Source organism: Methylophaga nitratireducenticrescens (assembly GCF_000260985.4).
GTDB classification, from domain to species: domain Bacteria; phylum Pseudomonadota; class Gammaproteobacteria; order Nitrosococcales; family Methylophagaceae; genus Methylophaga; species Methylophaga nitratireducenticrescens.
Genome location: NC_017857.3, coordinates 1,266,172 through 1,323,842, shown reverse-complemented (window position 1 = coordinate 1,323,842; position 57,671 = coordinate 1,266,172). Strand labels below are relative to the sequence as shown.

The 57,671-nt window shown below is 45.8% G+C and carries 51 protein-coding genes and 1 tRNA gene (2 of these 52 only partly in view); 7 read left to right on the top strand and 45 right to left on the bottom strand.

The features are described from left to right. The 5 genes from Q7A_RS06450 to Q7A_RS06425 form a co-directional block, all read right to left on the bottom strand. Positions 1-388 carry the start of a type IV toxin-antitoxin system AbiEi family antitoxin gene (locus Q7A_RS06450; protein ID WP_014706528.1) on the bottom strand. It extends 452 nt beyond the left edge of the window, so 388 of the gene's 840 nt are visible here — the first part of the coding sequence; the start codon lies at positions 386-388; its stop codon lies off the left edge, out of view. 633 nt (positions 389-1,021) lie between these two features. Then, entirely contained in the window at positions 1,022-3,079 is a 2,058-nt protein-coding gene (locus Q7A_RS06440; protein WP_014706527.1) for a sensor domain-containing diguanylate cyclase, read from the bottom strand. A gap of 78 nt (positions 3,080-3,157) precedes the next feature. Continuing rightward, complete coding sequence (locus Q7A_RS06435) at positions 3,158-3,523, bottom strand: TraR/DksA family transcriptional regulator (RefSeq protein ID WP_014706526.1); 366 nt, start codon at positions 3,521-3,523, stop codon at positions 3,158-3,160. Further along, positions 3,523-4,383: a universal stress protein gene (locus tag Q7A_RS06430; RefSeq protein ID WP_014706525.1), complete on the bottom strand. Its 861-nt coding sequence runs from the start codon at positions 4,381-4,383 to the stop codon at positions 3,523-3,525. The genes Q7A_RS06435 and Q7A_RS06430 overlap by 1 nt, the downstream gene beginning before the upstream one ends. A gap of 20 nt (positions 4,384-4,403) precedes the next feature. Then, positions 4,404-5,894, bottom strand: a complete 1,491-nt coding sequence (locus Q7A_RS06425) for a SulP family inorganic anion transporter (RefSeq protein WP_014706524.1) — start codon at positions 5,892-5,894, stop codon at positions 4,404-4,406. A 365-nt stretch (positions 5,895-6,259) separates the two neighbouring features. Here Q7A_RS06425 and Q7A_RS06420 point away from each other — a divergent pair, with 365 nt between their 5' ends. The 7 genes from Q7A_RS06420 (at position 6,260) to Q7A_RS06385 (ending at position 17,038) form a co-directional block, all read left to right on the top strand. Further along, a complete protein-coding gene (locus tag Q7A_RS06420) occupies positions 6,260-7,555 on the top strand; it encodes a mechanosensitive ion channel family protein (RefSeq protein ID WP_014706523.1) in 1,296 nt (431 codons plus the stop codon). 543 nt (positions 7,556-8,098) lie between these two features. Next, positions 8,099-9,319, top strand: a complete 1,221-nt coding sequence (locus Q7A_RS06410; RefSeq protein WP_014706521.1) for a multidrug effflux MFS transporter — start codon at positions 8,099-8,101, stop codon at positions 9,317-9,319. 72 nt (positions 9,320-9,391) lie between these two features. Then, positions 9,392-10,762, top strand: coding sequence for a TolC family protein (locus Q7A_RS06405; protein ID WP_014706520.1), 1,371 nt, complete (start codon positions 9,392-9,394; stop codon positions 10,760-10,762). Then, complete coding sequence (locus Q7A_RS06400; protein WP_014706519.1) at positions 10,759-11,928, top strand: efflux RND transporter periplasmic adaptor subunit; 1,170 nt, start codon at positions 10,759-10,761, stop codon at positions 11,926-11,928. Before Q7A_RS06405 ends, Q7A_RS06400 begins: the two co-directional genes overlap by 4 nt. Next, entirely contained in the window at positions 11,921-15,076 is a 3,156-nt protein-coding gene (locus tag Q7A_RS06395; RefSeq protein WP_089418514.1) for an efflux RND transporter permease subunit, read from the top strand. Before Q7A_RS06400 ends, Q7A_RS06395 begins: the two co-directional genes overlap by 8 nt. Next, positions 15,076-15,753: a response regulator transcription factor gene (locus Q7A_RS06390; RefSeq protein ID WP_014706518.1), complete on the top strand. Its 678-nt coding sequence runs from the start codon at positions 15,076-15,078 to the stop codon at positions 15,751-15,753. The genes Q7A_RS06395 and Q7A_RS06390 overlap by 1 nt, the downstream gene beginning before the upstream one ends. Further along, complete coding sequence (locus tag Q7A_RS06385; RefSeq protein ID WP_238595958.1) at positions 15,740-17,038, top strand: sensor histidine kinase; 1,299 nt, start codon at positions 15,740-15,742, stop codon at positions 17,036-17,038. The genes Q7A_RS06390 and Q7A_RS06385 overlap by 14 nt, the downstream gene beginning before the upstream one ends. Before the next feature lie 13 nt (positions 17,039-17,051). Here Q7A_RS06385 and Q7A_RS06380 read toward each other — a convergent pair whose 3' ends face one another. The 40 genes from Q7A_RS06380 to Q7A_RS06185 form a co-directional block, all read right to left on the bottom strand. Then, entirely contained in the window at positions 17,052-17,819 is a 768-nt protein-coding gene (locus Q7A_RS06380) for an ATP-binding protein (RefSeq protein ID WP_014706516.1), read from the bottom strand. 61 nt (positions 17,820-17,880) lie between these two features. Further along, entirely contained in the window at positions 17,881-18,702 is an 822-nt protein-coding gene (locus Q7A_RS06375; RefSeq protein ID WP_048480981.1) for an energy transducer TonB, read from the bottom strand. Continuing rightward, positions 18,695-19,126: an ExbD/TolR family protein gene (locus Q7A_RS06370; protein WP_014706514.1), complete on the bottom strand. Its 432-nt coding sequence runs from the start codon at positions 19,124-19,126 to the stop codon at positions 18,695-18,697. Before Q7A_RS06370 ends, Q7A_RS06375 begins: the two co-directional genes overlap by 8 nt. Then, on the bottom strand, positions 19,123-19,521 hold the full coding sequence (locus Q7A_RS06365; protein ID WP_014706513.1) for an ExbD/TolR family protein: 399 nt from the start codon (positions 19,519-19,521) through the stop codon (positions 19,123-19,125). Before Q7A_RS06365 ends, Q7A_RS06370 begins: the two co-directional genes overlap by 4 nt. Further along, positions 19,511-20,206 carry a MotA/TolQ/ExbB proton channel family protein gene (locus Q7A_RS06360; RefSeq protein WP_014706512.1) on the bottom strand — a complete coding sequence of 232 codons (696 nt, stop codon included), beginning with the start codon at positions 20,204-20,206 and terminating at the stop codon, positions 19,511-19,513. Before Q7A_RS06360 ends, Q7A_RS06365 begins: the two co-directional genes overlap by 11 nt. A 122-nt stretch (positions 20,207-20,328) precedes the next feature. After that, on the bottom strand, positions 20,329-21,396 hold the full coding sequence (locus Q7A_RS06355) for a sulfate/molybdate ABC transporter ATP-binding protein (protein ID WP_014706511.1): 1,068 nt from the start codon (positions 21,394-21,396) through the stop codon (positions 20,329-20,331). 1 nt (position 21,397) lies between these two features. Beyond that, positions 21,398-22,033, bottom strand: a complete 636-nt coding sequence (modB, locus tag Q7A_RS06350) for a molybdate ABC transporter permease subunit (protein ID WP_238595957.1) — start codon at positions 22,031-22,033, stop codon at positions 21,398-21,400. 30 nt (positions 22,034-22,063) lie between these two features. Beyond that, a complete protein-coding gene (gene modA / locus Q7A_RS06345; RefSeq protein WP_084227448.1) occupies positions 22,064-22,834 on the bottom strand; it encodes a molybdate ABC transporter substrate-binding protein in 771 nt (256 codons plus the stop codon). 56 nt (positions 22,835-22,890) lie between these two features. Beyond that, positions 22,891-24,984, bottom strand: a complete 2,094-nt coding sequence (gene pnp / locus Q7A_RS06340) for a polyribonucleotide nucleotidyltransferase (protein ID WP_014706508.1) — start codon at positions 24,982-24,984, stop codon at positions 22,891-22,893. 190 nt (positions 24,985-25,174) lie between these two features. Beyond that, entirely contained in the window at positions 25,175-25,444 is a 270-nt protein-coding gene (gene rpsO, locus Q7A_RS06335; protein ID WP_014706507.1) for a 30S ribosomal protein S15, read from the bottom strand. A 129-nt stretch (positions 25,445-25,573) separates the two neighbouring features. After that, positions 25,574-26,503 (bottom strand): tRNA pseudouridine(55) synthase TruB, encoded by a 930-nt coding sequence (truB, locus tag Q7A_RS06330; protein ID WP_014706506.1) that lies wholly within the window; start codon positions 26,501-26,503, stop codon positions 25,574-25,576. 9 nt (positions 26,504-26,512) lie between these two features. After that, positions 26,513-26,914, bottom strand: coding sequence for a 30S ribosome-binding factor RbfA (gene rbfA / locus Q7A_RS06325; protein ID WP_014706505.1), 402 nt, complete (start codon positions 26,912-26,914; stop codon positions 26,513-26,515). Beyond that, entirely contained in the window at positions 26,914-29,709 is a 2,796-nt protein-coding gene (gene infB, locus Q7A_RS06320) for a translation initiation factor IF-2 (RefSeq protein ID WP_014706504.1), read from the bottom strand. Before infB ends, rbfA begins: the two co-directional genes overlap by 1 nt. A gap of 3 nt (positions 29,710-29,712) precedes the next feature. Continuing rightward, entirely contained in the window at positions 29,713-31,227 is a 1,515-nt protein-coding gene (gene nusA / locus Q7A_RS06315) for a transcription termination factor NusA (RefSeq protein WP_014706503.1), read from the bottom strand. Positions 31,228-31,302: 75 nt separating this feature from the next. Next, positions 31,303-31,749: a ribosome maturation factor RimP gene (gene rimP, locus Q7A_RS06310; protein ID WP_014706502.1), complete on the bottom strand. Its 447-nt coding sequence runs from the start codon at positions 31,747-31,749 to the stop codon at positions 31,303-31,305. A gap of 92 nt (positions 31,750-31,841) precedes the next feature. Further along, positions 31,842-31,918, bottom strand: a tRNA-Met gene (locus Q7A_RS06305). 54 nt (positions 31,919-31,972) lie between these two features. Then, a complete protein-coding gene (ntrC, locus tag Q7A_RS06300; protein ID WP_014706501.1) occupies positions 31,973-33,376 on the bottom strand; it encodes a nitrogen regulation protein NR(I) in 1,404 nt (467 codons plus the stop codon). A gap of 4 nt (positions 33,377-33,380) precedes the next feature. After that, positions 33,381-34,439, bottom strand: a complete 1,059-nt coding sequence (glnL, locus tag Q7A_RS06295) for a nitrogen regulation protein NR(II) (RefSeq protein ID WP_014706500.1) — start codon at positions 34,437-34,439, stop codon at positions 33,381-33,383. Between the two features lie 177 nt (positions 34,440-34,616). Next, the gene (locus Q7A_RS06290; RefSeq protein ID WP_151903899.1) at positions 34,617-35,252 is read right to left on the bottom strand and encodes a DUF4124 domain-containing protein; all 636 of its coding nucleotides are present in this window, start codon (positions 35,250-35,252) and stop codon (positions 34,617-34,619) included. Positions 35,253-35,348: 96 nt separating this feature from the next. Beyond that, positions 35,349-36,758 (bottom strand): glutamate--ammonia ligase, encoded by a 1,410-nt coding sequence (glnA, locus tag Q7A_RS06285; protein WP_014706498.1) that lies wholly within the window; start codon positions 36,756-36,758, stop codon positions 35,349-35,351. A 173-nt stretch (positions 36,759-36,931) separates the two neighbouring features. Beyond that, positions 36,932-37,159 (bottom strand): sulfurtransferase TusA family protein, encoded by a 228-nt coding sequence (locus tag Q7A_RS06280; protein ID WP_014706497.1) that lies wholly within the window; start codon positions 37,157-37,159, stop codon positions 36,932-36,934. Then, the gene (locus tag Q7A_RS06275) at positions 37,156-38,208 is read right to left on the bottom strand and encodes a tRNA (5-methylaminomethyl-2-thiouridylate)-methyltransferase (RefSeq protein ID WP_089418513.1); all 1,053 of its coding nucleotides are present in this window, start codon (positions 38,206-38,208) and stop codon (positions 37,156-37,158) included. Before Q7A_RS06275 ends, Q7A_RS06280 begins: the two co-directional genes overlap by 4 nt. Next, a complete protein-coding gene (gene tldD, locus Q7A_RS06270) occupies positions 38,208-39,650 on the bottom strand; it encodes a metalloprotease TldD (RefSeq protein ID WP_014706496.1) in 1,443 nt (480 codons plus the stop codon). The genes Q7A_RS06275 and tldD overlap by 1 nt, the downstream gene beginning before the upstream one ends. 41 nt (positions 39,651-39,691) lie before the next feature. After that, positions 39,692-43,501, bottom strand: coding sequence for a YhdP family protein (locus Q7A_RS06265; protein WP_014706495.1), 3,810 nt, complete (start codon positions 43,499-43,501; stop codon positions 39,692-39,694). A 2-nt stretch (positions 43,502-43,503) separates the two neighbouring features. Further along, positions 43,504-44,976 (bottom strand): ribonuclease G, encoded by a 1,473-nt coding sequence (rng, locus tag Q7A_RS06260; protein ID WP_014706494.1) that lies wholly within the window; start codon positions 44,974-44,976, stop codon positions 43,504-43,506. After that, on the bottom strand, positions 44,966-45,553 hold the full coding sequence (locus tag Q7A_RS06255; protein WP_014706493.1) for a Maf family protein: 588 nt from the start codon (positions 45,551-45,553) through the stop codon (positions 44,966-44,968). Before Q7A_RS06255 ends, rng begins: the two co-directional genes overlap by 11 nt. Next, the gene (gene rlmH, locus Q7A_RS06250; protein ID WP_014706492.1) at positions 45,550-46,020 is read right to left on the bottom strand and encodes a 23S rRNA (pseudouridine(1915)-N(3))-methyltransferase RlmH; all 471 of its coding nucleotides are present in this window, start codon (positions 46,018-46,020) and stop codon (positions 45,550-45,552) included. The genes Q7A_RS06255 and rlmH overlap by 4 nt, the downstream gene beginning before the upstream one ends. After that, positions 46,017-46,373, bottom strand: a complete 357-nt coding sequence (rsfS, locus tag Q7A_RS06245) for a ribosome silencing factor (protein WP_014706491.1) — start codon at positions 46,371-46,373, stop codon at positions 46,017-46,019. The genes rlmH and rsfS overlap by 4 nt, the downstream gene beginning before the upstream one ends. Positions 46,374-46,406: 33 nt before the next feature. Then, positions 46,407-47,258 carry a YdcF family protein gene (locus Q7A_RS06240; protein WP_014706490.1) on the bottom strand — a complete coding sequence of 284 codons (852 nt, stop codon included), beginning with the start codon at positions 47,256-47,258 and terminating at the stop codon, positions 46,407-46,409. A 6-nt stretch (positions 47,259-47,264) separates the two neighbouring features. Continuing rightward, complete coding sequence (gene nadD, locus Q7A_RS06235) at positions 47,265-47,924, bottom strand: nicotinate-nucleotide adenylyltransferase (RefSeq protein ID WP_041354958.1); 660 nt, start codon at positions 47,922-47,924, stop codon at positions 47,265-47,267. Next, positions 47,905-49,161, bottom strand: a complete 1,257-nt coding sequence (locus Q7A_RS06230; protein WP_014706488.1) for a glutamate-5-semialdehyde dehydrogenase — start codon at positions 49,159-49,161, stop codon at positions 47,905-47,907. The genes nadD and Q7A_RS06230 overlap by 20 nt, the downstream gene beginning before the upstream one ends. Positions 49,162-49,190: 29 nt before the next feature. Continuing rightward, complete coding sequence (gene holA / locus Q7A_RS06225) at positions 49,191-50,222, bottom strand: DNA polymerase III subunit delta (RefSeq protein WP_014706487.1); 1,032 nt, start codon at positions 50,220-50,222, stop codon at positions 49,191-49,193. 5 nt (positions 50,223-50,227) lie between these two features. Beyond that, complete coding sequence (locus Q7A_RS06220; RefSeq protein ID WP_014706486.1) at positions 50,228-50,713, bottom strand: LPS-assembly lipoprotein LptE; 486 nt, start codon at positions 50,711-50,713, stop codon at positions 50,228-50,230. Between the two features lie 18 nt (positions 50,714-50,731). Continuing rightward, positions 50,732-53,185, bottom strand: coding sequence for a leucine--tRNA ligase (gene leuS, locus Q7A_RS06215; protein WP_014706485.1), 2,454 nt, complete (start codon positions 53,183-53,185; stop codon positions 50,732-50,734). 160 nt (positions 53,186-53,345) lie between these two features. Next, positions 53,346-53,732 (bottom strand): H-NS histone family protein, encoded by a 387-nt coding sequence (locus Q7A_RS06210; protein ID WP_014706484.1) that lies wholly within the window; start codon positions 53,730-53,732, stop codon positions 53,346-53,348. Between the two features lie 74 nt (positions 53,733-53,806). Next, on the bottom strand, positions 53,807-54,061 hold the full coding sequence (locus Q7A_RS06205; RefSeq protein ID WP_014706483.1) for a YfhL family 4Fe-4S dicluster ferredoxin: 255 nt from the start codon (positions 54,059-54,061) through the stop codon (positions 53,807-53,809). Between the two features lie 48 nt (positions 54,062-54,109). Continuing rightward, positions 54,110-54,607: a pantetheine-phosphate adenylyltransferase gene (gene coaD / locus Q7A_RS06200; RefSeq protein ID WP_014706482.1), complete on the bottom strand. Its 498-nt coding sequence runs from the start codon at positions 54,605-54,607 to the stop codon at positions 54,110-54,112. A 9-nt stretch (positions 54,608-54,616) separates the two neighbouring features. Continuing rightward, complete coding sequence (gene rsmD / locus Q7A_RS06195; RefSeq protein WP_014706481.1) at positions 54,617-55,105, bottom strand: 16S rRNA (guanine(966)-N(2))-methyltransferase RsmD; 489 nt, start codon at positions 55,103-55,105, stop codon at positions 54,617-54,619. Between the two features lie 66 nt (positions 55,106-55,171). Continuing rightward, the gene (locus Q7A_RS06190; protein ID WP_014706480.1) at positions 55,172-56,473 is read right to left on the bottom strand and encodes a M16 family metallopeptidase; all 1,302 of its coding nucleotides are present in this window, start codon (positions 56,471-56,473) and stop codon (positions 55,172-55,174) included. Next, positions 56,463-57,671: the 3' portion of a M16 family metallopeptidase gene (locus tag Q7A_RS06185; protein ID WP_014706479.1), read on the bottom strand. 153 nt of this gene lie beyond the right edge of the window; the window shows 1,209 of its 1,362 coding nt (coding positions 154-1,362); the start codon falls outside the window, past its right edge — the gene reads right to left on this strand; the stop codon is at positions 56,463-56,465. The genes Q7A_RS06190 and Q7A_RS06185 overlap by 11 nt, the downstream gene beginning before the upstream one ends.

Here is a 57,671-nt window from a genome sequence, read left to right as displayed (position 1 = left end):
CCAGCCATGATGGCAACTTACCTTGTGTATATAAATGAATATGTGGCCTATTGCCTAACGATAGATACTGCGACAATCCCGACAATGACAATGCCGACAAACCGCCAACGATAACAGAAGGCAGGCTATCCGAGCCGTTCACCTCCATATGCTGCAGAGAAGCAACCACCCCTTCCCAGCTCAGCGAACGAGAATACTGGCTATAAACGCCTGTCGCCAGCAATAGCAAGGTGTCTGTTTTTACTGCATTATCGATGGCATGGGCGCTTAAGCCTTGTTCGGCCAGCCACTTTTTAGTGGCCAACATGCCATAAGGCAGAAGCGCCTTAAGTGACTGTTTATAAACCCCTTTTGCTACATCATCATGTGAAGTAGTGCTGTTAACCAAGCGTACATACCTTTTTTTAGTTTACTGTCAGCTTTTTTTGCGGCGATTAACGCCGTGAAACACAATATTCGTAAACTAACATAAACTGAATTAGTTTACTACCATTAACTTTCACGGCGCCTAGCGCCGTAAATCAAATAAAAAATAAACCAGAATGGTTTAAAACAAAAGCGCTATCGGTATTAATTAAACTTTTGGGGCTAAGCTTGACACAGCGGATACAAGACAAGCGAAGCATGAGTGATTTAGGCCGCAAGGCCGCTAAGCCCCAAAAGCGCACCAGAATTTAAGCGCCCGCCTTTCGGCAAGGGCTCAAGCTTTGGCTTAATGATTCCAGAAAATAGGTACTTCCCGATATCTCGTTTCGATGGTGAATACATCGCCGCCAATCTCCATATCACGCCCCTTCTTTTCATAGTCAATATAAAATCAGGGATCTGTGTGGTTTCCTCGATCAGCTCTTCGGCATAACCCACCAGTGAGGCATAACAGCCACCTTTCAGTCCTTAGCCCGCATTTCAGGGCTGTTTGTACAATTTCTTCTGACTGAGGGTGACGCAGACTGACTTGAAAGTGTGATAGGCCAAGCTAGCTTGGCAGCACGCGTTATAAACCGTGTATTTTGGATAAAAGTCAGAACGTAGACAATTCGGTACTTGCGGCTTCAACACGATTGCGGCCAGATTGCTTGGCACGATACATCGCCTGATCCGCTCTTTCTAACAAACGCCTGCGACTCTCAGAGCCTGTTATTGCTTGGGCGACACCGATACTAACGGTAATTTCCCCAACGGTTTCGAATTCAACCATTTCAACATGGTGACGCAAACGTTCTGCCAGCGCCATGGCTTCATCCAGCGTATTATGCGATGCCAGTACAATAAATTCTTCACCACCCCAGCGGCCTAAATGGTCACTGACCCGCAGTTTTGATTGCACTTCCTCTGCAAGCCGGGTTAAAACCTGATCGCCCATATCATGACCATAGGTATCATTGACCGATTTAAAGTGGTCTACATCAAACAGTAATACCGAGCATGGATGTCCATAACGTTCGGCTGCGGCCAATTCGGCATCGATGGCCAATTCCATTCGATAGCGATTCCAGATTCGGGTCAGAGTATCCGTATGCGCAATCTCTTTAAGCTGTTTATTAGCACGTTGTAATTCTTTGTTGAGTCGGTTGATTTGATGCACCGTAATCGCTACTGCCAAATCTTCAGCCAGATCCTGAGCCGCATGCTGTTCATTTACTGACCAGCGTTGAGCTTCACTCTCTATGGTTTCTACCCAAACTTCATGGCCACGCTCTTCAACACGATGCAGTGGATTCGAGGTCTCAGCTTCTATTATCTGTTTTTTTCCCACCCAACTGCATTGCATTTTCTCAGTGTCACGAAACAACAAAAGCCATCCGGATTGGTTGTGCTCTATTGGTAAAGGCACAGCCAATAGACCTGCTCGTTTTCGTAGGTTAACCAGGTTATCCAAGGGGCTTTTTGACAGATGGTCACAAGCCCAGCAGGCCTTATGGCCGACATTTTCTGTAAGCCACTTACCCACAATATCCAATTCATAGTTATCCAGGGTTTCCCCGGCGCATCGCACTTGCTCCTGATATAACAAAGCGATGCCACAGCAATTAAACAACTCCATCCAGTTTTTGCCATATTTATCGAGCAGTGTTGTGGGCTGGACAACTTTGTCACGTTCCGCTGAGAGCAGTTCACGGCTATTTAATACCTGCTCCAGAAACTGGGCCTGTTGTCGGGCTTGCAATAAAAATAATCGTTGAGATGCCATTTGCACAAGATTAAAGGCAGCATCGCGTTCCGCTGCCGAGATATCACTCGCAGCGAAATGATGACAGGTCAGAATGCCCCATAGCCGTTGTTCATCTGTTATCGCGATGGATAATGAAGCGCCGACATTTATCTCGCAAAGATACTGGTAGTGAAATGGAGATAATGTTCTGAGTACACCGGCTGTTAAATCCGGTGTTGGCAAATTGATTGAGTCTGAAGTCGGCACCAATGGCACGACCTTGGCGTTGACATCGGGTACGTGACGCAATGGATTAACCGCATACCGATCTCTTACTATGGCGGGGATATCACTGGCAGGAAACCGGTAATTCAATAAACTTCTGGCAGGCTCACGACACTCTTCCGCAATTGCTGTGCGTTGCCAGTGCGAATCAAACTGGCATAACAACACGCGATCATAGCCCGTCACGGCCTGTACACTTTGCACCAGCATTTGTTGCAACTGACCAATTTGCTGAACCTGTGCCAAACGACTCAGCCATTCATTAACGATAGGCAATAAATGCTGTTCTCCGGAACGGGAAAGCGGTTCAAATTCAACTATGATGGAATCATCATAGCGGTAAGCCATCACATGAAACCGCTGATATGATCCGTTGACCTGACGATTAATAGTAAATGCCGCGGAAAGACGTGTGTTTTTAGTGAGCGCCTGCTGCAAGCGGTGTTGTAATTTGCCACCCAGAATATCTCTTGGTGACGACACCAGGGCTGTATCTATTGAAACACCCAATATATTCTGCAAATTGGCACTGACCTGGAAAACTTTCTGTAAATCAGCATCAAAACGGATTAAACAACCGAAGGGCTGGATACCTTCAATCATAATCGCTGGATGATGTTGTTCTTCAAAAGTGCTTTCCACAGAATATTCTCCAACTAAAGATTGAAGCCCTGTACTGCTAAAAGAATTGTAGGCTCAAAACAATTAAAAATCAGAATATTAATCGGAGATTTTATCTGCGCATTGCAGACAGCGGGTGACAGTCGGATCAAAAGTTAATCTAGCCTCTGTAATGGCTTCATCACAAAGATAACAAAAACCAAAATCATCATCATTGATGCGGTTTAAAGCGCCTTCTATGGCTTGCAGTTTTCGTTTAAGCCTGCGCTGTACTTCAATGGCAAGCTGTTGATCCTGCAACGCATCCATGCGTGACAAACGCCCCATTCGCGACTGATCAAGCTCCACCACATGATGTGAATCTTCAGTAAGGGATTGTTCAACTTCCTGTTTGAGCAAAAATAATCGTTGTCGATAATTTTCCAACTGCACAATATTCATTTGATTAATGAAAAGCATTTCCATTAACGAAGCAACAGGATTGGGATATCACTCATCCTGACCATCTTGGCGGTGTTGCTGCCGACCAGAAACTGGCGAATACGTGAATGACCATAAGCCCCCATAACCATCAAATCAATATCGTTATCACGTTGATACTGATGCAAAGCCGATTCTACCGCGCCTTGAATTAATGCTGCAGTAGCGTCGAAACCAGCGGATATAAGGCGTTGTTCGGCAGAATTTAACTGAGCCTGATGGTTGTTATCATCTTCAGCTACCATGACAATGTGTGCTGGCATTCCTTTTAGCAAATCACTTTCAGCAACTTTTTCCAGTGCTTTGGTAGCCGTTTCACTGCCATCATAAGCAATCATAAAACGTTGTGGAGCGTTGAATTCTGGCAAGGTAATCAGAATAGGTTTATTCAATGCACGGATAACATTTTCCAGATGACTGCCCAGACTATGCGTTTCATTTTCATGCGCCTGGCCCTGACGACCTAACACCAGCACCCGTGTATCATCTTGCAAATCAGACAAGGTTTCCATCAATCCACCATGGCGTTGATGGGTGGTCACTTCAACCGCACCATGCTGCTGAGCTAATGCTCTGGCATCCTGCAAAATGTTTTTGCCATGCTCCAAAGCCAGCCGACTACGCTTCTCGTCAAGCTCCACTAATTCTTCCAGCAGATGTTCCCGACTGCCTAAACCAATATTGCCAGACAGATTTTTACTGTTTTCAGGTTTGGGATATTCGGTCTTATCCAAAACATGTAATAAATCCAATGGTGCTTGTAACTTATAACTGACCCAGGCCGAAGCCTTACAGACAGCGGGGGAAGTTATCGAGCCATCAATACAGGCAATTATTTTTGTCATCTCTCTCAATCCTCTAGTTATCAGTGACCGGCGAGTATTTTTTCGACTTCTTCCGGCTTATCGTGCACACCAAATCTGTCGACAATAGTCGCGGTGGCTTCATTCATGCCAACCAGCTCCACTTCAGTACCTTCACGACGGAATTTGATCACGACCTTGTCCAGGGCAGAAACAGAGGTGATATCCCAAAAGTGGGCATGGGTCAAATCAATCTCGACTGTATCCAGAGCTTCTTTAAAATCAAATGCCGCAGCAAATTTATCCGATGAAGCAAAGAAGATCTGCCCTCGGATTTCATAGCGACGCTTGGTATCCTGCTCACTGAGATCACTTTTGACCACCATAAAGTGGGCAACTTTATTGGCAAAGAACAAGGCAGCCAGTAACACACCAACAAACACCCCAATGGCCAGGTTATGTGTTGCAACAACAACAATCACCGTGACCACCATGACTATATTGGTTGAAAGCGGATGCTTTTTCAGATCACGAATTGATGCCCATGAAAATGTACCAATCGAAACCATGATCATCACTGCCACCAAAGCAGCCATGGGAATCTGAACCAGCAGATCGTCCAGTACCAAAACCATAAACAGTAAAAACAAGCCTGCGGCCATCGTTGACAAGCGTCCTCGTCCACCTGACTTGATATTGATAATTGACTGACCAATCATCGCACAACCCGCCATACCGCCTAAAAGCCCTGAACCGATATTCGCAACACCCTGACCTTTACATTCACGGTTTTTATCACTGGTGGTATCGGTTAAATCATCAACAATGGTGGCCGTCATCATTGATTCCAACAAACCAACTACAGCTAACGCCATGGCATAAGGGAAAATAATAGCCAGCGTTTCAAAAGTTAACGGTACATCCGGCCATAGGAAAATAGGCAGAGTATCGGGTAAATCGCCCATATCACCTACCGTGCGGATATCGATGTTAAACACAACTGCAACAACGGTCAGCACGATAATAGTCACTAATGGAGAAGGTAATAACCGACCAATTGTAGGAACATAAGGAAAGAGATAGATAATGCCCAGGCCCACAGCTGTCATGGCATACACGTGCCAGGTAACATTCGTCAGTTCTGGTAATTGCGCCATAAAAATCAAAATAGCGAGCGCGTTAACAAAGCCTGTCACCACTGAGCGTGAAACAAACCGCATTAAATTTCCCAGTTTTAAAAAGCCCATCACTATCTGAATAACCCCGGTCAGCAACGTGGCTGCCAACAGGTATTCCAAACCATGCTCTTTAACCAGTGTCACCATTAACACTGCCATCGCCGCGGTTGCTGCAGAGATCATTCCTGGACGTCCACCCACGATGGAAATAATGACTGCAATACAAAAGGAGGCGTACAAACCCACTTTGGGATCAACACCAGCAATAATAGAAAAGGCGATGGCTTCAGGGATAAGCGCCAAAGCAACAACAATACCGGCGATCAAATCGGCACGGATATTGGAAAACCAATCTCGTCTAAGGTTTTGCAACATTAATTCAGGTTCCTGTGTTCAAAAGATTTTTTTCAGATAAAAAAGTATTGCCAAGCTGCGTGACATTTTGATGTCGACTGCATTCATTTAACTGTGGTTATGACCGGCACAACCGCATTGTTGGCGGGGACGATGTGTTAAACATCAAGGACCAGAAAGGTCCCGGGGGAAGGAATACGCTAGGGTGGATTAAGCTTCACGTCGATAATCGGGCTTGTTTGGAAAACCCGCAAATATACAGTAATTTGCTTGGCCTTCAAAACTTTACGGAAACCTTGCCGACTTAAACACCGCATTATGACCCAGATTTCTCAGCCGTTTGAATGCTACAATCTGCCCCCTGATGCAACGCTGCGGAGCACAAAGTGGAAAGCTACAATCTTATAACTGAATGGCTGGAGAACTACCCTCATCTGTACACGCTGATTGGTCTGAGCTTATTGCTCCTGGTCTCGTGGATCGCAAACTGGCTGGTCAAACGTATTCTGGTTCGCGGCGTCTATCGCATTCTCAGAAACAGTCAATTAGGCCGTTATTCATCTTTAGCAGATTCATCTTTTATCCGGCGCATGGCAAATATTGTACCGGCGCTTATCCTGTCCGCCGGGATCGTCATCATTCCGAATATTTCGCCCGTCGCCGTGGCAGTGGTACAGAATGTCACTACAGCATTTATTGTATTAACCATTGCACTTGGGATTGGCAGTTTACTGACTATTGTAAATGAGGCATATAACAAACGACCTGATGCGCACTTGAAACCGATTAAGGGTTATATCCAGGTAATCAAAATCGCTATTTATGCGATTGCGGCAATTCTGATGATTGCCTCCCTGATTGATCGTTCACCCTTAATACTGTTGTCCGGTTTGGGTGCAATGGCCGCCGTATTACTGTTGATCTTTCAGGACACGTTGCTGTCATTGGTCGCCAGTGTGCAAATCAGTTCAAATGATTTGATCCGGGTCGGTGACTGGATTGAAATGGCCCCACTCAATGCTGACGGTGATGTTATTGATATTGCGCTGCATACCGTTAAAGTGCAGAACTGGGATAAAACCATCAGCGTCATCCCCACCAAACGTTTTCTGACCGATCCGTTTAAAAACTGGCGCGGCATGCAGGAAGCTGGTGGGCGCAGGATTAAACGCAGTCTTTTGATTGATCAGCAGAGCATTCATTTTCTGTCTGACGATGAACACAAAAAACTGCACCGTTTCAGCCTGATGAATGACTATTTAAAGCAGAAACAGAAAGATATTGATAAATGGAATCAGCAGTTAGCGGAATGGGGAAAAGAACCCGTTAACACCCGAAGAATTACCAATATTGGCAGTTTCCGTGCTTATGTAGCCAACTATCTGAAGAATCATCCCAGCATCCATCAGAACTATACCTTGATGTCCAGGCAACTTGAACCAACAGCCAATGGTCTGCCATTAGAGATTTACTGTTTTACCAATACCACCAACTGGATTGAATACGAAGGCATTGCGTCAGATATTTTTGACCATCTGCTGGCGATTATGCCGGAATTTGGTTTACGGGTGTTTCAGCAACCTAATGGCTTTGATATGCGTGAACTCAGACCGCAACCATTGCCTCAGCAGGATCCTTCCGTCAGTCCAGCTTTGGGGGACACGCCGAAAACACAGGATTAAATCATTCTTAGGGCTTATTTATCTTTCATCTACGCCTCTGTTGTGAGCTGAAAAAGCGACAATCAAGGCACGAGGAGCGCCTTTTAGTTATTCTAAATAAGTGACGAGCAAAGCTTCCGCATCCTGCTCACGCCCCTGACCTACATCCATGTAGGCCACGCAGACCGGTGCGCGCCTCCCTGGCGCGCCGGCATATGATGGGCAAGGATGCCCGAATGCCGTGGTAGCAGGGATAGCGATAGCGGCCTGTCCATCCGTGGACATAAGTGGCGCTTTTTCAGTCACAACCCGAAGGGCTGGGACTATTTTTGTGGCCGTCTGCGTTGTATGAAATACTTCCCTGTATTTCACCGCTGCACGGCCAGCAAAGCTGTTCAAATGAGTTCCAGACTCATTTGTCAATCACTTATGTAGAAAGGCTACACGGCGTGCTTTCCGCCTTGCCGGACACACAAATAGCCTCCAGCAGTGGTGGAGATGAGAGATAAACAAGCCCTAGTTTGATTCACCCGCTTGAAGTTTCAGAGAAAGCTGATTGACTTAATGGATAGACCACGTTCCACTGATACTCATAATGTAGCTCAGCTTATTCTGCTTTTGGCCGGGTTAACGGCTATTGCACCATTGGCCATTGATGCCTATCTGCCAGCAATGCCATTAATGGCCTCTGAGTTCGCTGTCAGCATTCACGATATTGAACTTTCACTGAGTTTATTTCTGGCCGGTTTTGCTATCGGTCAGTTGACCGGCGGGCCTTTGTCCGATCACTTTGGTCGGCGTCGTGTCATCTTTGTTGGTCTCACATTATTCTGCATTGCCAGCATGGGCATCGTGCTCAGCCATACCCTTTATGGATTGTGGATATGGCGAGTCATTCAGGCCATTGGTGGTGGTATGGCAATCGTGAACTCATCGGCAGTGATTCGTGATATCAGCAGTGGCCGTGACAGTGCACGCTATCTGTCACATATGGCTATTATCATGATGATCGCACCATTGATCGCCCCGCTAATCGGCACTCTTTGTCTGTATATTGCTGGCTGGCATTCCATTTTTATTGTGTTATTTGTCTATGCATTGCTTATCGGATTGCTATTGCATCGCCTGTTGCCGGAAACCCGGCAAATCAGCCCCCAGAAGACATCAGCGTTACGGCGCTATATCGAAGTATTGTCGCATCGGAAAGCATTGGCCTATCTTGCAGCACAAAGTTTTACCTATGGAGGTTTGTTCAGTTTTATTACCGCCTCACCATCGGTATATATGGTCTACTTTGGTGTTTCAGCTTCGGTCTATCCGTTCTTGTTTGGCATTAATGTGTTGATGATGATTGTAGTCAATCGCATTAACGTCAGATTATTACTTTTTTACGATCCGCCCTGCCTGTTAAGACTTGGACAAATTATCCAGGTCATTACCGGCGTATTGATGCTGTTGTATATTCTGATCAGTCCAGATCCGGCATTAAGTATGATAGTTTTTGGCATCATGATATTTATTGGGTCGCAGGCGCTTATCGTCTCCAATGCCATCGCCAGCACCGTGGAATTCTTTCCCCGCAGCAGTGCAACCGCCACTGCTGTGCTGGGCTCGTTTGGTTTTTTGTCGGGTGCAGCCAGTGGCTTGCTGGTCAGTTCCCTGGGTGATGGCAGTCTTTGGCCAATGATTACCGTTATGACGGGTTGTGCCATTGCAGGTCTCACGTTAAAAACCTTGATTTTACGTAGCTGTCGACATAAGGATCCTACTCCGTCCGGCTGTTAACCTCCCATTAACCCTAGAGCATTTACTGTGTCTGGCACATAGACATTCATCTCCTAGGGAGCACGATATCTGGTGACCGTTATCAAACCGGAAATATATTTGAATAAACTGGTTTATCTGCCTTTACTGATGCTGGCTGCATGCAGCATCACACCAAAGCAACCGGATTATGCAGCGTTAATCTCTGCAGAGCAGCAACGCGTTGAACAATGGCAGAATTTTCCGCAACAAACTGACGTCGCTTATCTGAATGATTTGATTGATAGCGATATGTTTGATGGATTATTGCAGACAGCGATGCAATCCAATCCCAGTCTGCAACAAACCTTGCTTACCTTACAGATCCGTCAATCACAACTGACCGAGGCTGCAGCCGAAAAGCGTCCGGTTATCAGCAGCGGCTTTTCAGCACTCAACAGTAGTGATAGTGATGCCAGTTTTGGCGCTGATCTCAGTGTCAGCTGGCAAGCCGATTTATGGGGAAAGCTGGCCGATAATGAACGTGCTGCAGAGCTTGATATCACCGAACAAAACCTGCTTTATCAGTCTGCCCGTGACACGTTGGCAGCCGAAGTCATGCAGGTCTGGCTAACACTGATTGCCCAGCAACGTGCAATTGATATTGAACAGCAACGCAATGACAGTCTGCAGCAAACCGAAAGTTTTATTTTGCAGCGTTATCGCCAGGGGCTGGGCACACTTGAAGAGCTGGACCTTGCTCGTAGTGCGGTCGCCACTTCTTCAGCCAGGGTGGAAAGCTTAACTGAAGACTTTCGCCAGCAATCTATTCAACTCAAAACCCTGATTGGGCAGGTAGATAATCCTCAGTTTGAGCTGCCCGAAGATTATCCGCAGGTTGTGATTCCTGAAATCGACCTGCCCCAACAATCATTGAATCGTCGGCCGGACCTGTTAGCTGCCTATGCTGCCATTCAAGCTGCCAGTGCCCGGACCGAGGTTGCCTATAAAGACTTATTACCCAGTCTGAATCTGCAGGCAGTGTTAGAAGATGTCGGCAGTTCTCCACGTGCCAGTTTATTTACTGCCCCGGTATGGAGTTTACTGGGCCAGTTAACCGCACCTTTGTATCAGGGTGGACAATTACGTGCCGCGGCGGAAGTAAGTGAATTGGATACAGCAATTGCCTATCAGCAATATCGTGACACCTTACTGAATGCGGTAACAGAAATTGAGCAAGCTTTAAGTCAGGAACAAGCTTTGGTTAAACGCCAGCAACATATCGAAACCGCTTTGGCCAGTGCAGAAAATAATCTGCTCCAGTATCAGGCTAATTATCGTAGTGGCTTATTTACCATTCTGGATCTATTAACCGTGCAGCAGCAAACCTATGACTTGCAAGCACAACTTGATGATCTGATTTACCAGCGTTTATTAAATCGTATCTCCCTGGGACTTGCTTTGGGGTTGGAGGCTAGAGCATGACTAAATTTGTTCAATGGCTGGTGTTTCTGGGTGCGCTGGTTGTATTAGTTGGGGTTTATTTTCTGAGTCAATATCAGATTGATCGTTTTGCCAATCGTTCGTTACCTGTGCGGGAAGTCCCAGAAATACGACCTGAAGTCTCGGTGAAAACGGTCGAACCGGCAACACATCAATCACGTATCAGTGCATTTGGTGCCACAGAACCCCATTACACAATAAATCTGACCACCCAGGTTGCCGGACAAGTCGAACAGATATCGCCACAATTTGAAACTGGCTACCGCCTGAAAAAAGGCGAACAGATGCTGCGTCTGGAAAACAGTGATTACCGTGCAGCGGTGGCTGCAGCCAAACAACAACTGGCAGAAGCTCGGCTTGCTTATCTGCAGGAAGAACGTCAAGGCTTGCAAGCACAGGCAGAATGGCTGGCTTCCGGTTTGGAAGGAGATCCTGATTCGGAGTTGGTATTGCGTGTTCCTCAATTAGCCAGTGCAGAGGCAAGTGTTGCCAACGCCGAAGCATTATTAACCAGTGCTGAAAATGACTTACAGCAAAGCCTGATCAAGGCGCCTTTTGATGCATTGGTGATCAGCCGCGAGGTCTCACCCGGCAGTTATCTGCAAACTGGAACACAGGTGGCAACCCTGTACAGCACAGACTGGGTTGAAGTTAAAGTCTCACTGTCGGATCGTGAATGGCAGAGTTTGCCAGACGCCAATATTTTAACCACAGGTGATTGGCCGGTAACTTTGCAGGCGGTTGAAGGTTCTGCCACCTGGCAGGGAAAAGTCCTGCGGATTGAACAACATCTGGATGGTACCACTCGACAACGTTCATTGATTGTCGGGGTAGATAAACCGCTGGATCAACAACCTGCCATTTATCCGGGTGTGTTTGTTGAAGTCAGTCTGGCAGGGCGTCAGATGGATAACCTATGGCAGGTCCCAACTACCAGCCTTAGCCAACGCGGCGAGATATGGTACGTAACAGCCGAAAATATTCTGGCAAAATTCCCCATCTCGCCGGTTTTCAGTGATGAAAACTACATTTATATCCGCCTACCACAACAACTGGCTGATTTTCCCCAACAGATTTTGTTACAGCCTATCAGCAGTTATGTAGAAGGCATGGCCGTGGCACCGATTGAGATAGAAAATCATGAGTAAGCTCATCGGCCGTAGCGGTATTATCGGCTGGTTTGCCACCAATCCGGTCGCCGCCAATTTATTAATGTTGGTGGTGATTATTCTCGGCTTAATGTCGGTGGGTGATCTGCGCAAAGAGGCGTTTCCCAGCAGAGAACCGGACAGCCTGACCATTTCAGTTTCTTATGACAGCGGCTCGGCAAAACTGTCCGAAGAAGGGCTGGCAATCAAGATTGAAGAACAACTGGAAGGCATCATTGGCATTAAAACCATTACCAGTGAATCAACTCGCAGTGGGGTGACTGTGACCGTTGAAATGCAGAGAGGTTATGATCTCGATACATTGATGCGTGATGTGAAAGCCCAGGTGGATGCCATCTCCACCTTTCCAACAGAGGCGAAAAAGCCGGTTATCAAAAAAGCAGAACGGGAGGAACATGCTCTTTGGCTGCAACTCTACGGCGATACTGATCGCCATACGCTCCAACAACTTGCCGAGTCTCTCAAAGCCGATTTGCTCACCAAATCAACCATCAACCGGGTAACCATTTCAGGATGGCTGGATCCAATGATGATGATTGAAATTGATGATGGACGTTTGCAATCGTACGGCCTGTCATTAACGGATGTTGAAAATGCGATTAACACCAACTCTTCCACACCACTGACGGCGGTATTACGTAATGAAAATATTTATCTGCAGCTTAATGCTTCCGAACAGGCGTATCTAAAAGAAGATTTTGCCAGTATTCCATTAATGACGGGCGATAATGGACAGCAAATCCTGCTGGGAGATGTGGCGGATATTCTCGACAGTTTTGATGATGACACCTCCATATTGTCAAGGTTTCAGGCCAAAGAAAGTATTGGTGTTCAGGTGGTGACCACCGGTCTGGATGATATCGCTGACTCTGTTGCTGATGCCTATGATGTTGCGGAAATATGGCAGAACAGTCATAAACTTCCCACACAAGTTGAACTGGCTACCTGGTATGACCGAAGTACCAGCATTATGGAACGACTGAATTTATTGATTAAAAATGCCCTGACCGGCATTGTGCTGGTATTTGTCTTACTTGCTGTATTTTTAAATCTGACAGTTGCCTTCTGGGTAGCGATGGGCCTGCCGTTTGTGTTCCTTGGCACCTTATTTTTTATGGGTGATTCCTATGCCGGTTTATCGCTCAATTCATTTACGACCTTTGGCTTTTTGATGGCACTTGGGATCATTGTCGACGATGCCGTTGTGGTCGGTGAAAGTATCTATAGCGTTCGATCCCGCGAGGGCGATACTTTACGAAATACCATTAAAGGCACCATGCGTGTTGCGGTGCCGACCATATTTGGGGTATTTACAACTGTTGTCGCATTTTTTGCTTTATCACAAATTGAAGGCCGGCTTGGCGAACTCTATTCACAGTTTGCAGCAGTCGTTGCCATCGCTTTGGTGATGTCGTTGATAGAATCCAAATTAATTCTGCCCGCTCATCTGGCCCACTTAAATACCCACAGAAAACCTTCGCAGAATATTTTTGCCAGCGGATGGCGAAAAATTCAACATGGAGCTGATGGTGGATTGCAATGGTTTGCTGAAAAAATCTATCAGCCTGTGATCGAATTTGGTTTGCGTTTCCGCTATGGGATAGTGATGGTATTTATGATGATATTTATCATTGTTTTTTCCATGCCCTTTAATGGCAGTATACAAATGAGTTTTTTTCCTTCAATTATTGGTGATACTGTGCGGGCGAATATTGCCATGCATAAAGATGTCAGCTTTGGCCACACCCATGAAACCTTGATGCTCCTCGAGCGGGCAGCCTATGAAACTGATAAAGCCTTGCGGTCAAATGCTGATTTGACGAAAAGCGGCATAGCTAATTTACAACTGTTATCTCAGGCCGATCATAGTGGTGGCGTGACGGTGGAGCTGGCCGACGATTCACCTTATGATTTAGTACAATTTCGCAGAGAATGGGAAAAACGTGTTGGTACACCCGAAGCTGTTCGCAGTATACGGATTCAGAGTGGCCATCAGTCAGATGATGCCTTGCGGGTGGAATTACGCTCCAACGATGATGATGTACTGACGTTAGCTGGGGCTGAGTTGTATAAAGTACTTGAACCGATGCCGGGTATTATCGGTTTACAGGACAATCTCCAACCCGGCCAGCCTCAATTACAGCTGAAATTGAATCAACAAGGTCGAGCTCTTGGACTCAGTACCGATCAGCTGGCCCAGCAGATCCTGCAGGGCTTTAGCGGACAAGTTGTTCAACGTTACCAACGAAACAGTGATGAAATCGAAGTCAAAGTCCGTTACCCGGAAGCTGACAGACAAAACCCGGGAGATGTGTTGAAATCCAGAATTCGATTAGAAGATGGTACGGTTATACCCTTATCCAGTGTGGCTGATATCAGTTATGGTTTTACCCGTGACAGCATTACCCGGATTGATGCCAAACGGGCTATTTATCTTTCTGCGGATGTGGATAAGGATGCGTTATCGGTTACTGAGTTTGTTGCCCAGTTACAGCGTGATGTTGTACCTAAGCTGGAGGCCAAATATCCAGGCCTGACCATCTATTTTGCCGGTGAAGCCGCCGAGCAGGAAGAAACACAAGCTTCTATGCTAAATCTATTTTTGCTAGCGATGTTGGGCATTTATATGCTGCTGGCCATTCCGTTGAAATCCTATATTCAACCGCTGTTAATCATGACGGCCATACCGTTTGGTATTGTCGGCGCATTATTAGGGCATTGGATGAATGATCTGTCATTGGGGATCCTGTCACTTAACGGCATTATCGCGCTCAGTGGTGTGGTGGTGAATGATAGCCTGTTACTGGTGTCCAGATTTAATGATTTGAAAGAGGAACATACTGATGTACGTCAGGCGATTATGATCTCGGCAAGAGATCGTTTGAGAGCGGTATTACTGACTTCTTTCACTACCTTTGCCGGTTTGATGCCCTTGTTAGGAGAAACTTCAAGACAGGCACAATTTCTGATCCCGGCAGCGGTATCATTGGCTTACGGCATTATGTTCGCAACATTCATTACCTTGATATTGATTCCGTTGTTATTGATGATTCAACACGATGTGATGCAATATTTTCATCGTGGCAGTAAAGTGATTTTGCCTGTTACGGAACAAGGTCCCGCGTGATGATTAGTGTTTTGCTTATCGAAGATGATCTCGATCTGGCACAAACCGTGATGGATTATCTGCAACTGGAAGCTATCAGCTGCGATCATGCCAGTAATGGTGCAGCCGGTCTGAATTTACTGCAACAAAACTATTATGATGTGTTGCTGTTGGATCTGAACCTGCCACGCATTGATGGCTTGACGGTATGTGAACGGCTTCGTCATGAAGGATCGGACATTCCGGTGTTAATGTTGACTGCAAGGGATCAGCTTACCGATAAACAGGCGGGGTTTACTGCCGGTACCGATGACTATCTGGTCAAACCCTTTGAGCTTAAAGAGCTGGTCATGCGTATTCAGGCATTATCGCGCAGACGCAGTGGCCAGACGCAATTGTTAAGCTGTGGCGATCTTCACATGAATTTACAACAACGCCAATTAAACCGTGCTGGTATCAATCTGCATTTGTCCCCTATAAGCTGGCGGATTCTGGAATTGCTGTTACGCGAAACGCCCAATGTAGTCAGCCGACAGCGTCTTGAGATCGCGATATGGGGAGAGGAAGTGCCGGACAGTGATAGTCTGAAAGTACATTTGCATCATTTACGCAAAACCATTGATGGGGGTTTTGAAAAATCGCTACTTCGTACCCTGCCGGGAGTGGGCATTGCTATCAGAGCTGATGATGAAAGCTAAAATCAGCCTTAAACGTCTCATCACTTTAAGCTTTTTGATATTTGGTGGTGCCATTGTACTCGGTTATTCCATACTGAGCGCACACCTGTTTTTTCGTGGTATGGACAATATTGTCACCGGTGGAATGGAAAATTCGGCCCTCACTTATCTCGCCAACCATAAATCTATAGCTGATGATGAGCTGGTTAATTTTCGTGGCAGTCAGCTTTCCAGAAAATGGCAAGCACAACCACCAGAAATTCGGAATATTTTTAACCAACCACCACGACATAGTGGCGAACTGGTCAAACGGGATGATTCGCACTGGTTACAACGTCCTGACAAAGTATATTTCGCACTGAAGGTAGATTTGGCAGATCAGTCCGTCTATATCAGCAGAATACTTTCCCGGGAAAATGTCTCCAGTCTGATGAAACGCAATCTGGCTGAAAGTATGCGTTTATTATTGATTGTCAGCGCATTGATTGCTATCTCATTAATGTTGATCACCTGGATTTTAATGCGATTTATCTCCGCTCCAGTCGCAAGGCTGAATAAATGGACTCAATCCTTAACCCCGGAAAATCTATCATATCCAGCACCTGATTTTATGTATCCCGAACTGAACGAAATGGCAAAACTTATCCAAAACAGTTTGTCATCGGTACAACGCAGTCTGGATCGTGAACACCGTTTCCTGCGTTATACCAGCCATGAATTACGTACCCCCATCAGTGTTATTCGTAACAATATTGAATTGCAGTACAAAGTATTACAACAGGCATCTTCAACATTAAATCCAATGCACAAAGATATAGTTGATCGAATTAATCGTGCAAGTCTCACCATGCAGCATCTAACGGAAACATTGCTCTGGTTAAGCCGTGAAGATAACGAAAAACTGCCAGAATCAGTGATTGAAGTGGACAAACTAGTGCAGGAAATCACTGAAGAGATGCGCTATTTGCTACGTGATAAAACGGTTGAACTGATTATTGAAACCCATCCTTATCAATGCTCGAGCAGCGTCGTAGCTGCAAAAATTGTATTAGGTAACCTTATTCGCAACGCCTTTCAACATACCTGGGAAGGACGCATCATTATTAGCCAGTCACACTCCCGAATCAGCATTGTAAATCATCAGTTTGATGTTGATATTGAAGTGGCACCGGAGGAACTGGGGTTCGGTCTCGGATTACAGCTCACCGCACAATTAACCGAAAAACTTGGTTGGTCATACCAGAATATTACTCGTGATAATGGTCATGATGTGATCCTGGATATATCACCCGATCATGACGGCTAGCTGGTAGCTGTAGCTAGGGCTTGTTGATAAACTGACGATAAAATTGTACTGCCGTACGGCCGCTATGACTGGCACGGCGCATAGCAAATTGCTTGGCTTGTTCGTGCAATTCATCTCGATCAACGGCAATATCTACAAACAAAGTGTCGACCATGTCGAGATAAGTCTCCCAACTCGGTGGGTAAAAGGACAGCCACAGACCGAAGCGATCGGACAATGACAGTTTATCCTCAAGACTGTCAGTATAATGTACCTCTCCATCAACAACTCGACTCGCCTGATTTTCAGATTGCTGCTCTGGCAGCAGATGTCGACGATTGGACGTAGCATAGATACGCACATGTTCCGGTGGCAATTCCAAGCCACCCTCCAAAAGACTTTTAAGTGGTTTGAAGCCTTCATCACTCTGTTCAAAGGTCAAATCATCACAGAAAATCACAAACCGAAAGGGCCTGTCTTCCAAATCATCCAGTATTTCCGGTAACCAGCTAAGTTCGGCTTTATCAATCTGCAAAATACGTAATCCCTGTCCAGCAAAACGGTTTAATACCGCTTTAACCAGTGACGATTTACCGGTTCCTCTCGCTCCCCATAACAACGCATGATTGCTGCTCTCTCCCTCAACAAATCGACGGGTATTTTCAACCAGCTGCTGTTTTTGCTCATCAATTCCGATCAGTTGATCAAGCTGAATAGGATCCAAGCGGGTGATGGCTTTGAGTTTTTGAGTATGTGCTCGCCAAACGGCAGCATTGATTTGATGCCAGTCCAGATTATTCATCTGCTGTATCTCCAAGAGTTCAGAAAAAAGCCATTATCATCGTAGCCAAGTTTGCGGTTTGTCAACGGCTTAATTCAAATGCGATAGGCACCTTCACTTCAAGTTGCTGCTGTAACATTTCTTCTGGAAAAGCGGGTAATGGCTGAGCTTTTTCCAGCATTTGCATCACCGCCCGATCCAATCGTTGATAGCCTGAACTGGCATCAATGCGTGACTCTCTTATTTTTCCATCACGGGTGATCACAAAAAATAATTGTACGACGCCTTGTTCTCCTCGTCGTCTGGAAATGCCCGGATAACGTTTTTTTTCTGCCAGGGTTCTGGCCAGTAAATTAAAATAGGTTTGTTGAGCCGCCTGTTGCAGGGCCGTGTCAGCCTGACTGGATATTGAGCTGCTCTCTCTGGCTTCGCCTTGTTCTGCAATTTGCGTTTTTTCCAGCTTTCTTTCAGAACTTGCTGTGTTTTTTTGAGCTGGATCGGCGGTGGCGGCAAGTATTTCTGAAGTATTAGGTTTCGGTTCTAACTTATCTGCAGGTGGTGCAGTATTAACTGCTTTTTTTATTTCGGTTTGCTGTAAAGGTTTTACGGCTTCCATTCGATTCGTTTTTGACGGCATAGCAACTGGGTCATTATTGCGTTCCTGTATATCAGGAATCGCTGATTCTTTGTCAATATTTGTCAACGGTTCTGCTGCCGCAGTAGCCTTTTGTTTCTCTATGGTGGTGGCATCCAGCATACTGATATCAATTTCAAAACCGGCTTCATCAACTGGAGGAACCGGTTGAAGTAGGTACGGGCGTTTTAAGGAATACATACCAAACGCAAACACATGGATCGACATGGCGCTCAAAATAGCCAAAAACCAGTAGCGAAATTTAATCATGTCGAGCGCTATGGACTTGAGTAGCCAGCGAGACTTTCAATATTCCGGCAGCGCGGACCTGTTTGAGTAAAGTCGTTAATTTGGTAACGGGTACGGTTGCATCCGTTTTCACCAGCAGTGTAAAAGATTGAGCATCATTACTCTCGGATATTTTCTGTTTCAGGTGTTCGGTCAGTTTATTGGCTTCAATTAACACATCATTAACTGCCAATTGTCCTTCGGCAGAGATCAGCAAAATGGCATCATGTTCTTCCAAGACTGACTGCTGTTGTGACGTTGGTGGCTGAATTTTGATTAAGTTACTAGAATTTAATTGGCCAGCCATCATAAAAAAAATCAGCATCAAAAACACAATATTAATCAATGGAATCATATTGTCATCAAGCTGATTGCTTCTTGAAACAGGGCTGGGAATGAGGATCATAAGGCTAACCCTGCCAGACTGACCTTTTTTACGCCAATGGATTTTAATTGATCGAGAAAGTCGATCATCTGTTGTGTCGTTACACCTTCAGCAACTGAAATCACAAAAATTCCCGGAGTATTTTCAGTCAGTTTTTGTTTTATTGGTGAGAGCTTTGAAACAGGGTAACGTTGATTAGCGAACTGGTACTCCTCGGCAGATTGTAATAATAGGTAATGCTGAATTTGTATTTCATCAATGTTGTAAGATTCACTTGCAGCAGTAATATCCATCTGCCGCCAATGGGTAAACCCCGAAGACAACATGAAAAACAATAACAAGATGAACACCACATCAATTAATGGTGTCAGGCAAATGACTCGTCGTTTTGCGACCAAGGTTTGGTCAAGCAACATTTTTAAAACTGTCAGCAGATTTTGTTGGCGAGTTGTTTGTCAATGGTGCATGAGTGAAAACCTGCGTAACACCATCATTGATTAGACCGGCAACACGTTCAGTTTTTCGCTCCAGCCAATTATGTGCCAGAACAGCCGGAATCGCTACGCCAAGCCCCACTGCTGTGGTTAACAATGCTTGCCATATCCCACCAGAAAGTACCGAAGGATCAACCTGACTGCCTGCCAGTTCCATCTGCTGAAACGCCAGGATCATACCAATAACCGTTCCAAGCAATCCTAATAGTGGACTTAAACTAGCGATAACTTCGAGCGGACGTAAATAACTGCGCAGCTGATTTAGTCGCAAATTGGCAACTCTTTGCAACTCTTCCTTTAACAATTGCTCGGTGATCTCGGCACGTCTTAGTCCTTCCATGGCCATTGCCAGTAGCTCATCCAGCGGCTTAGTTTTTTTAAGTTGCGAAAGTGCTTGATCAGGCTCATTTTGTTTCCATAGGGCAATGGCTTTTTGTGCTGTGGTCGTAGATTCCGGTGATAACAACAGTAATTGCCAGCATTTAATTAATACAATACTAACGGCAATGACCGAAAATCCCAGCAAAATCCAAACGACCGGACCACCAATGTGTAGTAGTTCCTGTAAGAGTGTTAAAAGAGAGGTTATTTCAACGTCATTTATCACGAAAGCGATCCCAGTCAAAAACGATGACAGTTAATTGCATGAAAAAAGAGTCCCTTGATTAAACAGCATTAATGGTAATGGTTATCATTAAGCTTTGCAAAGAATCTTCAAATCTGTATTGTTTACTGTTCAATTAAATGGATAGCATTCTGCAGCAAGGACAAACCAATATGCTCACCACGTTGAAGTTGATTACGCTGCACCACATGTTCTGGAATATCCATTTGTAGCAACAGATCATTATTTCCCGTTACTTTCATCAGCACCGTAGTGATCCCACGTAAGGTAATCATATCGATAATTATCGCCTGCACCGGATTCTCATGTTCACCACGGGAAGGACGCCGACGTTGATGTAACAGAATTTTACTCGGTGAAATAATCCAATAAACATGGCTGCCCACGGCGAAGTCTGTATCAGCAATATCCAGCTGTTGCTCAAACCATTGCAGTTTTTTTTGGCCATCTACCATCACAATTTGCCCTTCTAACACATTACGGGCATCGGTCAACCTGGCAACATTTAGACTGTGTGGCCGATTAAATACCTCTTCAACAGGCCCCTGTTGTAAGGTATTGCCCTGATGAATCACACACATTTGATCAGCCAGCATCGCTGCTTCATCCAGATCGTGTGTCACCAGAATAATGGGCATGGATAATTGCCTGCGAAGTGCATGTAACTCTAAATAGAGTTTGCGGCGCGTGACTTTATCTACTGCCGAAAACGGCTCATCCAATAATAACACCTCAGGCTCACGCGCCAACGCCCTGGCCAGTGCCACACGTTGTTGCTGCCCACCAGATAGCTGTGAAGGATAACGAGTTTCCAAACCATTTAAATGCACCTGATTCAGCAATGTTCTGGCGATATTTTTCCGCGGGGTTGGCATTGCCAGCAGAATATTCTGCATAACGTTCAAATGTGGAAACAGAGCATAATTTTGAAACACCATGCCGACTCGCCGCTGCTGTGGCGAGTAATTAATCATATGGTTGGTATCAAACCATGTTGTTTTATGAGAGCGGATAAGTCCTTGTTCAGGATGATGTAATCCTGCGATACAACGCAAAACCGTGGTTTTTCCTGACCCGGAAGGACCGACCAACGCCAACATTTCCCCAGGATGACATTGTAGATGCACTTCAAGTGGGATAGGCAGTAGCTGCTTAATAATAACGTCAAGCATCCTACACCCGCATCAATCGGTGGTTAAACCGGTAAATTGCTGTGACCGTTATGACAGCAATTGCCAATAAGATAAGCGACATTTGCATGGCCTGCTGTTGATCAAATGCCAACACACTGTCATAAATAGCAATCGACAATGTTCTGGTCTCACCAGCTATATTGCCTCCTATCATCAGTACTACGCCAAATTCGCCCAGCGTATGACAAAAGCTCAAGATCAAACCTGTTAAAATGCCGGGCCAAGCCAACGGCAATTCAATTTTGATAAAGGTTTTCCAACGGGACAAACCACTGCACCATGCCGCTTCTCGCAGCTCGGGGGAGATATTCTCCAATGCCCTAAGCATCGGTTGCACTGCAAACGGTAAACTGTAAATTATCGAAGCAAACCATAACCCGCTAAATGAAAAAGCCAGATTATCGCCGGTAATGGTATAAAAAAGTTTGCCGGCCACACTATTACTGTCCATACCAACCAATAGAAAATAACCTAATACCGTTGGAGGTAAAACTAAGGGTAAGGTTATCAATGACTCGGCCAGATATTTTCCACGAAATTTGCCTCTGACCAGACTGTAAGCCAATAATAATCCGATTGGTAATAGGCTCAGGCTAGTAACTAGCGCAAGCTTCATCGATACTTCCAGGGCCTGCCAATCCATTATTCAGGGATTACTTATTGTTACGGGGATATAGCCATGTTTGATTAAAATCTTGCCGGCCGATTCGCTGGTGATAAAGTTAATAAATGGTTCAACAGAAGTTGAAGCATCTTTGAGGATAATGAGTTGCTGAGATAATTCTCCAGCCAATTTGATATACCGCCCCTGTTGTTTGATTTTTTCCTGAGTCATATAAGGGTATGGCAATATTGCACCATCCACATTGCTGGCCAAAGCAAACTGTAACGTCTGAGAGGCACTTTCTGCTAATAATAACTCTGGTTGAATCACTTCCCAAAGATTTGCTTCCGTTAGCAGCTTTTGTGCGAGCTTGCCATATGGAGCATGCTTTGGGTTGGCAATAGCAAATTTTCCCAGCCGATTTTGCTCAATAGCCTGTTTCAATCCTTGAAGCTCAATATCCAGGGTTAATGAGGAATGCTGATTAGCAAATAACATTATTTCACTATGTGCGTAGTCAATACGCTGACCACGATGTTTTTGTTGTTTGATTAATATTTGTATATAAAACGGATCTGCGGAAAAAAACACATCATAAGGCGCACCATGAATGATTTGTGTCGCTAAATTACCTGACGCACCATACGTGACGTTAATCTTATCCTCAGACGATAGTTCATACGCCTTTATCAATTCAGGCATAACAAATCGCAAATTGGCGGCTGCCGCCACTCTGAGTATATCAGCGCTAACCCCCATGGAGAGCAGCGGCAATATACAAACCAGGATTTTAATGACTCTTTTTATCATCATTCATTCCAAAAAAGCCCCGCAGTGCGGGGCTTTTTAGTCTAACGTAACGAACCGCGCTAGTCTGCAGTAACTTCGTTAACAGCTTTCATGCTCAGACGAATACGGCCCTGGCGATCAACTTCCAAAACCTTAACATCAATCATGTCACCTTCAGACAGTTTATCACTGACATTTTCCACACGCTCATCCGAGATTTGTGAAATATGTACCAGACCATCTTTACCCGGCAGAATGGTAACAAACGCACCGAAGTCCATCAGCTTGGCAACACGGCCCTGATAGATCTTGCCGACTTCAACTTCTGCAGTGATTTGCTCAATACGGTGCAGAGCATCCTGACCGGCATTGAAATCGGAAGAGAAAATCATCACGGTGCCATCATCCTGGATATCAATGGTCGCACCGGTTTCTTCGGTGATAGCACGAATGGTCGCACCACCTTTTCCGATTACATCACGAATTTTATCAGCATGAATTTTCACAGTGATAATACGTGGTGCAAATTCAGACATTTCCTGACGGTGCGTTGAAATCACTGCATTCATTTTTTCCAGAATATGCAGACGACCATCACGGGCTTGCGCCAGTGCGGTACGCATGATTTCTTCGTTGATACCTTCGATCTTGATATCCATTTGCAGTGCGGTCACACCTTTTTCGGTCCCCGCGACTTTAAAATCCATATCGCCCAGGTGATCTTCATCACCCAGAATATCAGTCAACACAGCATAAGCATCCGGTTCTTTAATCAGACCCATAGCAATACCGGCAACAGGTGCTTTAATTGGTACACCGGCATCCATTAACGCCAAGGATGTACCACACACAGAAGCCATTGAACTCGAACCATTGGATTCGGTGATTTCAGATACTACACGAACCACATACGGGAATTCTTCAGCTGATGGCATAACGGCCTGAATACCACGTTTGGCCAATTTACCATGACCAATTTCACGGCGTTTTGGTGTACCCACAAAACCGGTTTCACCAACACAGAACGGAGGAAAATTATAATGCAGCATGAAACGATCACGGTATTCACCTTCGACGGCATCGATCATCTGTGCATCACGTTCAGCACCTAAAGTGGCCACCACGATTGCTTGAGTCTCACCACGGGTAAACAAGGCAGAACCATGAACACGGGGCAGTACAGTAGTTTCAACAAAAACTGGACGTACCGTTTTGGTATCACGACCATCGATACGTGGTTCACCAGCAATAATACGGCCACGAACCAGTTCTTTTTCCAGTTTTCCAAACACGCCTTTTACGTCATCTTCAGACCATTCACCATCTTCACTGACCAATGCGGCAATAGCTGCCTGGCGAATTTCAGCCAGTTGATCCTGACGCTGCATTTTGTCACTGATGGCATAGGCATTTTTAATACCTTCAAACGCTTGATCTTTAACAGCGTTATACAAACGATCATCTTTTTCCGGAGCAGTCCATTCCCAGGCTGTTTTAGCCGTTTCTGCTTTCAATTCATCGATCAGTTTGATCGCTGTCTGAATTTGCTGATGTCCATACATGACAGAACCCAACATAACCTCTTCAGGCAATTCAGATGCTTCGGACTCCACCATCAATACAGCACTTTCAGTACCGGCAACGACCAAGTCCAGCGAACTGGCCGCCAATTGTTTTTTGGATGGATTGAGGATGTAGTTACCATCAACATAGCCCACTCGGGCAGCACCTAATGGGCCGTTAAACGGAATACCGGAAATCGCCAAAGCAGCAGAAGCACCAATCATTGCCGGGATATCCGGATCGATTTCAGGATCCAAAGCCATTACGGTGGCGATAACCTGTACTTCGTTGATGAAACCTTTAGGAAACAATGGACGCAGTGGACGATCGATCAGACGGGAGGTCAGTGTTTCTTTCTCAGAAGGACGACCTTCACGTTTGAAAAAACCACCAGGGATTTTACCTGCAGCATAGGTACGTTCTTGATAATTTACGGTTAACGGAAAGAAATCCTGACCAGGGTTAACATTTTTCTTTCCGACTACAGTTACCAGCACTGATGTCTCGCCCAGACTGGCAATAATCGAACCACCGGCCTGACGGGCAATTTTTCCGGTTTCCAGGCTGAGAATGTGCTCACCGAACTGAACTGTCTTTTTTACTGAATTCACTAGTATTTCCTTCTCTTGACTACATCAGCCATGAACCTTTTCATAACTGATTTAAAAAACGATAAACGCATAAATGAATATGCCCCTGAAACCGCGGGGGATTTCAGGGGCATATCAGTCAACGCACCAGCCTAATGCCAATCATATTGGCGGTGGCTCGATGAGATGTTTTACAGACCACGTCGGGTAATTAGCGACGCAGACCTAAGTCAGCAATTAAATCACGGTAACGGTTAATATCCGTTTTTTTCAGGTAGTCGAGCATTTTACGACGACCACTAACCATTTTTAACAGACCTTGACGTGAGTGATGATCATGGATGTTAGTTTTAAAATGGTCTGAAAGATTGGTAATACGTGCTGTCAGCAGCGCTACCTGCACTTCAGCTGAGCCGGTATCGCCTTCGCCACGACCGTATTTTTTAATGATTTCTTGCTTTTGTTCTGCAGTAATTGACATAAAAACTCCAACTTTTTATAGCCTTTGGCTATGAGTTAAATTCTGAAATAATCCAGCCAGTTAAACCGAATTACCCAACCTTTTAAGAGTGGCGAATTTTACCGGTTTTATCCGCTCTTCACAAGCGAGTTAAACCGTTTCACCGGTAACAAACAAACGTTTTGCTGAAACCGTGCCATCCAGGGCCAATTCCCCCAGACCGATAAAGTGATCCTGATAATCAAATAAACGGACTTTTGCGCTTTGTCCCTGTACATCAGTTTTGACTGCCCGACCGTATCGCATATCATCAGACATTGCCAAATCCAGTTTGATATGAGGCCAGTCCGGCAAAGCTTCATGGGCGGGTAGTAACTGATTATCCAGTCCTGCCAATCCCTGCTGCTCGGCCAGCTCACCCAATGTCTCCAGACTTAATGTCTGGGTTAAATCATAGCCTGCGGCATCAGTACGCCTCAGCATTGTGACATGTCCACAACTGCCTAAAGCGGCAGCGATATCCTGCACCAGCGTACGAATATAGGTTCCCTTGCTACAGGCAACCTGCAAGGTAAAACTCTCAGCATCGCACGCAAGTAATTCAATACTGTAGATGGTAATAAGACGTGATTTACGTTCAATTTCAATGCCCTGACGTGCCAGCTTATATAATGGCTGGCCCTGATGCTTTAATGCAGAAAACATTGGCGGGATCTGCTGTTGCTCTCCGACAAAATCCAGCAAAACCTGTTGCAGCTGTTCAGGCGAATATTGGGGAATTGCTTGTTGTGCTATCATCTTACCATCGCTATCACCGCTATCGGTAAGAATGCCCAACTGGCAACGCACCTGGTACTGTTTGTCAGCATCCAGTAAATAGGTGGAAAGCTTGGTCGCTTCGCCAAGGCAGACAGGTAAGACCCCGGTTGCTAAGGGGTCGAGGCTCCCAGTATGCCCGGCCTTATTTGCATTAAATAATCGTTTAACGCGTTGCAGAACATGATTTGAGCTCAGTCCGGTTGGCTTGTCGATAATGACGATACCGGTTATGTCGCGACCTTTTTTACTGCGTTTTACCATTGGTGAAACTCAATCTTTATCAGTTTCTGGATCAGGATCCTGTTCGTCTTTGATATCGGCGTTGGCTTTGGAGATCAACTCATCCATATAAAAGCCATGCTCCAAAGTCGTGTCATAACGAAACTGCAGTTCAGGCATGATGCGTAATTTCACGCGTTTAGCCAGCGCCCGGCGTAAAAATCCAGCAGCATTATTCAATCCTGCCAGACATTCTTTGGCTGCTTCTTCAGAATCAAATCCACTCAGCCGAGTGACATAAATACGTGCATATTTCAGATCGGATGTCACATCAACATGCGACACCGTGACCATACTGACACGCGGATCAGCCAGATCATGCTGAATCAGCAAAGCCAATTCACGCATCATGACCTCGCTGATTCGGTTTGTGCGACTAAATTCTCTTGCCATTAAAGACTCGGTTTCATTAATACACGTTCAAATACTTCAATTTGATCGCCCGGTTTAACGTCTTTGTAGTTTTTCACACCAATACCACATTCGGTACCGGCATTTACTTCGTTGACATCATCTTTGAAACGACGTAACGATTCCAGTTCACCTTCATAGATAACAACGTTATCACGTAAAACACGAATTGGATTGTTACGTTTAACACTGCCTTCAAGCACCAGACAACCGGCAATATCGCCGAATTTCGGTGAGCTGAACACATCATCAACACGTGCCAGACCAATGATTTCATCTTTGTAGACGGGCTCAAGCATACCGGTCATCGCCTTGGTGACCACGTCCAGCAAATCATAAATAATGCTGAAATACTGAACATCCAGACCTTTTTCCGCAATGACTTTTCGAGCTGCATTATCAGCACGAACATTAAAGCCAATCAAAATCGCATCAGACGCAGCAGCAAGTTGTGCGTCGGTTTCATTAATACCACCAACACCAGAACCAACAACCCGGACCTGAACCATATCGGTCGATAACTTCTGCAGACCCTGGCTAACCGCTTCAACTGAACCATGAACGTCACCTTTGATGACCACATTCAGGGTTTTCAGATCACCAGCTTCCATTTTGTTGAACATATCGTCCAATTTGGCCGCTTGTTGTTGGGCCATTTTCAGCTCACGCGCCTTGGTCTGACGGAAGCTGGCAATCTCTCTTGCCGTGCGATCGTCCGGAGCCACCTGTAATTCATCACCTGAAGCAGGCGTGCCGGAAAGACCCAGTAATTCAACCGGGGTAGACGGGCCAGCTTCATCCATTTGTTGTCCATTTTCATTGAACAAGGCACGGACTCGACCAAACTCCTGACCGGCCACAACAATATCACCTTTTCTCAACGTGCCACGCTGTACCAGTACAGTAACAACCGTACCACGACCTTTATCCAAACGCGACTCAACCACCGTCCCATGGGCAGGTCCTTTAACTGGTGCGGTTAATTCCATGACTTCAGCCTGCAATGAAATCGCATCCAGTAAGTCATCAATGCCCTGACCAGTTAAAGCTGAAACCGGCACAAACTGAACATCACCGCCCCAATCTTCAGGGACGACTTCATGATTTGTTAATTCCTGTTTAACCCGATCCGGGGTGGCATCTGGCTTATCCATTTTGTTTACGGCAACAATCAGCGTTGAACCGGCAGCTTTAGCGTGCTGAACAGCCTCAATTGTTTGCGGCATAACACCATCATCTGCTGCTACCACTAATACTACGATATCCGTGACCTTGGCTCCGCGTGAACGCATTTCAGTAAAAGCAGCATGGCCTGGTGTATCCAAAAAGGTCACTTCACCACGACTGGTTTCTACTTTATAAGCACCGATATGCTGAGTGATACCACCGGCTTCGCCAGATGTCACCTTGGTGCGTCGGATGTAATCCAGCAAAGAGGTTTTACCATGATCAACATGGCCCATTACAGTAACAACAGGTGCTCTTGGAACCGCTTCGCCCGTCACTTCAATAGAGGCTTCCAGGGCTTGTTCAACTTCATTTTCCTGAACCGGCTTGGCAACATGGCCCATTTCTTCCACCAGAATAACGGCAGTATCCTGATCCAGGACCTGATTGATAGTGGCCATTGTGCCCATACCCATCAACGCTTTGATCACTTCGGCCGCTTTAACGGACATACGCTGCGCTAAATCAGAGACTGAAATGGTATCTGGTACACTGACTTCGCGGATAACCGGCGCAGTTGGACGGGAAAAACCATGTTCTGTTGTGGTTTCAACCGTCGCAGTTTTTTGTGAGACACCTTTCTTCTTCTTGCGACGACCTTTGCCTTCGCTAACATGAAGTTCTTTACGTTCAAATTCATCATCACGTTGGAAACGACCACGACGTGCGGGTTTATCTTTACTTGCAACGTGTTTTGCGTCGGCTTCTTTACGATCTGGTTTTTGTTCTTTGGCTTGTGCTTCCGCAGCTGCAAGGCGGGCTTCTTCTTTCGCTTTTTCTAAAGCTTCCTCTTCTTCACGAGCTTTTTTCCGCGCTTCAAGCGCTTTTTCAGCTTCGATACGGGCAAGGTTGGCAGCACGACGCTTGGCATCAGCTTCTTCAAGCTTTATATGAGCTAATTGAGATGCCGTCAATTCCGGTTTTGCCGGTTGTTTTTTTACAGCGACAGATTGTTTTTCTTCTTTGAGTTTCGCTTCTTCGGCAAGAGCTTTTTGCTCCTCTTCTGCAGCTAAACGTGCCTCTTCATCTGCCAGCCTTTCAGCTTCGATTGCTGCGGCAACTGCTGCAGCTTCACGTTCAGATTCTGCTTTCTGCAGGCTAGTTTGCTCTTGCTGCTTACGCGCTATTTCCTGCTGTCGAAGCTGTTCCTGACGCGCGACTTCCTCTGCATTTGCCTGTGCTTGAGATACAACTACAGGTTTTTCGGATTGTGCACTATTTGTTTCAACTTCAGCACGTTTAACAAACGTGCGTTTTTTTCGAACTTCAACACTGACACTTTTTCCAGCTTGACGAGATGTTCCTCCGCCTAATTTAATCTCACTGACCGATTTGCGTTTCAGTGTGATTTTCTTTAGTGAGGCTTCGTTTTTACTGGCTGATTTGCCATGTCTTTGCTGTAAAAATTGCAAAAGGCTTTGCTTTTGATCTTCCGTAATCAAATCATCCGTTTTTGAGACTTTAATTCCGGCCTCGTTAAGCTGTTCTACTAAACGCTCAGGTGTGATACCGACAGTATCGGCCAGGTCCTTAACCTTCATGTCACTCATTGGTTACTCCCCTGTTTCTGTTTGTTCGTCTGCAAACCATGACTCACGTGCTTTCATGATAAATGCGGCGGCTTGTTTCTCATCAATGCCACCCGCTTCAACTAATTCATCCACGGACTGATCTGCAAGATCATCAATAGTGATAACACCCTGACTGGTTAACTTAGCAGCTAATTCAGCGGTCATACCGGGTAAATCTTTTATTGTTTCTGCTGGAGATGCATTTTCTATTTGCTCTTCACTGGCAATGGCTCGTGTCAGTAACACATCCCTAGCTCGTGAACGTAATTCGTTCACAATGTCAGTGTCGAACTCTTCGATATCAAGCATTTCCTGTTCCGGCACATAGGCAACTTCTTCAAGTGAAGAAAAGCCTTCCTGAGCCAGGATCAAAGCAACATCTTCATCTACGTCCAAATCAGCCATAAAAGTCTGAATCAACGAACTGATTTCGGTTTCCGCCTTTTGGTCGGCATCTGAAGCTGACATGACGTTCAACTCCCAACCAGTTAACTGGCTGGCCAAGCGTACATTCTGACCACCACGGCCTATTGCCTGTGACAGCTGGCCATCTTCCACTGCAATATCCATACTGTGGGCGTCTTCATCAACCACGATAGATAATACTTCCGCAGGTGCCATGGCGTTAATGGCAAAACGTGCCGGTTCTTCATCCCACAGAATAATGTCGACACGCTCGCCAGCTAATTCATTGGTGACCGCCTGAACACGCGAACCACGCATCCCGACACAGGCACCCACCGGATCAATTCGTGGTTCATGCGCTAAAACGGCGATTTTGGCGCGTAAACCAGGATCACGGGCCGCACCTTTGATTTCTATCATACCGTCACCAATCTCTGGAACTTCAAGGCTGAACAATTCAATCAATAATTCTGGTGCTACACGACTGACAACCAATTGTGGCCCGCGCGCTTCTGTACGAATTTCTTTTAAATAACCACGGATTCGATCGCCGCTACGGAAATTTTCACGAGGAATCATTTCTTCACGAGGCAAAAGAGCTTCAGCATTCCCGCCCAGATCCAGGGTTACATTGCCACGTTCAACACGTTTTACTGTGCCATGAATCATTTGCCCCACTTTTTCGCGATACATATCAACTACTTGAGCACGTTCTGCTTCGCGTACTTTTTGAACGATAACCTGTTTGGCTGTTTGAGCAGCAATTCGACCAAATTCAACCGAATCCATTGGCTCACGAATGTAATCACCTACTTTGGCATCTGACTGTTTGGCCAGCGCATCAGACAATTTGATTTGCAACTCTGAAGATTCGAAGTTTTCGTCATTATCATCGACAATTAACCACTGACGGAAAGTTTCATAGTTGCCAGTCTGGCGATCAATCGCAACATGGGCATCTATTTCCATTTCATAACGTTTACGGGTGGCCATGGCCAACGCCGCTTCGATCGCCTGAAATATAACTTCTTTCCCCACGCCTTTTTCATTAGACATGGCATCAACAACCAGCAAAATTTCTTTATTATTCATCACGCCCCCAGTGGATCGATGCAAGCGATTGATCCAAAACTAAGTTTTTTCATTAACAGCAAATAGTACGCTTTTTCAGGCAACCAGTCGCGCTTTAGCCAACTTTGCCAATGGTAAGGCGTACACCTCACCATCTACTTCAATTAATACTTCACCATTCTCAAAGCCCTGCAACACACCGGTAAAATTCCGTCTGCCTTCCACTGGTAATTTAGTGGTAATTTTTGCTGGGGAGCCAGTAAAACGGATAAAATCACGTTCTTTAAATAACGGACGATCAAATCCTGGTGAGGAAATTTCCAGTGAATAGGCTTTTTTGATGGGGTCTTCAACATCGAGAATGCCGCTGACCTGGTGACTGACACGTTCACAGTCTTCTATGCCAATGCCTTGATCTGCATCAATATAGATTCTGAGGAGTGGATTTTGTCCCCCCTGAAGGTATTCCACACCGACCAGCTGGTATCCCAGCGACTCAATCGGTGCTTCAATTAGTTTTTCAATTTGATCAGATACGGCCATAGGCTAGCAAATAAAAAAAAAGGGCCATTGGCCCAATTTTAACTCCACAAAAACAAAAACCCCAATTAGGGGTCCTGTCTTAACATTATTATTGGTAGCGGGGGCTGGATTTGAACCAACGACCTTCGGGTTATGAGCCCGACGAGCTACCAGGCTGCTCCACCCCGCACCTGACTAAGTCGCATACTATACACAAACCACTGCATGCTAGCAAGCCCGATTATTAATTCTCTTTCAATTTACGGGTAAGTGTATTTCGGCCCCAGCCCAATAACTTTGCGGCTTCTTGACGTTTACCTGCTGTTTTCTCCAGTGCAACCTCCATTAGCAGGTGTTCTATCATCGGTACTACATCAGCCAGCACACCTTCCTGACCGCTCAGAGCCTTGTTTGCAGCCCAGAGACGAAACATTTGTTGCCAGTCACCACCGCTACGAACTGATTCCATACCACCGTCAGCTGTCAGCTCCATCGGTAAATCCTCCATTTGTACAACCTGCCCAGGAGACATGACGGTAAGCCAGCGACAAGTATTCTCTAATTGTCTTACGTTGCCGGGCCAGGGTAACTGCGATAAATAACGCTCAACCTCGGGCGAGACACTTTTCAAGCCCATGTTAAGTTCCCGCGCTGCTTTATTGAGAAAGAAGGCGACCAGTGCCGGAATGTCTTCTCGACGTTCGCGTAAGGAAGGAATATGGATACGAATAACATTTAAACGGTGAAACAAATCTTCGCGAAAATCACCACGCTCGACCTGCTGTTCCAGATTCTGATGCGTTGCAGCGATAATTCTCACATCTGCTTTTACAGCACTATGCCCACCAACACGGAAAAACTCGCCGTCTGATAAGACTCTTAAAAGGCGTGTTTGCAGTTCCAACGGCATATCACCGATTTCATCCAGAAATAAGGTGCCACCATCTGCCTGCTCAAAACGTCCCTTACGCTGCACATGTGCTCCAGTAAAAGCCCCCTTTTCGTGACCAAATAATTCAGACTCCAGCAATTCTCTTGGAATGGCCGCCATATTAAGAGCAATAAACGGGTTTTGCCTGCGCGGACTATGTTTGTGTAAAGCATGGGCGACCAGTTCTTTACCAGTGCCCGACTCACCATTAATTAACACGGTGATATTGGAACGTGCGAGCCGTCCAATGGCACGAAATACTTCCTGCATGGCGGGTGCTTCACCAATAATTTCACTGCCAATATTTATTTCGCCAGCAGGATTGTTGTGTTGTTGCTGATGGTGGGTGATTGCCCGCTGTACCAAATCAACCGCTTCATCAACATCAAACGGTTTTGGCAGGTACTCAAAAGCCCCCCCTTCATATACGGATACCGCACTATCCAAATCCGAATAAGCGGTCATAATAATGACCGGCAAGTCAGGCTGCTTTCGCTGAATTTCTGCTAAAAGTTGCAGGCCATCAAGTCCTGGCATGCGAATATCACTCACTAGCACATCAGGCGGGGTATTTGTACCACGTTTTAACTGCTCTAAAACCAGATCTCCACTCTCAAAGGCTTTGACAGTGATGTCTACAGCTTCCAGTGCCTTTTGTAATACCCATCGAATCGATCGGTCATCATCAACAATCCATGCTATTGCTTTAGCGCTCACGGTGTCACTCCAAAGGAAAAATAATTGCAAATATAGTCTGACCTGCATGGCTGGAACAACTGACTGTTCCGGCATTTCGGTGCACAAGATTCTGTACCAGATAAAGTCCCAGTCCAGTACCATCCGCTCGCCCTGTCACCAAGGGATAGAACAAGCTGTCTTGTAATTGTTTGGGAATACCTGGTCCGTTATCTTCGATTTCAACCAGTACGCCTAACTTATAAAACCGTTTTTCAATGGTCAGATTACGTTGAATACGGGTTTTCAGACGAATAATACCTATGCCATGCATTGCCTGTACTGCGTTTCGTACTATATTTAAAAAAATCTGAATTAACTGATCAAAGTCAGCATGTAAAGCGGGAATACTGGGATCATAGTCAGTAATAAATTGAAGTCGCTCATCAACTTCAATATCAACCAGTTGACGCACCCGTTGTAAAACCTCATGAATATTCAGATACTGTTTTTCAGATTGCTGATATGGTCCCAGCATTCGAGTCATCAGATTTTGCAAGCGGTCAGCTTCATTAATAATAATTCGGGTATATTCTTTCAAATCATCGGAAGCCAATTGACGTTCCAATAATTGTGCAGCCCCTCTCAAGCCACCCAACGGATTTTTAATTTCATGTGCCAGCCCACGTACCACCTGTTGCTGTGTATGAAGATTTTCATCACGATTAACACGCTGTTGATAATCCAGTTGCGCTAACTCCACCAAGAGATGGGGCTCAGCCACATCCAGCACTTTAATTGAACAATCCACTACTATTTCACCGGCAGCAGGGATAAACAGCTGAACTTCACGCTCTATTAACGCCTGTCCATTACTGAAAACCCGACGTAATGAATTCAATAGATGCGTTTCACCTGGTAACAGAGTCTGAAAGGGAACATGTTCAGCCTGTCGTTGGCTAATTTCAAACATGACTTCAGTTGAGGTATTGATATAACAAACCCGTAAATTCGTGTCGAGCACAAGTATCGCGGTTGATAAACTTTCCAGTACGTCATCACTGGAAAACTGCTCAAAATTAATCAATTTGTTATTTAAGTTCATGAGCTGCCTTTAGCAAAAAACGCTCCATTTGTAGGCATCAAACCACACATCATATTTAACATTATGATTTAACTGGAAATAATATTTTTTTACATGGAAGAGCTTAACCAAATATACCTGTTTCAGCAGAGAGAAAAGCATTACCTCACTCAAGACTGCCTCTTTTTGGTGCAACTGTTAAGGTGTATTTGGCGTGGTTGGAAAACCGGGGTTGGTTGGAAAGGCTGGAATGCTTGATGCACCGGATCCCGTCTGATTATTTTGACGGCCTGGATTCAATAAACTGGTTCGTTGTAAATGAAAGGTAATGGTTTCGCTCTGAGCCAGAACTTCTCCAGAAGCATTCAATACTTTGGCTGACAAGGTATGCGTTCCCCTATCCAGATTTTCCAGCATAAAACTGAGTTGAGCCATTGGCATGCCTGCCGGTAAGCCGTCGAGGTATAACTGAATCAAATCGCCGCGTTCCGGATTTAATGCTGGAAACACTTGTAAATTGACAGTGACATTGCCGTTATTAACACGAAGACCAACATCATCTTCGGGCGCAACAATAACTACCTTATAATTTGGGACAGCATCTGTATTATCAGACTTTTCCTGCTCTTCATCGCTAGCGGCATCCGTCACTTCAGGGATTTGTACGGGTGAATAAGTCATGGGCTGCTGTAGTTCGATCTTTTCAGCATTTTCACCGTTTTCACCAGGCTGATCTGAATACACCTGATTGCCATTGTCATCGACCCAGCGATAGATATCCTCAGCCGCAACAGCTGTGCCGAGACCAAGCAACATGACAAGAATCAATTTCATGCTTATGAATATAGGTCAGCCATGACCAATGTGCAACTGCGAAACATAAAAAAACGCCTCCACATGGGAGGCGTTTTGTGACTGCAATCAAAAAAATTACAGACTGTAGTACAGATCAAACTCAGCAGGGTGTGTTTCCATACGCAGGCGAGTGACTTCTTCCATCTTCAAATGGATATATCCATCGATCATGTCATCAGTAAATACACCACCTTCAGTTAAGAAAGCACGATCTTTGTCCAGCTCTGCCAACGCCTGATCCAGGGCATGGCATACTTTTGGAATCGCAGCATCCTCTTCTGGAGGCAAGTCGTACAAATCCTTATCCATCGCATCGCCAGGGTGGATCTTGTTTTTGATGCCATCCAGACCAGCCATCATCATTGCACTGAATGCCAGGTATGGGTTGGCTGATGGGTCAGGGAAACGTACTTCAATACGACGTCCTTTTGGATTGCTGACAAACGGAATACGAATAGAGGCACTACGGTTACGCGCTGAATAAGCCAGCATAACAGGCGCTTCAAATCCGGGAACCAGACGTTTGTAACTGTTGGTACCAGGGTTGGTAAACGCATTCAAAGCTTTAGCATGTTTAATAATACCGCCGATATAAAACAAAGCCGTTTCTGACAAGCCACCATATTTATTACCAGAGAACAGGTTTTCACCATCTTTCGCTAAAGATTGGTGAACATGCATACCACTACCATTATCACCAACCAAAGGTTTTGGCATAAATGTTGCCGTTTTACCGTAGGCATGCGCAACGTTATGCACGACATATTTCAGTGTTTGAACCTCGTCGGCTTTTTTGACCAACGTGTTGAACTTGGTACCAATTTCACACTGACCAGCAGTAGCTACTTCATGGTGATGTACTTCTGTTACCAGACCCATTTCTTCCATGGTTAAACACATGGCTGAACGAATGTCTTGAAGTGAATCAACCGGAGGTACTGGGAAATAACCACCTTTAACACTTGGACGGTGGCCTTTGTTACCATCAGGAAATACTTTTTCGGTATTCCATGAGGATTCGTCTGAGTCGATTTTATAAAATGAGCCAGAAATATCACTGCCCCAGCGAACATCATCAAGAATGAAAAATTCTGGTTCAGGCCCAAAGAAAGCAGTGTCTGCCAAACCGGTAGACGCCAAGTAGGCTTCTGCACGTTTGGCCACACTGCGTGGATCACGCTCATATCCTTGCATAGTTGCCGGTTCAACGATATCACAACGAACGATTAGTGTTGTGTCGTCCATGAACGGATCCAAAACAGCAGTCGAAGCATCTGGCATAAGAATCATATCCGATTCATTAATACCCTTCCAACCTGCAACCGATGACCCATCAAACATCACACCTTCTGAGAAAGTATCTTCATCGATTGAATGGGCAGGGTAAGATACGTGCTGCTCTTTACCACGCGTATCGGTGAAACGGAAATCAAGGAATTTAACGTCCTCGTCCTTAATTATCTGAAGCACATTTTCGGCTGACATTTATAATCTCCAAATTAAAAAACTGCACACCCTGGTGCAAAAAAACTTACTCGCATTTACAGCACAAACCTTGCCAACTCGTAGGCAACCTAAAATCAACCATTTGAGTGCAGCCATCAGCCATTTTTGCGCCGTAATGGTGCAAAGAACGCCTCAACCGCACTATTTGAGTGCTACGCACCAACTTGGACCGTAATCATTATTTCATCACTTTCTTTCACTGTCCCGACAATCTGATGCCCATGAATTCTGGCCCATGCCGGAATATCACTTAATGCTCCAGGATCTGTACATATCACCTTGAGAATATCCCCAGGCGATAATTCGCCCACTTTATTCTGGGTTTTAATGACTGGCAAGGGACACAACAGTCTCCTTGCATCCAATTCAACTTGTTTCACACGTACCACTCCTGTGGAACCTGCTCTGCAGCGATTGGCCTTGCCTGAATTTGTTGCGAAGACTGGTCGGGTAAAGAAATCTCCACTTCGACCTCATCAGCATAACGACCTTGACCAAAACGCGCGACAATCGATGCGACCAGCGGAAAATCCTGCTGTTCAATGTCCCCATCTATTATTGCCATGGGGCCATTATGGCTAATCGAGTACAGACTGATAAATTGTTTGCGATACCCTTCGAGGAACTTGCTCTCTCCAGCATCCCGGGCAATGATCATTTTAAAATCGGCTTTTGGCCGAAGATGTCGACCCACTTTCAATAACATAATATCATCGAGTTCATATTCACGACTGTTTCTGGCGGTCCATAAATCAACCAACTTACTCGAATAACTCTCATCAGTCAGAAAACAACACCCTCCAGCAGGGGTGGCAAAATCGTCAAAGCCAAACTGTTTTGCCAAAGCAATTTGCGGCTTGCGATTACGTCCATGAAAGTCATACAGTTTACTCCGGTCCACCCACCCTTCACGCTCAGGTTTAGTTGGCTGGAGATTTTTGGCGCATAACGGACGTAATAACAGATCATCAGCCCCAGACTCCGCTGCTACAATCGGCATAGTGCGCTTTAATTGTGATTTGGGACGCTGACCAATGACTTCTCCGGTGATAATGAAATCAAAACCATGCATATGATTTTCTTTCACCCATTCAACCGCTTTTTTGACCATAAAGATTTTACAGTCCAGGCAGGGATTCATATTCGCGCCGTAACCATGCTTTGGATTGAGCAATACCTCTTTGTATTCTTCGATCACATCAATGATGTGTAGTTTGATCCCGAGCTGTTCGGCTACCCACAATGCATTATTACGTTTCTGCTTGTCTTTATGCTGATTTCGAATCGCGTGCGTATGCCCTTCGACGCAGAAACCGGTAAAAAAGTTAATACCTTCAACTTCAATCCCCTGTTCCTGCAGAACACGCACCGCAAGCATGGAGTCGAGACCGCCTGAAATCAATGCAACGGCTTTATGCGCTGAACACATTATGCCGTGCCTCCGACCGTCAAAGCATCAATTTTCAATGTAGGCTGACCGACACCAACCGGAACACTTTGTCCTTCTTTACCGCAATTACCAATGCCCGAATCCAACTCGAGATCATCAGCCACCATGCTGATGCGATTCATGACTTCGGGACCATTGCCGATCAGCGTGGCACCTTTGACAGGACGAGTCACTTTGCCATTTTCAATCAGATAAGCCTCACTACTGGAAAATACAAATTTGCCAGAAGTAATATCGACTTGCCCCCCACCAAAATTAACCGCATAAATACCTTTTTCAACACTGGCGATAATTTCTTCTGCTTTGTGTTGTCCGGCCAGCATATAGGTGTTGGTCATGCGTGGCATTGGCAAATGTGCATAGGATTCTCGCCGTCCATTGCCAGTACTGCGGGTTCCCATTAACCGAGCATTTAATTTATCCTGCATATACCCCGTCAGTCGACCGTTTTCAATTAAGGTAGTGAATTCCGTAGGTGTGCCTTCATCATCAATAGTTAACGAGCCACGTCGATCTGTTAAGGTGCCATCATCCACTACCGTACATAATGGAGAAGCGACCTGTTCTCCCATTTTGCCAGAAAAGGCTGAAGTATCGCGCCGGTTGAAATCACCTTCAAGTCCATGGCCAACCGCTTCATGCAGCAATACGCCTGGCCACCCCGAAGCCAATACCACTGGCATAGAACCCGCTGGAGCATCAACAGCATCCAGATTCACCAGGGCCTGCCGCACGGCTTCTTTGGCAAAACCTACGGCTAAATCATTATCAATAAAATACTGATAATCCAGACGGCGGCCCCCACCCGCGCTGCCGCGTTCACGCCGGCCTTTTGATTCAACGATCACGCTGACGTTCATACGAATTAATGGACGGATATCTGCTGCGTAAGTGCCATCACTGGCTGCAATTAAAATATGTTCCAGACTGCCCGCCAAACTAACTGTCACCTGTGTTACACGGGGATCAGCAGCGCGAGCATAAGCATCTGCTTCACGCAACAAATTCAATTTTGTCTGCGTATCCATACCTAATATGGGATCATGATCAGAATACAGTGGTGCGGCATGCATATATTTACGAGCATTAACCTTATTCTGTTGCCCATGTTTTACCAGGGCACTGGCAGCATTCGTCGCTTCCAGTAATGATTTCAAATTTAGATCATCGGAATAGGCAAAGCCGGTTTTTTCACCGCTACAGGCCCTGACCCCAACACCTTGCTCAAGATGATAGCCCCCATCTTTTATGATGCCGTCATCCATTAGCCAGTTTTCGCCTCGCGAACGCTGAAAATATAAATCAGCAAAATCAATACCCGGCCGCATAGCGCTAGATAAAGCTCGCTCAATATCCTGTGATTGCAACTCAGCAGGCACCAGGATCTGTTGTTCCAGTTGGTCAAATATAGGGTTTGTCATTGCTTATGGACTACGTGATAAATTGATTATCTTAGCAGATACTAAGGCTTTTCTGGGGCTTTCAACGAGAGATCAGGATCATCCCAGGAACCGGTGAGTCGATAACGATAGCTAATCATATCGACCAGATCCCGATCAAATAACCGACCGGCAATTCGATCAACCAGATAAATCGCTGTTCCGACTCCCAGACCAACCGGTCCTCCAGCAACAGCACCGGCAAGTGGCAGGGTGGATGATACATTTGGCGTAACAACAACTGTTTGGTGATAGGTTCTATCAACAATATTAATCGGTCCGGTAACATCAATACTGGCGCTGTCGCCACGCATATTCAAGTTATCAGTAACCGCCTGACCATTGGCAAATTGAAAATCGCCACTGATTTCTCTGAACGAAAAACCTTTACCGAAAAAATCACTGAAATCCAGTGCCAGCCGGCGTGGAATAGCGGCAAAACTCATTAAGCCAAATATTCGTCCTGCTGCACCTGGCTCAACATCCACCAATTGACCATCATCTATTTGCAGATTCAAATTGCCTTGCAGGTTGGCCATTGAGAGATTTAACGGTTCGTCTGGCCAGCTAAACTGTCCGGTAACTTCAACCTGGTTGGAGTGAATGGCTGCTTGATAACCTAAATCCTCAAATAAGCCAGCAAGATCATTACTGGTGAGTTTTAGATTTAACTGACTGCTATCCGCAAGGTCGTTTTTTTGCCAGACTCCATCCAGTTCCGCTTGTAACACTGCCGATTGCATACTGGCACTTTGCAACAACCAGCTATTCCCTTGCTGAAGCGCCCGGGCCTGTACGCGTCCCAGTTGCATCCCATCAACTGTCAAACTATCAATGTTTAACTGAAAGCTTGGCCATAACTCGGAATTAAATTTTTTGTGGCTGTTTGACTGATTGTTGGTTGCGGGTAGTTGTAGATCAACAAAATCAAAGTGCAACGTGGGAAGTAAATCAGAATCAACGGGCCAACGAATATCGCCTCTTAGCTGCCGAGATTGAATATCCATTTGCCAGATTTGGTTACGTTGAGATGCTTTGGTTTGAACGTCGTTAAGTACCCACTGGTTAAACCGCAGATTATCCACCGCCAGATCAATATCAATTGCTGGCCAATTATCGAAGTTTTGTTCAGTGACGCTGTCTGCCAACCAGGTTTGTTGCCATTGCGTCCACTCCGAAATGGACAACTCGTTCAGACGCCCTCTTAATCGAATACCGCTTGCCGGTAGCTCAGGCTCTGGAATGCCAATAGTAATTTCACCGCGAGCAGAATCCTCAAGCAGCCAGACAGCGCCTGCTATATCAGCATAATTTAATTGCAGTAATGAGTTCCCTTTGTCATCTTTAATCAATTTAATATCTAATAAACGTTTATCAGCGGCAGTTTTCCCCAGCGGTTCCGGAGCCTCAATTGTCAGCCCCGCCAGTTCAGAAGTCACCCGAATATCGGTATCAAATTCGCCTAGTGACTTTTCACTCACCTCCACATTGGCTTGATATTGCGTCGTGCCTTTTACAAAGCCAGGCATTTTGCCCTGCCATAGCTGCGCCAGCTGCTGACTGGATATCTCACCTTTTGCGGTCACCAATGTCGATTCGGTTCCTGGTATGACATCAATCGTGGTAGGCCTGTCTAAAAAAGTGGCGGTAATCGCCTCTGCGTTTACCCCATCATTACTGAAGAATAACTGGCCGTTGATATTTTGAATCGGCATATCCGGCATGGCGGTAACCGTGAGCTGACTGGTTTCAAAACTGACATGACCATCGGCATCAGTGGCATTCGGATCAAGCAATGGAATTTTCAAGTTAAGAGCAATAGTGCTTTTGCCTTGAGCTTTCACCCAATTCGTTATCTCACCATAACGGGTACTGAGCGGACTCATCTGTAAAAAATCTAGGGCGTTCTGTGTGCTACCCGATAACAATCCCGTCAAATCCAGCATCGGTTTACCAGCATAAACTTTGTCAATAACTGCGCTGACATCAACAAAGTCAAACCCGGCAATTCTGCCGGTTTCAGGCAATATCTCCAATTTGTTGCCGCTGCTCAGCACTTGGCCATTAATATTTTCCAATACCGGCCATCCTTTACCATAATCCAGTCCGACATCAATGACATTAAGGCTCGCTTCAAATTCGTTCGCAGTATTCTTATCGGTAAATGGAAAATCGGCCAAATTGCCTTTCAATTTGAGGCTTCCCGTTTCAATCTGACCGCTGGTATAAGCATTTTCTGCCCACTTGAGATAATCCGGATCCAGAATTGAACGTGGTACATAACTCAACCATTTCGCTATGGCCACATCCAGCATTTGTATATCTATATCAGCAAAGGTAGTTTCAGTCTGATGTTCAAGCCCTACTTTGCCACGGACTGTCAGATCATTATTCCAGATATTCAGATCCGTCAATTGCATCTGCCAGCTCGTTTCAGCAGTATTCCAGTCCAGATTAGCATCGGCCACATCAAAATAAATCGCCTCCGGCAACCAGGCAGGTGCATATAACGTCAGGTTACGGCTGGTAATCAATGCTCGCGCTGAAGTTGGCTCCCACTCTACCTCCATACTGAGTCCGGTCACCCCTGGTACCTCATCCACCGGTTGACTGGCAAACTCATCCACAATCATCTTTGCAGACTGAAGTTCATTATTACTGTTCAGTGATAGTTGTAACTCACGGATATCACCAGCGGGCTGATACTGTGCTAGCAGCGCAGGCGATTTATCACTCAATAAGGCTAACGCTGTCAGATCGCTGAGCCGAACAAAACTGGTTTCTGCAAACCAGCCATCAGTTTCTGAAAACTGCAGATTTAATGTGGACTGAGGCCAACTGTCATCATCAATAGTTAGCTGAATCGGCTCGGCAGCTAATTGCCACGCAATCCAATCTCCCTGCCAGTTAAATTCCCCTGACAAAGCATTTATAGTGACTGATCCACGGTCCGGATGACTCAGGTTTTCCAGTCCAACATCCGTAAGCTGAATTTGCCCCTGCCATTGTTTATTCAAGTTTGAACCAATAACAACACTGACATCAGCACGGCCCCGTGTCACAGACACATCCTTCATACGCTGATTCTGAAAAATTGTGGCCAGTTGCAATTGTCTGGCATCCAGCTGATTAATCTGCCAATTTGAAATGCCTGATGACGTTAACACGGCATCTAGGGTAAAACTAAGTTGTTGCCCCAGGTGATTAGGTAACTGAATATCACCTATCAATGTGGATTTTTTGCCCTGCATTAATGCCAGTTGATTTACTTCATAAAGACCACTGAATTGTGGTTGCAGCTGGTCTTCGAATTGAATTTTAGCTGACAATAGTTCGATATCACGCCATGAGCGGAGCTGCTCGACCCAGTCAATCTGTGTTTCATCAAATTTCTGATCGGCAGACTTTCCCTGCAGACCGATAAGGCTGATATCACCATCAACAGAACGTTTAATACCCAATTGCAAACCAGAGATACGTGCCGAATCAACCACCAACTCTCTTTGCTGCAAACTGGCAATCAGATCGACACCGATATAAAGCTCTTCTGCGGTAAACAGTTCACCAATATCCGGCTCTGCCTGCATCACCGAAATATCGGTCACCATTAATTTTGGAAACAGATCAAACCAGTAAAGACCTGCTTCACCAATCTGAATCGGATAACCGGTTTTTTCAGTCGCCCATGCTGCAATTTCATCTTTTCGTTCGGCAATGGCATTGGAAAACCAGTACGCCAGTCCAACACAGACCAGCATGATCACCGCAGTCATAACCACAATATTGGTAACTTGTCTGCCTGCAATATGCAGGCTGCGATGCATTAGCGACATAACTACATCAGCACCACATTAAATTGTTCACGGCCATATTGAGGCTCACACTGAAACAGAATCGGTTTACTAATAAATTGCTCTAACTCAGCCACTTTTGTGGAATCTTCATCATTAAGACGATCAATCACGTCTTGAGAGGCCAGCACCAGAAACTGTTTCGATTCGTATTGACGCGATTCACGCAGAATTTCACGGAAAATCTCATAACAGACCGTTTCTACATTTTTGGTATAGCCCCGACCATCACAGCAGGGACAGGGCTCACACAGGATATGACCCAGACTTTCACGCGTGCGTTTACGGGTCATTTCCACCAACCCCAGTTCGGAAACCGCACAGATATTATGTTTGGCTCTATCCAGCAACATGGCTTTTTCCAGTGTACGCAAAACCTGCTCGCGATGACGGGCTTCTTCCATATCGATAAAATCGATGATGATAATGCCGCCAAGATTACGTACGCGTAACTGGCGTGCTATGGCTTGAGCGGCTTCAAGATTGGTTTTGAAAATAGTTTCTTCCAGATTTTTATGACCGACAAATCCACCCGTATTCACATCAACAGTGGTCATCGCTTCGGTTTGATCAAAGATCACGTAACCACCCGACTTCAGTGGCACCTTTCGATCCAATGCTTTTTGAATCTCATCTTCCACACCAAATAAATCAAATAACGGACGATCCCCCCGATAATGCTCCAACCTCGCAGCACATTCTGGCATAAAGCCTTCAGCAAACTGCTGGGCCTCTTTAAAAGTTTCTGCAGCATCAATGCGGATGCGATCAATATCAGGTCTAAACAGATCCCGTAAGGCACGTAACGTTAACGGCAAGTCCTGATATAACGCTTCACCACATCGTGTGGAAGTGACGCGTTGACGCAGTTTTTCCCACAACCGGTGTAGAAAATCCAGATCAGCTCGTAATTCTGTATCACTGATACCTTCGGCTGAGGTCCGTAAAATATAGCCTCCCTGTTGCAGGCCTAACAACTCTGATAAACAGTTTTTCAGACGTTCACGCTCGTTTTCATCCTCGATTTTCAAGGAGATACCAATTCCCTCAGCTTCAGGCATGTACACCAGATATCGCGAAGAAGCTGATAATTGAGTGGTTAATCGTGCGCCTTTACTACCCATCGGATCCTTGATGACTTGTACCAACAGCTCATCTCCCTCGCGTAGCAGGCTGGTAATCGGCGGTGTAATTCGCGGGGCTTCTTTTAAATCACCAGACTGTCCTTTGGGAATCGAAATATCTGAAGCATGCAGAAAAGCCGCACGGGATAAGCCGATCTCAACAAAGGCTGCCTGCATTCCAGGTAATACCCGGCAGACTTTTCCTTTGTAAATGTTGCCAACTAATCCACGATGTTCACTCCGCTCAATAAAAATCTCCTGCAATACACCGTTTTCCACCACTGCTGCGCGGGTTTCACTGGGCGTGACATTAATCAGAATTTCACTGCTCATTGACGATGTTTACCTGTTGTAAAAGCTGACTGGTTTCAAATAATGGCAGGCCCATCACGCCGGAGTAACTACCTTTGATATTTTCTATAAACATAGCAGCTAAGCCCTGTACCGCATATCCTCCAGCCTTATCTTTTCCTTCTCCGGTGGCAAGATACCAATCAATTTCGGCTGAACTCAGCTTTTTGAATTGCACCTCACTGATTTGTAAGCTTAGCCAATGTTGCTGTTGCCAGACAATCGCCACTGCACTGAGCACCTGATGGCTGTTAGCAGATAATTGCCGCAAAAACGCTTCTGCCTGCTGCTGGTTTTCCGGCTTGCCGAGAATGTGCTGTGAAGGCAATACCACAGCAGTATCGGCACCAATAACCGGGCGGTAGTCTGTCTTTATGGATTTCCAGCCTGCCTGAGCTTTGGCTAATGCAATGCGCTTGGCATAATCGGATGGGGTTTCAGCCGCTAAAACAGATTCATCAACGGAGACATTTAAAACCGAAAAATCGACTCCGATTTGAGTCAGGAGTTCACGCCGTCGCGGTGAAGCAGAGGCCAGATAAACTTTGGGAAACTTCATGCGCGATGATAGGGATGATTCTGCAGAACTGTCCAGGCACGATATAACTGTTCGGCCACCACAATTCGAACCAGCGGATGAGGCAAGGTCAGATTGGATAATGACCATTTTTGATCGGCCCGTTGCTGGCACTCATCGGATAAGCCATCCGGTCCGCCAATCAACAGACTGACATCCCGTCCGGATGCCTGCCAGTTTTTTAATTGCTCCGCCAGCTGTTCCGTCGACCAGTTACGACCACCGACTTCCAGCGCGATCACATAATCATTTTGCGGTAAAGCGGTCATGATTCGTTTGCCCTCTTCCTGCATCCATTGTCCGGAACTGCCTGATTTACCACGCTTTGATGGAGCAATTTCCTGCAGATTAAGCTGACATTCCCGCGGCATACGCCGTGCGTATTCGTTATAACCTTCGATGACCCACTGCGGCATTTTCTGGCCGACAGCAAGCAGATTCAGTTTCATTCACTATCTGCCGAAGCACTTTGCGTAACTTCAGCGACAGACCATAATTTTTCCAGATTGTAAGTCGCTCTGGTTTGCGGTGTCATAATATGTGCAATCACGTCACCTAAATCCACCAAAGCCCATTCGCCAATATCTTCACCTTCCATGCCGAGAGGTTGGACGCCAGCCGCTTTTGCCTGAGAAGAAACTTCATTCGCCAGTGCTTTAACCTGTCTGTTAGATTTACCAGTAGCGATGATCATAACATCGGTAACATCGGTCATACCGGTCACATCCAGCACGGTGATATCCTCTGCTTTGATGTCTTCCAGTGCGTCTATCACTAATAATTTCAGTTGTTCTGCCTTCATGGGCACTCCAAATAATAAATTTCGTTGTTAAGTTTAACGTATGTCAGCCTGTGCGTCTGTGGTGGTTTCGACGAAGCGGCCACTCGGCCCCTCCGGAAACCACTGGCTGGTTTTTCTGGTAATAAAATAAGCGGTCAGTCCAACCCACTCGCGCCAGGCAGGCTCAAGTTTTTCCAGTTGTTCAAACACCGCAAAGTCCAACTGACGAGACTCTCCCGTCTGACTTCGATAATCCACCGGGTAAGGCACCACGTTTATACCCTGTCTTTCAGCAATACCTACTGAGCGCGGCATATGATAAGCCGAGGTCACCAAAAGATACTGACCATTTCTTTTGGGTATAACCGTTTTCAGCCGCTGGAAATTTTCATAGGTATTACGTGATTGAGATTCAATGATCAGCCGCTTTTCATCAATTCCCACCATGGTCAGTAATTGATGGCTAAGCTCGGCAGGCGTTGCCCCGGCATCAAAGCGCAGTAAATTGCTACCACCGGTAAAAATGATTGGGCTGTCAGGGTATTGTTTAGCTAACAATGCAGCGCCAAAATAACGGTCACTGGCCTGGCCGACCTGAGGCTGTTGCCAGCTGATGGTGGTTTTTATATCTTCTCCGCCACCCAGAACAATAATGCCATCAATATTTTCTGGTAGCTGCTGGGGTTGGCTGATACGAGCTTCCAGTGGATGAATTAACCAATCGCCAATTGGAAATATCATCAGACTCAAACTGAATACCAGCGCAGGCAACAGAAATCTGAGCGCGATGGTTCGGTAACCGAACAATAAAAACAGCGTGCCAAATACCAGTAACAGATTAAGCATCATAAACGGACTGAGCACCGCCCAGGCCAATTTTGATATTACAAAAAATACTTGTTCCATGAAACGTTACGTTTTTTTCGGCTGGTAGAGGTCTAGTTGCTCTATCACAGCAATAACCGAATCCGGTAACAAAAAGTTGACCGGGTTTCCCGCCGATAATTCATCACGGATTTGCGTCGCGGAAATCGCCATTGGTGTTACTTTCAATGGCCATATTTTGCCTGAGGAGAATTGTCGATCTTCTGCCTGAGCCAGATTCTGTTGATACCAGACCTTTAGTTCTTCATGCATATCCAGTGTTTCATCTGGTCTTTGCACCACCACGATATGCGCTAATGGCAGAATCTGTTGCCAGCGGGACCAGCTGCTAATGCTACGAAAAGCATCGGTACCCAAAATAAGAAATAATGGGTTATCAACATATTGTTCGCGCAGACTGAGTAAGGTGTCCACGGAAAAAGAGGGCCCTTCACGATGCAGTTCTCGATCATCAACCGTTAATTGGGGAACATATTTTACGGCGATTTCCAGCATCAAACGCCGTGCATCAGCACTGGCCATGGTGGGCTGGCGATGCGGCGGTATCGCGCACGGAATGAGCCGCACATGATTTAACTCCAGCTGCTGGCAGACTTCCAGCGCCGAGCGCAAATGGCCGAAATGTACCGGATCAAAGGTACCGCCAAGAATGCCGATCGCTTCGGGTTTATGTTCTGATTTGACCACTACCAAACACTATCCATTTTTGGGAGGTCAAACCATTTAAACCCACCGGACCACGAGCATGCAATTTATCGGTAGAAATACCGATTTCAGCACCCAGACCATATTCAAACCCATCAGCAAAACGTGTTGATGCGTTTACCAACACCGAACTGGAGTCCACTTCCTGCAAAAAGCGTCTGGCGGTGTCATAATTTTGCGTCACGATACTTTCGGTATGGGCAGAACTATGCTGATAAATATGCAGCATCGCATCGTCTACATCCGTGACAATTTTTATCGACAGAATCGGGGCAAGATATTCAGTATCCCAATCGGCGTCCGTTGCCACATTGATATCCGGCAGAATATGTAAAGTTTTATTACAGCCTCGTAATTCAACGCCTTCACTAATAAAACGCTTGGCCATAGCAGGCAAAAACTCGTTGGCAATATCAGCATGTACCAGCAGCGTTTCCATTGCATTGCATACACCATAACGGTGACATTTGGCATTAAAGGCAATCTCTTGCGCCATGGTCAAATCAGCTTCCACATCGACATATACATGACAGATGCCATCAAGATGTTTGATAACAGGCACTCGAGCGTCATGACTGATACGTTCGATCAGACTCTTCCCACCGCGTGGCACAACGACATCGACATATTCAGGCATGGTAATCAGTTGACCAACCGCTTCGCGGTCAGTAATTTCGACGACCTGAACCGCAGTAATTGGTAAACCGGCCTGCTGTAACCCCTGATGGATACAGTCTGCAATCGCCTGATTCGAATGTATTGCTTCGCTGCCACCACGCAGAATAGTGGCATTACCGGATTTCAGGCATAATCCAGCAGCATCAGCGGTCACATTTGGCCGTGATTCATAAATAATACCAATAACGCCCAGCGGTACGCGCATCTGTCCCAATTGAATGCCGGAAGGCCGATACCGCATATCACTGATTTCGCCGATAGGATCAGGTAAGGCCGCAATTTGTTCCAGACCTTGCGCCATTGATTCAATTCGGCCATCGGTCAATGTCAAACGATCCAACATCGCAGCATCCAGCCCTTTGGCTTTGCCTGCCTGTAAATCCTGTTGATTGGCAGTTTTCAACCCATCAGCCTGACTGCGGATCGCCGTGGCAATCGCCAATAGCGCCGTATTTTTATTATTGGTCGTTACACGGGCCAATACCCGGCTGGCTTCACGAGCTTGTTGACCCAGTTTCTGCATGTAGGCTGCAACTTCCACAGCACACTCCTCTTTTAATTTCTCTGCTTTCATGTTTGCTGTAATTGCATTGGCACACCGGCGGCCTGTAAACACAGGGTAGTCAGCATCCGCCATGCATTATCATTACCACCACCTTTTGCGGCCCGATCAATTGCCGCCATTTGCGGTAAAAATGTTCGCCATTTCGCTGCAGAATGACGACGTAATCCTGATTGAATCAAGGGTCTTGCCTTATCCCAGACAGGAGGTTTCTGACTGCTGAAAACCTGGGCCGGAGCAGCACCTTTTTCCAATTGATCGGCCATATCAATCATTCGATGTAAAGACCAGGAAACGGCTGAAAAAACGGCCAATACATCATTACCTTCCGCCTGTAACATTCTTAACATACGCGGAATCTTGTCAGACTGACCAGCATAGACTGCATCCATCAGCGAAAATGCTTCAAATCGGGCACTGTCAGCAACGCTTTCCATTAATAAGGGTTCATCCACCTGCCCATCGGGGCTCAGTAATACCAGTTTATCGATTTCCTGAGCGGCAGCGAATAAATTGCCTTCTGTTCTTTCTGCCAGCAGGGTGGCGACCGAGAAGTTTGCCTGCAAGCCTTTCTGTTGCATGCGCTGCTGAATCCAGCGGGGTAGCATTTCAATACTGACCGGCCAGAGCGGCACACTGATGCCTGCACTTTCCAATGCGGTAAACCACTTTGCTTTTTGTTGCTGTGGCGTTAGTTTGCCAGTGATCAGTAATAAAAACGTATCGGGTGCAGGTTGCTCAGCAAATTCTCTGAGAAACGCTCCACCCTCTTTACCGGGAGCCCCAGAAGGCAGTCTGATTTCGACCAGTTTCTGCGAAGCAAACAGGGAAAGACTATCGTCGGCAAATCTGAGTTTGGACCAGTCAAAACGGGCATCGGCATGCCAAACCTGTCGTTCGGCAATACCATGAACTTTGGCCTGCTGACGGATCGTATCCGCGGCTTCTTCCACCAGCAGGGCTTCATCACCATACACCACACTGGTGACAGGAAAACGATGTTGTATCTGTGAGCTCAGCTGTTCTGCTTTAACTCGCATCAATTCTAATCCAAAGCGGACAAACGGCGGACGATTACCTGACTGATCTGTTTTTCCATTTCTTCGCGTAATAAATGTTCTTCAGCATCACGACCTAATACCTGTTCCTGATCAAACTGATAATCACGCTGGGCTTCAAAACGTTCACTTTCAATTAATTTATTTTGCTGGTTATCAGTCAACTGGAAGGTCACTTCTAAAATCAATTCATATTCACTGACTTTGGCATTGCCACCTACTGACAAGACATGGCGTTCATAGCGGTTTTCCAGGAAGCTTAATACCGCAGCGCCCTCCATGTAGTCATCAATCACATTGATACCGTTACGTCTCAAGGTGCGTTTAAGTTCCAAGCCTAGTCCCTGACGCATGTTGATACCCTGAATATGCAACGTCTGTATGCTTTCAGGTAAATCCGCGGCACCACGCAACTGGAATCCGCAAGCCGCTACCGTCATACAAAAAACTGCAATAATCAGTTTCTTCAACATTACTGTTTCCTTTGTTTATCAGCCGACAACAATATTAATCAGTCTTCCCGGCACCAGAATAACCTTGCGGATGGTTTTACCATCAATATAACGCTGAACATTTTCATCTGCGATAGCCAGTGGTTCGATATCCGCTTGCTGTGCATTTACATCGACCATCAATTTCGAACGTAGCTTACCATTGACCTGAATCATCAGCTCGGTTTTGTCCTGTTTTAGCGCCTCGGCATCCACTTCAGGCCATTGAGCGTCAATCACGGCTTTGTCATAACCCAGCTGAGTCCACAATGCGTGGCAGATATGCGGCGTGATAGGCGCTAACATCAACACCACTAATTCAAGTACTTCCTGGCGAACTGCCCGCGCCTGAGTATCTTGTTCGGTAAATTTGCTTAAGCCGTTCATCAACTCCATCACTGCTGCAATAGCCGTATTAAACGTATGACGACGCCCCAAATCATCGCCAACTTTTGTCAGTGTCTGATGGGCCAGCCGGCGCAGATCTGTCGCGGCTTCCGACAGGTCGGTAAGGTTTTTGTCTTTCACAACACCTTTTTCAGTGTGCTCATGAACACTGCGCCATAACCGTTTAAGAAAACGGTTGGCACCTTCCACAGCGTTGTCTGACCATTCCAGTGACATTTCTGGTGGCGCGGCAAACATCATAAACAGTCGCGCGGTATCGGCACCGTATTCATCGATTAATGCCTGTGGATCAACGGTATTACCTTTTGACTTGGACATTTTGGCACCATCTTTCAGTACCATGCCCTGAGTTAACAAATTCTTGAATGGCTCATCACCGCTGACCAGCCCTTCATCACGTAATAATTTATGGAAGAACCGGGCATACAGTAAATGCAAAACAGCATGTTCGATACCACCAATATATTGATCAACCGGTAACCAGTAATCAGCCCGTTGATCCAGCATCGCTTCGTGATTATCGGCACTGGTAAAACGTGCGTAATACCAGGATGATTCAAAGAATGTATCAAAGGTATCGGTTTCGCGGCGAGCCGGTTTGCCACACTCCGGACAATCACATTGATAAAACTCGGGCATGGATTTGATCGGCGAGCCCGAGCCATCGACCACCACATCTTCCGGCAATAACACAGGTAAGTCGGCTTCCGGCACGGGAACTGCACCACAGCGCTCACAGTAGATTATCGGGATCGGGGTTCCCCAGTAACGCTGTCGTGAAACACCCCAGTCACGTAACCGATAGTTGACCTGACGTTCGCCTTTATTCTGTTTGGTTAATTCATCGGCAATCGCGTCAAAGGCTTCTGCAGAAGTCAGCCCGGTAAACTGCGAGGAGTTTACCAGGCGACCTTTTTCGGTAAATGCATTGTGTTGAAGATCAAGTTCACTGTCGTCTGTTGGTTCGATAACCTGACGGATTGGTAAATCATATTTTTGCGCAAATTCAAAATCACGCTGATCATGGGCCGGTACTGACATAACCGCGCCGGTGCCATAGCCCATCAATACAAAGTTAGCAACCCAGACTGGAATACGTTCACCACTGACTGGATGAATGACCGATACGCCAGTCGCCATGCCTTTTTTCTCAGCGGTTTCCAATGCTGCTTCCGTCGTATCGGTTTTTTTGCATTCTTCGATAAACTGCTGCAACTGCGCATTGGTTTCAGCCATGCGTAAGGCTAATGGGTGTTCTGCTGCAATGGCCAGATAACTGACCCCCATCAGAGTATCCGGCCGTGTAGTGTAAACGGCTAGATCCTCTTCACTGTCAGCCACGGCAAAGGTGATTTGGACACCTTCTGAACGACCAATCCAGTTGGCCTGCATGGTTTTGACTTGTTCCGGCCAACCGGATAACTGCTGCAGATCATCACGCAGATCTTCTGCGTAATCTGTGATTTTCATAAACCATTGTGGTATTTCGCGACGCTCAACTAATGCACCTGAACGCCAGCCACGACCATCAATAACCTGTTCATTGGCCAATACCGTTTGATCAACCGGATCCCAGTTAACAGCAGCCGTTTTGTTATAAACCAGACCTTTTTTGAACAAGCGTACAAACAGCCATTGTTCCCAACGATAATAATCCGGTTTACAGGTGGCGATTTCTCGATCCCAGTCATACGCGAGCCCCAGACGCTGTAACTGAGCACGCATATAATCGATATTTTTATAGGTCCATTCGGCCGGTGGCACCTGATGTTTTAGTGCGGCATTTTCAGCGGGTAGACCAAAGGCATCCCAGCCCATTGGCTGCAACACATTTTTGCCCAGCATGCGCTGATAACGTGAAATAACATCACCAATGGTGTAATTACGTACATGCCCCATATGCAGCTGACCGCTGGGATAGGGAAACATCGACAGGCAATAGAATTTTTCTTTACTGGTGTCTTCGGTAGCACGGAAAGTTTGATGCTGCTGCCACCAGGTTTGGGCAGCATTTTCGATCACATCTGGGCGATAATCAGCTTGCATGGGTTCTCTTTGTGAATACGGTGCAGGAAAGGTGGAAGGATACCTCAGCGACAGAAATGCCGAAAGCACCGAATAGTTTATTGACACATCGGAGGGTAATTTCTGTCGTCAATGCAATCAGAAACAGTGCAGCAGAAGATACTGCACTATGAAGTGTTATCTAGATTCTGAACTCTTCTAATTTACGTCCACGATTCAATTCTTCGACCAACCATAAAGGACGTTTACCAAACCCTTTCCAGGTTTTTTGCGGATCTTGCGGATGACGGTATTTGTCAGCACTTTCAGCACGAGGTTTGCGTGCCCCTGATAAACCCACTCGCATATTTTTAGCCACAGCCGTCAGGGCTTCTGCAGGCGTAACTTTTTTTTCTTTTGCCAGGGCTCTTACCGCATCAGCCACAGCAACAACATCGCTATCTTTACTATTGAGTTCTGTGACTTTTTTAGTTTTCAATTTTTTAATTTGTTTTTTTGACTGACTAATCAATTTTTGCAGCTCTTGTTCTGAGAGTTTTTCCAGTTGCAAAGCAGATAAATTACTCATCGCATTACCTTTTATCTAAAACTTATAAAAACAAATAATATCAGTATTATTAACTTTGTCTATTTGAAAACTTTTTAATTCCCAGCAGACACCAGTACTTTGTATTTTGCATAAAGTTGATCATGAGATTCAACATTATCTGGATCTTTAGGTATGCAATCCACCGGACAGACTTCTACGCATTGTGGGGTATCAAAATGACCTACACATTCCGTACACAGGTCAGGATCAATTACATAAATTTCCTCACCTTGCGAAATGGCGCCATTAGGACATTCCGGTTCGCATACATCACAATTAATGCATTCGTCAGTAATAAACAGAGACATGGTTTACTCCGATAACTCTTTATAAAACGGTAATTAAACCGATAAATTTTAACTCGACTGTTTTTTGTCTGCCAGTTGCTGCTGTAATGCCTGTTGTACACAGGGCGCAACAAATTGGGAGACATCTCCACCCAAAGCCGCTATTTGTCTTATCAGGCTTGATGAAATAAATGTAAATTGTTCTGCCGGCGCCAGAAATAATGTTTCCACTTCCCACTGTAAACGACGATTCATTGCGGCAAGTTGAACTTCGTATTCAAAATCTGAAACAGCGCGAAGTCCACGAATAATTACTGAGGCATTTCGCTGCATTGCATAATTCACCAATAAACCATCGAAGGAGGTAATTTCGATATTGGGTAAATCATCCAGGGTTTGTTTCGCTAATGCCAAACGTTGCTCAATTGAAAATACCGGTTTTTTCCCGGTGTCCGCAGCGACAGCAACAATCACTTTTTCAAATAAACGGCTGGCACGCTGAACCAAATCTGTATGACCGTGGGTAATCGGATCAAATGTTCCTGGATAGATGGCGGTGATTGACATGCCAAAACCTTATTGCATTTTAAATAAACAATATCTTACATCACCTGCCTGTTTATCTTTAAATAAATGCCAGTTTTCTGGTAACCCAGTCAGATTTTGATGTTTATTACATTCCAGATAAAGCAGACTATTTTTATGCAATAGATTTCGCTGTGTTAATGAACCGGCTATTTCAGACCATAAATCCGCACCAAAAGGCGGATCCAGAAAAATAATATCGTAAGCGGTACTGGATTGATTTAAAAACTGCTGTGCGGTTTGTCTGAACAAAGCACATTGCTCTGCAGATAGCATTGTTTTATTGGCCTGCAACTGTTTATAAGCCTGCAGATCCAGTTCGACCATATCAACTTTGGCAGCGCCCCTTGAGGCTGCCTCAAAACCCAAAGCACCGCTACCACTGAAGAGATCAATACAAACGGCTTCCGGCAAATGCGGTTGTAACCAGTTAAACAATGTCTCGCGAATACGATCAGAGGTCGGTCTCAATCCTTCCACGGCAGGGAATGATAACCGTCTTCCCCCCATTGGCCGCCGATAATTCGTACAGACTGACGTGATGTTTTATTCAGCGTCGCCACCCACCAGTATTGTGACCATTTTTTGGGGATGAATACGTTTTTGATAAGCAGCTTTTATCTGATCAACCGTCACGGCGTTCACTCTTGAATTAAAGGTTTCCAGATGATCCAGCGGCAACTGATAAAAGCCCATCATCGCCAGATAATCGGCAATTTTACTATTGCTGTCCAGACGCAAGGCAAATCCACCGGTAATATTTTTCTGTGCGGCCGTGAGTTGCTCTTTAGTGGGGCCCTGATCAACAAAATCGACCAGCGTCTGATTCAGTACTTCCAATGCCAGTTCTGCCTGATCATTACGAGTCTGCAGACCAAATTGATAAGGCCCGGCCTCACGCATCGGTCTGAAATAACTGTAAGCACTATAGGATAAACCACGTTTTTCACGAATTTCATCACTGATAATGGACACCAGTCCACTGCCACCTAAAACATGATTACCCACATACAGCGGGAAAAAGTCTGGATCATCGCGGGTTAAACCAGGTTGCCCCATCAAAATCGTGGTTTGACTCGATGGATAAGGCAAATGCTTTTGTTGGGCAGTTTCAAGTGATTCAACTTCAGGTAATGCCGCCGCTTTTTTTCCTGCGGGAAGACTGCCGGAAATTTTTTCTGACAAGGCTTTTGCCTGCTTGATATCCGCATCACCTACAATGACCAGTACCGCATTGTTCGCCACATAAAATTGCTTATAAAACTGCTGCAAATCGGCAATGCTGATTTCATTTATTGAAGCTTCCGTGCCTATTGGCATGGCTGAATATGGATGGTCACCGTACAGCTGCTGATAAAATGCCCGATCGGCTATGGCAGAAGGCGATTGTTTTTCGCTTTGCAGACTGGTTTTCACTTGATTAATAAGACGATCAAAAGCCTTTTCCGGAAAGGACGGTTGACTGATAACATCTACAAATGTATCTATGGCAGGTTGCAATGCATCTGCTTTGGATAAAGTCCGCAGACTCAATACCGCCATATCCCGCTCAGACTCAGAACTAAATTCGGCACCCACATCATCAAATGCAGTAGCAATCGCATCGGTGTCTTTGTTTTTAGTTCCTTGATTGAGCATTGAGCTCGTCAGTAACGCCACCCCGCCTTTCGGATCCCGCGCTGCGCCAGCATCAAATACCAGGCGAATATCCAACATCGGCAATTCCTGAGCTTTGACAAAATATACCTGAGTGCCATTGGCAGTTTGCCAATTTTCTATTTGCGGACTGGCAGAAACGCTAAACGCCAGTAATAGTCCAGTGAATAAAAAAGAGAACTTAGCGAGCATGTGGATCTCCCGAAGTAGGACGTGGAGTAGTATTGTCTGTGGGCATTGGAATCAATTCTGCGACGGTAAGTCCATCATCAATAAAATATTTTTGTGCGACCTGTTGAACCTGTTCAGCAGTAATTGCACTGATTTTATCGGGATAACTGTCAACCAGACGCCAGTCGAGGCCAACTGTTTCCAGCATACCTAGCTGCATGGCCTGGTAAAAAACACTATCAAGCTGGTAGACAGAGCTGGCAATCACCTGAGTTTTGACTCGTTGTAATTCTGCCTCGGTAACGGGTTCAGTTTTGACTTTATCAAGCTGATTCAACACCGCTTGTTTTACATCATCAACGGATTTGCCTTGAGCGGGTGTGCCAGCAATCGTAAATACATCATCCAAACGGGAAAATGCACTGTTGTATGCACTTATTCCGGCAGCAACCTGTTGTTCACGTATCAATTCACGAGAGAACCGGCTACTTGAACCGCCATCAAGAATACCTGCCAGAACATCCAATGCATAAGGTTCCCAATCTTCAACTGCGGTTTTTACGACCGGCACTTTCCAGCCCATCATCAAATAAGGCAGTTCCGCTGGCGCTTTTAGTTCCAAAGTACGCTTGCCACGCTGTGCAACTTCAATCTGGGGTTTAACCGTTGCCAGTTGTTCTGGTTTCAATGGGCCAAAATATTCCTGTGCCAATTGGTAAACCTCGTCGGGTTTAACATCGCCAACCACCACAACGGTTGCGTTATTGGGGGCATACCACATTTGGTACCACTCACGCAGATCTTCCGGATCATAATGATTAATATCATTCATCCAGCCAATAACCGGGTGATGATAAGGGCTGTTCATAAACGCCATGGCATTCATTGATTCACGTAATAACGAACGTGGATTATCATCGGTACGCATGCGTCGCTCTTCAGCAACCACTTCACGCTCTTTAAGCAACTCCGCATCGTCAATAATCAGATTGCGCATTCGTTCGGCTTCAAGGCGAAAACTGATCTCCAAACGCTCTTTTTCCAAGGTCTGAAAATAGGCTGTGTAATCGCGTCCAGTAAAGGCGTTTTGCGAACCACCATTTTCGGCAATAATGCGGGAAAACTCATTTGGTCCAAGGTTTTCAGTGCCCTTGAACATCATATGTTCAAGAATATGTGATATACCGGTAATGCCATTGTGCTCGTAGCTTGAACCGAC

Coding starts and splice junctions, on each gene's coding strand:
- infB (WP_014706504.1), bottom strand. CDS start 29,709: ATGAGTGACATGAAGGTTAAGGACCTGGCCGATACTGTCGGTATCACA.
- Q7A_RS06400 (WP_014706519.1), top strand. CDS start 10,759: ATGACTAAATTTGTTCAATGGCTGGTGTTTCTGGGTGCGCTGGTTGTA.
- Q7A_RS06395 (WP_089418514.1), top strand. CDS start 11,921: ATGAGTAAGCTCATCGGCCGTAGCGGTATTATCGGCTGGTTTGCCACC.
- modA (WP_084227448.1), bottom strand. CDS start 22,834: ATGATGATAAAAAGAGTCATTAAAATCCTGGTTTGTATATTGCCGCTG.
- rlmH (WP_014706492.1), bottom strand. CDS start 46,020: ATGAAACTGAATCTGCTTGCTGTCGGCCAGAAAATGCCGCAGTGGGTC.
- Q7A_RS06390 (WP_014706518.1), top strand. CDS start 15,076: ATGATTAGTGTTTTGCTTATCGAAGATGATCTCGATCTGGCACAAACC.
- Q7A_RS06380 (WP_014706516.1), bottom strand. CDS start 17,819: ATGAATAATCTGGACTGGCATCAAATCAATGCTGCCGTTTGGCGAGCA.
- Q7A_RS06385 (WP_238595958.1), top strand. CDS start 15,740: ATGATGAAAGCTAAAATCAGCCTTAAACGTCTCATCACTTTAAGCTTT.
- Q7A_RS06375 (WP_048480981.1), bottom strand. CDS start 18,702: ATGATTAAATTTCGCTACTGGTTTTTGGCTATTTTGAGCGCCATGTCG.
- Q7A_RS06430 (WP_014706525.1), bottom strand. CDS start 4,383: ATGACAAAAATAATTGCCTGTATTGATGGCTCGATAACTTCCCCCGCT.
- Q7A_RS06210 (WP_014706484.1), bottom strand. CDS start 53,732: ATGAGTAATTTATCTGCTTTGCAACTGGAAAAACTCTCAGAACAAGAG.
- rng (WP_014706494.1), bottom strand. CDS start 44,976: ATGAGCAGTGAAATTCTGATTAATGTCACGCCCAGTGAAACCCGCGCA.
- Q7A_RS06275 (WP_089418513.1), bottom strand. CDS start 38,208: ATGTGTTCAGCGCATAAAGCCGTTGCATTGATTTCAGGCGGTCTCGAC.
- Q7A_RS06435 (WP_014706526.1), bottom strand. CDS start 3,523: ATGGAAATGCTTTTCATTAATCAAATGAATATTGTGCAGTTGGAAAAT.
- rsfS (WP_014706491.1), bottom strand. CDS start 46,373: ATGAAGGCAGAACAACTGAAATTATTAGTGATAGACGCACTGGAAGAC.
- Q7A_RS06190 (WP_014706480.1), bottom strand. CDS start 56,473: ATGCTCGCTAAGTTCTCTTTTTTATTCACTGGACTATTACTGGCGTTT.
- Q7A_RS06355 (WP_014706511.1), bottom strand. CDS start 21,396: ATGCTTGACGTTATTATTAAGCAGCTACTGCCTATCCCACTTGAAGTG.
- coaD (WP_014706482.1), bottom strand. CDS start 54,607: ATGTCAATCACCGCCATCTATCCAGGAACATTTGATCCGATTACCCAC.
- modB (WP_238595957.1), bottom strand. CDS start 22,033: ATGAAGCTTGCGCTAGTTACTAGCCTGAGCCTATTACCAATCGGATTA.
- Q7A_RS06370 (WP_014706514.1), bottom strand. CDS start 19,126: ATGATCCTCATTCCCAGCCCTGTTTCAAGAAGCAATCAGCTTGATGAC.
- leuS (WP_014706485.1), bottom strand. CDS start 53,185: ATGCAAGCTGATTATCGCCCAGATGTGATCGAAAATGCTGCCCAAACC.
- glnL (WP_014706500.1), bottom strand. CDS start 34,439: ATGAACTTAAATAACAAATTGATTAATTTTGAGCAGTTTTCCAGTGAT.
- nusA (WP_014706503.1), bottom strand. CDS start 31,227: ATGAATAATAAAGAAATTTTGCTGGTTGTTGATGCCATGTCTAATGAA.
- rbfA (WP_014706505.1), bottom strand. CDS start 26,914: ATGGCAAGAGAATTTAGTCGCACAAACCGAATCAGCGAGGTCATGATG.
- rimP (WP_014706502.1), bottom strand. CDS start 31,749: ATGGCCGTATCTGATCAAATTGAAAAACTAATTGAAGCACCGATTGAG.
- Q7A_RS06290 (WP_151903899.1), bottom strand. CDS start 35,252: ATGAAATTGATTCTTGTCATGTTGCTTGGTCTCGGCACAGCTGTTGCG.
- Q7A_RS06205 (WP_014706483.1), bottom strand. CDS start 54,061: ATGTCTCTGTTTATTACTGACGAATGCATTAATTGTGATGTATGCGAA.
- Q7A_RS06365 (WP_014706513.1), bottom strand. CDS start 19,521: ATGTTGCTTGACCAAACCTTGGTCGCAAAACGACGAGTCATTTGCCTG.
- rpsO (WP_014706507.1), bottom strand. CDS start 25,444: ATGTCAATTACTGCAGAACAAAAGCAAGAAATCATTAAAAAATACGGT.
- glnA (WP_014706498.1), bottom strand. CDS start 36,758: ATGTCAGCCGAAAATGTGCTTCAGATAATTAAGGACGAGGACGTTAAA.
- Q7A_RS06220 (WP_014706486.1), bottom strand. CDS start 50,713: ATGTTGAAGAAACTGATTATTGCAGTTTTTTGTATGACGGTAGCGGCT.
- Q7A_RS06255 (WP_014706493.1), bottom strand. CDS start 45,553: ATGAAGTTTCCCAAAGTTTATCTGGCCTCTGCTTCACCGCGACGGCGT.
- holA (WP_014706487.1), bottom strand. CDS start 50,222: ATGCGAGTTAAAGCAGAACAGCTGAGCTCACAGATACAACATCGTTTT.
- Q7A_RS06240 (WP_014706490.1), bottom strand. CDS start 47,258: ATGGAACAAGTATTTTTTGTAATATCAAAATTGGCCTGGGCGGTGCTC.
- Q7A_RS06425 (WP_014706524.1), bottom strand. CDS start 5,894: ATGTTGCAAAACCTTAGACGAGATTGGTTTTCCAATATCCGTGCCGAT.
- truB (WP_014706506.1), bottom strand. CDS start 26,503: ATGGTAAAACGCAGTAAAAAAGGTCGCGACATAACCGGTATCGTCATT.
- Q7A_RS06410 (WP_014706521.1), top strand. CDS start 8,099: ATGGATAGACCACGTTCCACTGATACTCATAATGTAGCTCAGCTTATT.
- tldD (WP_014706496.1), bottom strand. CDS start 39,650: ATGACAAACCCTATATTTGACCAACTGGAACAACAGATCCTGGTGCCT.
- Q7A_RS06265 (WP_014706495.1), bottom strand. CDS start 43,501: ATGTCGCTAATGCATCGCAGCCTGCATATTGCAGGCAGACAAGTTACC.